Origin of the sequence: Streptomyces sp. NPDC056527, assembly GCF_042794475.1 — a bacterium.
GTDB lineage: Bacteria > Actinomycetota > Actinomycetes > Streptomycetales > Streptomycetaceae > Streptomyces.
Genome location: NZ_JBHTTQ010000038.1, coordinates 1 through 54,304 on the forward strand (window position 1 = coordinate 1; position 54,304 = coordinate 54,304).

At 71.2% G+C, this 54,304-nt stretch carries 57 protein-coding genes (1 of these 57 cut by a window edge); 19 read left to right on the forward strand and 38 right to left on the reverse strand.

Annotation, left to right across the window (positions count from 1 at the left end):
- Positions 1 to 45: 45 nt before the first annotated feature.
- Positions 46 to 2,571 (reverse strand): ATP-dependent Clp protease ATP-binding subunit, encoded by a 2,526-nt coding sequence (locus ACFQ7Q_RS19485; RefSeq protein WP_383556584.1) that lies wholly within the window; start codon positions 2,569 to 2,571, stop codon positions 46 to 48.
- A gap of 462 nt (positions 2,572 to 3,033) precedes the next feature.
- Between ACFQ7Q_RS19485 and ACFQ7Q_RS19490 the strand changes: the two genes are divergently transcribed.
- Positions 3,034 to 3,624 carry an SCO3374 family protein gene (locus ACFQ7Q_RS19490; RefSeq protein WP_383556587.1) on the forward strand — a complete coding sequence of 197 codons (591 nt, stop codon included), beginning with the start codon at positions 3,034 to 3,036 and terminating at the stop codon, positions 3,622 to 3,624.
- Here ACFQ7Q_RS19490 and ACFQ7Q_RS19495 read toward each other — a convergent pair.
- From ACFQ7Q_RS19495 to ACFQ7Q_RS19540, 10 genes are all read right to left on the reverse strand, one after another.
- On the reverse strand, positions 3,603 to 3,938 hold the full coding sequence (locus ACFQ7Q_RS19495; RefSeq protein ID WP_147979058.1) for an Lsr2 family protein: 336 nt from the start codon (positions 3,936 to 3,938) through the stop codon (positions 3,603 to 3,605). The genes ACFQ7Q_RS19490 and ACFQ7Q_RS19495 overlap by 22 nt on opposite strands.
- A gap of 146 nt (positions 3,939 to 4,084) precedes the next feature.
- On the reverse strand, positions 4,085 to 4,612 hold the full coding sequence (locus ACFQ7Q_RS19500; protein ID WP_362364586.1) for an amino-acid N-acetyltransferase: 528 nt from the start codon (positions 4,610 to 4,612) through the stop codon (positions 4,085 to 4,087).
- A gap of 9 nt (positions 4,613 to 4,621) precedes the next feature.
- Positions 4,622 to 5,071: a BlaI/MecI/CopY family transcriptional regulator gene (locus tag ACFQ7Q_RS19505; protein WP_383556592.1), complete on the reverse strand. Its 450-nt coding sequence runs from the start codon at positions 5,069 to 5,071 to the stop codon at positions 4,622 to 4,624.
- Positions 5,072 to 5,181: 110 nt separating this feature from the next.
- Entirely contained in the window at positions 5,182 to 5,361 is a 180-nt protein-coding gene (locus ACFQ7Q_RS19510; RefSeq protein WP_383556595.1) for a hypothetical protein, read from the reverse strand.
- 14 nt (positions 5,362 to 5,375) lie between these two features.
- On the reverse strand, positions 5,376 to 5,945 hold the full coding sequence (locus ACFQ7Q_RS19515) for a hypothetical protein (RefSeq protein ID WP_383556723.1): 570 nt from the start codon (positions 5,943 to 5,945) through the stop codon (positions 5,376 to 5,378).
- Positions 5,946 to 6,231: 286 nt separating this feature from the next.
- Positions 6,232 to 7,038, reverse strand: a complete 807-nt coding sequence (locus ACFQ7Q_RS19520; RefSeq protein WP_329119170.1) for a type III pantothenate kinase — start codon at positions 7,036 to 7,038, stop codon at positions 6,232 to 6,234.
- A complete protein-coding gene (nadC, locus tag ACFQ7Q_RS19525) occupies positions 7,038 to 8,066 on the reverse strand; it encodes a carboxylating nicotinate-nucleotide diphosphorylase (protein ID WP_383556599.1) in 1,029 nt (342 codons plus the stop codon). Before nadC ends, ACFQ7Q_RS19520 begins: the two co-directional genes overlap by 1 nt.
- On the reverse strand, positions 8,063 to 9,757 hold the full coding sequence (locus ACFQ7Q_RS19530) for an L-aspartate oxidase (RefSeq protein WP_383556601.1): 1,695 nt from the start codon (positions 9,755 to 9,757) through the stop codon (positions 8,063 to 8,065). Before ACFQ7Q_RS19530 ends, nadC begins: the two co-directional genes overlap by 4 nt.
- Entirely contained in the window at positions 9,754 to 10,848 is a 1,095-nt protein-coding gene (panC, locus tag ACFQ7Q_RS19535; RefSeq protein WP_383556604.1) for a pantoate--beta-alanine ligase, read from the reverse strand. Before panC ends, ACFQ7Q_RS19530 begins: the two co-directional genes overlap by 4 nt.
- On the reverse strand, positions 10,845 to 11,756 hold the full coding sequence (locus tag ACFQ7Q_RS19540) for a Rossmann-like and DUF2520 domain-containing protein (RefSeq protein ID WP_383556606.1): 912 nt from the start codon (positions 11,754 to 11,756) through the stop codon (positions 10,845 to 10,847). Before ACFQ7Q_RS19540 ends, panC begins: the two co-directional genes overlap by 4 nt.
- Before the next feature lie 124 nt (positions 11,757 to 11,880).
- Between ACFQ7Q_RS19540 and ACFQ7Q_RS19545 the strand changes: the two genes are divergently transcribed.
- The gene (locus ACFQ7Q_RS19545; protein WP_383556608.1) at positions 11,881 to 13,020 is read left to right on the forward strand and encodes a threonine aldolase family protein; all 1,140 of its coding nucleotides are present in this window, start codon (positions 11,881 to 11,883) and stop codon (positions 13,018 to 13,020) included.
- Positions 13,021 to 13,051: 31 nt separating this feature from the next.
- Here the strand turns inward: ACFQ7Q_RS19545 and ACFQ7Q_RS19550 are convergent, their stop codons facing one another.
- Entirely contained in the window at positions 13,052 to 13,258 is a 207-nt protein-coding gene (locus ACFQ7Q_RS19550) for a hypothetical protein (RefSeq protein WP_383556610.1), read from the reverse strand.
- A 99-nt stretch (positions 13,259 to 13,357) separates the two neighbouring features.
- On the opposite strand from ACFQ7Q_RS19550, the gene ACFQ7Q_RS19555 reads away from it, so the two are divergent.
- Positions 13,358 to 14,446, forward strand: a complete 1,089-nt coding sequence (locus ACFQ7Q_RS19555; RefSeq protein ID WP_383556613.1) for a DUF5937 family protein — start codon at positions 13,358 to 13,360, stop codon at positions 14,444 to 14,446.
- A 105-nt stretch (positions 14,447 to 14,551) separates the two neighbouring features.
- Here ACFQ7Q_RS19555 and ACFQ7Q_RS19560 read toward each other — a convergent pair whose 3' ends face one another.
- Positions 14,552 to 15,226: a response regulator gene (locus tag ACFQ7Q_RS19560; protein ID WP_383556616.1), complete on the reverse strand. Its 675-nt coding sequence runs from the start codon at positions 15,224 to 15,226 to the stop codon at positions 14,552 to 14,554.
- Between the two features lie 20 nt (positions 15,227 to 15,246).
- Positions 15,247 to 16,452, reverse strand: a complete 1,206-nt coding sequence (locus tag ACFQ7Q_RS19565; protein ID WP_383556619.1) for a sensor histidine kinase — start codon at positions 16,450 to 16,452, stop codon at positions 15,247 to 15,249.
- Positions 16,453 to 16,549: 97 nt separating this feature from the next.
- On the opposite strand from ACFQ7Q_RS19565, the gene ACFQ7Q_RS19570 reads away from it, so the two are divergent.
- Both ACFQ7Q_RS19570 and ACFQ7Q_RS19575 read left to right on the forward strand, forming a co-directional pair.
- On the forward strand, positions 16,550 to 17,521 hold the full coding sequence (locus ACFQ7Q_RS19570) for an SAM-dependent methyltransferase (RefSeq protein WP_383556621.1): 972 nt from the start codon (positions 16,550 to 16,552) through the stop codon (positions 17,519 to 17,521).
- A 206-nt stretch (positions 17,522 to 17,727) separates the two neighbouring features.
- Positions 17,728 to 18,870 carry an NADH-quinone oxidoreductase subunit D gene (locus ACFQ7Q_RS19575; RefSeq protein ID WP_383556623.1) on the forward strand — a complete coding sequence of 381 codons (1,143 nt, stop codon included), beginning with the start codon at positions 17,728 to 17,730 and terminating at the stop codon, positions 18,868 to 18,870.
- Positions 18,871 to 18,902: 32 nt separating this feature from the next.
- Here ACFQ7Q_RS19575 and ACFQ7Q_RS19580 read toward each other — a convergent pair whose 3' ends face one another.
- The 5 genes from ACFQ7Q_RS19580 to ACFQ7Q_RS19600 all read right to left on the reverse strand — a co-directional run bounded on the left by ACFQ7Q_RS19580 (position 18,903) and on the right by ACFQ7Q_RS19600 (position 22,873).
- On the reverse strand, positions 18,903 to 19,385 hold the full coding sequence (locus tag ACFQ7Q_RS19580) for a GNAT family N-acetyltransferase (RefSeq protein ID WP_383556625.1): 483 nt from the start codon (positions 19,383 to 19,385) through the stop codon (positions 18,903 to 18,905).
- Positions 19,382 to 20,389 (reverse strand): hypothetical protein, encoded by a 1,008-nt coding sequence (locus tag ACFQ7Q_RS19585; protein WP_383556628.1) that lies wholly within the window; start codon positions 20,387 to 20,389, stop codon positions 19,382 to 19,384. The genes ACFQ7Q_RS19580 and ACFQ7Q_RS19585 overlap by 4 nt, the downstream gene beginning before the upstream one ends.
- A gap of 130 nt (positions 20,390 to 20,519) precedes the next feature.
- Entirely contained in the window at positions 20,520 to 21,503 is a 984-nt protein-coding gene (locus ACFQ7Q_RS19590) for an ABC transporter substrate-binding protein (RefSeq protein ID WP_383556630.1), read from the reverse strand.
- A 19-nt stretch (positions 21,504 to 21,522) separates the two neighbouring features.
- Entirely contained in the window at positions 21,523 to 22,185 is a 663-nt protein-coding gene (locus ACFQ7Q_RS19595) for an ABC transporter permease (RefSeq protein WP_383556633.1), read from the reverse strand.
- Between the two features lies 1 nt (position 22,186).
- A complete protein-coding gene (locus tag ACFQ7Q_RS19600) occupies positions 22,187 to 22,873 on the reverse strand; it encodes an ABC transporter permease (protein ID WP_383556636.1) in 687 nt (228 codons plus the stop codon).
- A 142-nt stretch (positions 22,874 to 23,015) separates the two neighbouring features.
- Here ACFQ7Q_RS19600 and ACFQ7Q_RS19605 point away from each other — a divergent pair, with 142 nt between their 5' ends.
- Positions 23,016 to 24,107, forward strand: coding sequence for an ABC transporter ATP-binding protein (locus ACFQ7Q_RS19605; protein WP_383556638.1), 1,092 nt, complete (start codon positions 23,016 to 23,018; stop codon positions 24,105 to 24,107).
- Here ACFQ7Q_RS19605 and ACFQ7Q_RS19610 read toward each other — a convergent pair.
- Positions 24,094 to 25,206, reverse strand: a complete 1,113-nt coding sequence (locus tag ACFQ7Q_RS19610; protein WP_383556641.1) for an alpha/beta hydrolase — start codon at positions 25,204 to 25,206, stop codon at positions 24,094 to 24,096. The genes ACFQ7Q_RS19605 and ACFQ7Q_RS19610 overlap by 14 nt on opposite strands.
- A 176-nt stretch (positions 25,207 to 25,382) precedes the next feature.
- Here ACFQ7Q_RS19610 and ACFQ7Q_RS19615 point away from each other — a divergent pair, with 176 nt between their 5' ends.
- From ACFQ7Q_RS19615 to ACFQ7Q_RS19640, 6 genes are all read left to right on the forward strand, one after another.
- Positions 25,383 to 27,215: a phosphatidylglycerol lysyltransferase domain-containing protein gene (locus tag ACFQ7Q_RS19615; RefSeq protein ID WP_383556643.1), complete on the forward strand. Its 1,833-nt coding sequence runs from the start codon at positions 25,383 to 25,385 to the stop codon at positions 27,213 to 27,215.
- A gap of 76 nt (positions 27,216 to 27,291) precedes the next feature.
- Positions 27,292 to 28,152: a dihydropteroate synthase gene (folP, locus tag ACFQ7Q_RS19620; protein WP_383556646.1), complete on the forward strand. Its 861-nt coding sequence runs from the start codon at positions 27,292 to 27,294 to the stop codon at positions 28,150 to 28,152.
- Positions 28,149 to 28,607, forward strand: coding sequence for a nuclear transport factor 2 family protein (locus ACFQ7Q_RS19625; protein WP_383556649.1), 459 nt, complete (start codon positions 28,149 to 28,151; stop codon positions 28,605 to 28,607). The genes folP and ACFQ7Q_RS19625 overlap by 4 nt, the downstream gene beginning before the upstream one ends.
- 203 nt (positions 28,608 to 28,810) lie before the next feature.
- Positions 28,811 to 29,170, forward strand: coding sequence for a dihydroneopterin aldolase (gene folB / locus ACFQ7Q_RS19630; protein WP_362364509.1), 360 nt, complete (start codon positions 28,811 to 28,813; stop codon positions 29,168 to 29,170).
- Positions 29,167 to 29,766, forward strand: coding sequence for a 2-amino-4-hydroxy-6-hydroxymethyldihydropteridine diphosphokinase (gene folK / locus ACFQ7Q_RS19635; protein ID WP_383556652.1), 600 nt, complete (start codon positions 29,167 to 29,169; stop codon positions 29,764 to 29,766). Before folB ends, folK begins: the two co-directional genes overlap by 4 nt.
- Positions 29,767 to 29,815: 49 nt before the next feature.
- Positions 29,816 to 30,304 carry a DUF3180 domain-containing protein gene (locus ACFQ7Q_RS19640; protein WP_383556655.1) on the forward strand — a complete coding sequence of 163 codons (489 nt, stop codon included), beginning with the start codon at positions 29,816 to 29,818 and terminating at the stop codon, positions 30,302 to 30,304.
- 25 nt (positions 30,305 to 30,329) lie between these two features.
- Here ACFQ7Q_RS19640 and ACFQ7Q_RS19645 read toward each other — a convergent pair whose 3' ends face one another.
- The 7 genes from ACFQ7Q_RS19645 to dacB form a co-directional block, all read right to left on the reverse strand.
- A complete protein-coding gene (locus ACFQ7Q_RS19645; RefSeq protein ID WP_383556657.1) occupies positions 30,330 to 30,857 on the reverse strand; it encodes an SMI1/KNR4 family protein in 528 nt (175 codons plus the stop codon).
- A 98-nt stretch (positions 30,858 to 30,955) separates the two neighbouring features.
- Positions 30,956 to 31,561 carry a GTP cyclohydrolase I FolE gene (folE, locus tag ACFQ7Q_RS19650; protein WP_383556660.1) on the reverse strand — a complete coding sequence of 202 codons (606 nt, stop codon included), beginning with the start codon at positions 31,559 to 31,561 and terminating at the stop codon, positions 30,956 to 30,958.
- Positions 31,562 to 31,659: 98 nt separating this feature from the next.
- Positions 31,660 to 33,681, reverse strand: a complete 2,022-nt coding sequence (gene ftsH / locus ACFQ7Q_RS19655) for an ATP-dependent zinc metalloprotease FtsH (RefSeq protein WP_383556662.1) — start codon at positions 33,679 to 33,681, stop codon at positions 31,660 to 31,662.
- A 162-nt stretch (positions 33,682 to 33,843) separates the two neighbouring features.
- A complete protein-coding gene (hpt, locus tag ACFQ7Q_RS19660) occupies positions 33,844 to 34,383 on the reverse strand; it encodes a hypoxanthine phosphoribosyltransferase (protein WP_132917781.1) in 540 nt (179 codons plus the stop codon).
- Between the two features lie 41 nt (positions 34,384 to 34,424).
- Entirely contained in the window at positions 34,425 to 35,441 is a 1,017-nt protein-coding gene (gene tilS, locus ACFQ7Q_RS19665) for a tRNA lysidine(34) synthetase TilS (protein ID WP_383556665.1), read from the reverse strand.
- 196 nt (positions 35,442 to 35,637) lie between these two features.
- Complete coding sequence (locus ACFQ7Q_RS19670) at positions 35,638 to 36,771, reverse strand: zinc-dependent metalloprotease (RefSeq protein WP_383556667.1); 1,134 nt, start codon at positions 36,769 to 36,771, stop codon at positions 35,638 to 35,640.
- A 49-nt stretch (positions 36,772 to 36,820) separates the two neighbouring features.
- Positions 36,821 to 38,257, reverse strand: a complete 1,437-nt coding sequence (dacB, locus tag ACFQ7Q_RS19675) for a D-alanyl-D-alanine carboxypeptidase/D-alanyl-D-alanine-endopeptidase (protein WP_383556669.1) — start codon at positions 38,255 to 38,257, stop codon at positions 36,821 to 36,823.
- Positions 38,258 to 38,359: 102 nt separating this feature from the next.
- Between dacB and ACFQ7Q_RS19680 the strand changes: the two genes are divergently transcribed.
- Both ACFQ7Q_RS19680 and ACFQ7Q_RS19685 read left to right on the forward strand, forming a co-directional pair.
- Entirely contained in the window at positions 38,360 to 38,854 is a 495-nt protein-coding gene (locus tag ACFQ7Q_RS19680) for an inorganic diphosphatase (RefSeq protein ID WP_003968257.1), read from the forward strand.
- Positions 38,855 to 38,979: 125 nt separating this feature from the next.
- The gene (locus ACFQ7Q_RS19685) at positions 38,980 to 40,626 is read left to right on the forward strand and encodes a threonine/serine exporter ThrE family protein (RefSeq protein WP_383556726.1); all 1,647 of its coding nucleotides are present in this window, start codon (positions 38,980 to 38,982) and stop codon (positions 40,624 to 40,626) included.
- 29 nt (positions 40,627 to 40,655) lie between these two features.
- Here ACFQ7Q_RS19685 and ACFQ7Q_RS19690 read toward each other — a convergent pair whose 3' ends face one another.
- Complete coding sequence (locus ACFQ7Q_RS19690; protein ID WP_383556672.1) at positions 40,656 to 41,339, reverse strand: DedA family protein; 684 nt, start codon at positions 41,337 to 41,339, stop codon at positions 40,656 to 40,658.
- Positions 41,340 to 41,497: 158 nt separating this feature from the next.
- On the opposite strand from ACFQ7Q_RS19690, the gene ACFQ7Q_RS19695 reads away from it, so the two are divergent.
- The 3 genes from ACFQ7Q_RS19695 (at position 41,498) to ACFQ7Q_RS19705 (ending at position 44,701) form a co-directional block, all read left to right on the forward strand.
- The gene (locus ACFQ7Q_RS19695; RefSeq protein WP_383556674.1) at positions 41,498 to 41,866 is read left to right on the forward strand and encodes a YbjQ family protein; all 369 of its coding nucleotides are present in this window, start codon (positions 41,498 to 41,500) and stop codon (positions 41,864 to 41,866) included.
- 111 nt (positions 41,867 to 41,977) lie between these two features.
- A complete protein-coding gene (locus tag ACFQ7Q_RS19700) occupies positions 41,978 to 43,267 on the forward strand; it encodes an ion channel protein (protein WP_383556729.1) in 1,290 nt (429 codons plus the stop codon).
- Positions 43,268 to 43,288: 21 nt separating this feature from the next.
- Positions 43,289 to 44,701, forward strand: a complete 1,413-nt coding sequence (locus ACFQ7Q_RS19705; RefSeq protein ID WP_383556677.1) for a glutamate decarboxylase — start codon at positions 43,289 to 43,291, stop codon at positions 44,699 to 44,701.
- A gap of 7 nt (positions 44,702 to 44,708) precedes the next feature.
- On the opposite strand, the gene ACFQ7Q_RS19710 is transcribed toward ACFQ7Q_RS19705, so the two are convergent.
- The 7 genes from ACFQ7Q_RS19710 to ACFQ7Q_RS19740 form a co-directional block, all read right to left on the reverse strand.
- Positions 44,709 to 45,686, reverse strand: coding sequence for a WD40/YVTN/BNR-like repeat-containing protein (locus tag ACFQ7Q_RS19710; RefSeq protein WP_383556680.1), 978 nt, complete (start codon positions 45,684 to 45,686; stop codon positions 44,709 to 44,711).
- A gap of 376 nt (positions 45,687 to 46,062) precedes the next feature.
- Positions 46,063 to 46,827, reverse strand: a complete 765-nt coding sequence (locus tag ACFQ7Q_RS19715) for an ABC transporter permease (protein WP_383556682.1) — start codon at positions 46,825 to 46,827, stop codon at positions 46,063 to 46,065.
- On the reverse strand, positions 46,824 to 47,807 hold the full coding sequence (locus ACFQ7Q_RS19720; protein ID WP_383556685.1) for an ATP-binding cassette domain-containing protein: 984 nt from the start codon (positions 47,805 to 47,807) through the stop codon (positions 46,824 to 46,826). Before ACFQ7Q_RS19720 ends, ACFQ7Q_RS19715 begins: the two co-directional genes overlap by 4 nt.
- Before the next feature lie 89 nt (positions 47,808 to 47,896).
- Entirely contained in the window at positions 47,897 to 48,538 is a 642-nt protein-coding gene (locus ACFQ7Q_RS19725; RefSeq protein ID WP_383556687.1) for a PadR family transcriptional regulator, read from the reverse strand.
- Between the two features lie 84 nt (positions 48,539 to 48,622).
- Positions 48,623 to 49,177, reverse strand: coding sequence for a DinB family protein (locus ACFQ7Q_RS19730; protein WP_383556689.1), 555 nt, complete (start codon positions 49,175 to 49,177; stop codon positions 48,623 to 48,625).
- A 99-nt stretch (positions 49,178 to 49,276) separates the two neighbouring features.
- Positions 49,277 to 50,734 carry an aldehyde dehydrogenase family protein gene (locus ACFQ7Q_RS19735; RefSeq protein WP_383556692.1) on the reverse strand — a complete coding sequence of 486 codons (1,458 nt, stop codon included), beginning with the start codon at positions 50,732 to 50,734 and terminating at the stop codon, positions 49,277 to 49,279.
- Positions 50,735 to 50,805: 71 nt separating this feature from the next.
- The gene (locus ACFQ7Q_RS19740) at positions 50,806 to 51,678 is read right to left on the reverse strand and encodes a helix-turn-helix domain-containing protein (RefSeq protein WP_383556694.1); all 873 of its coding nucleotides are present in this window, start codon (positions 51,676 to 51,678) and stop codon (positions 50,806 to 50,808) included.
- Between the two features lie 290 nt (positions 51,679 to 51,968).
- Between ACFQ7Q_RS19740 and ACFQ7Q_RS19745 the strand changes: the two genes are divergently transcribed.
- The gene (locus tag ACFQ7Q_RS19745) at positions 51,969 to 52,472 is read left to right on the forward strand and encodes an ATP-binding protein (protein ID WP_383556697.1); all 504 of its coding nucleotides are present in this window, start codon (positions 51,969 to 51,971) and stop codon (positions 52,470 to 52,472) included.
- Between the two features lie 79 nt (positions 52,473 to 52,551).
- On the opposite strand, the gene ACFQ7Q_RS19750 is transcribed toward ACFQ7Q_RS19745, so the two are convergent.
- Both ACFQ7Q_RS19750 and ACFQ7Q_RS19755 read right to left on the reverse strand, forming a co-directional pair.
- Positions 52,552 to 52,764, reverse strand: coding sequence for a DUF397 domain-containing protein (locus ACFQ7Q_RS19750; RefSeq protein ID WP_361856175.1), 213 nt, complete (start codon positions 52,762 to 52,764; stop codon positions 52,552 to 52,554).
- Positions 52,765 to 52,937: 173 nt separating this feature from the next.
- Positions 52,938 to 53,096, reverse strand: coding sequence for a hypothetical protein (locus ACFQ7Q_RS19755; RefSeq protein ID WP_383556699.1), 159 nt, complete (start codon positions 53,094 to 53,096; stop codon positions 52,938 to 52,940).
- Positions 53,097 to 53,313: 217 nt separating this feature from the next.
- On the opposite strand from ACFQ7Q_RS19755, the gene ACFQ7Q_RS19760 reads away from it, so the two are divergent.
- Complete coding sequence (locus ACFQ7Q_RS19760) at positions 53,314 to 54,228, forward strand: NAD-dependent epimerase/dehydratase family protein (protein ID WP_383556702.1); 915 nt, start codon at positions 53,314 to 53,316, stop codon at positions 54,226 to 54,228.
- 66 nt (positions 54,229 to 54,294) lie between these two features.
- Here ACFQ7Q_RS19760 and ACFQ7Q_RS19765 read toward each other — a convergent pair whose 3' ends face one another.
- Positions 54,295 to 54,304, reverse strand: the final stretch of a protein-coding gene (locus ACFQ7Q_RS19765; RefSeq protein ID WP_383556705.1) for a DUF2786 domain-containing protein. It continues 1,139 nt past the right edge of the window; the window shows 10 of its 1,149 coding nt (coding positions 1,140-1,149); the start codon falls outside the window, past its right edge; its stop codon occupies positions 54,295 to 54,297.

Below are 54,304 nucleotides of genomic sequence, written 5' to 3' on the forward strand. Positions count from 1 at the left end.
GGACTCTTCCGAGTCCGGGGCCGCCCCTGTCACGCGATCGAACGCTTACGCGTCCTTCGAGAGGTTCGGGCCCGCTCCGCCCGTCGCCTGCTCGATCGGCGGGACGTCGGGCAGGGCCGACTTCTCCTCGCCGCGGAAGGTGAACTTCTTCTCCTCACCCTCGCCCTCGGTGTCCACGACCACGATGTGGCCGGGGCGCAGCTCGCCGAAGAGGATCTTCTCGGAGAGCGAGTCCTCGACCTCGCGCTGGATCGTCCGGCGCAGCGGACGGGCGCCCATGACCGGGTCGTAACCCTTCTTGGCGAGCAGCTCCTTCGCGGACTGGGAGAGCTCGATGCCCATGTCCCGGTCCTTCAGACGCTCGTCCACCCGGCCGATCATCAGGTCGACGATCTGCAGGATGTCGTCCTGGGTGAGCTGCGGGAAGACGATGATGTCGTCCACACGGTTCAGGAACTCCGGGCGGAAGTGCTGCTTCAGCTCGTCGCTGACCTTCGCCTTCATCCGCTCGTAGTTGGACTTCGTGTCGCCCTGGGCCGCGAAGCCCAGGTTGAAGCCCTTCGAGATGTCCCGGGTCCCGAGGTTGGTCGTCATGATGATGACCGTGTTCTTGAAGTCCACGACCCGACCCTGGGAGTCGGTCAGGCGACCGTCCTCAAGGATCTGGAGAAGGGAATTGAAGATATCGGGGTGGGCCTTCTCGACCTCGTCGAAGAGGACGACGGAGAACGGCTTGCGGCGCACCTTCTCGGTGAGCTGGCCGCCCTCTTCGTAGCCCACGTATCCGGGGGGAGAACCGAAGAGACGGGAAACCGTGTGCTTCTCGCTGAACTCCGACATGTCGAGGGAGATCATCGCGTCCTCGTCGCCGAAGAGGAATTCGGCGAGAGCCTTGGACAGCTCGGTCTTACCGACACCGGACGGGCCGGCGAAGATGAACGAGCCACCGGGACGCTTCGGGTCCTTCAGACCGGCTCGCGTACGACGGATCGCCCGCGAGAGGCCGATGACGGCGTCCTTCTGGCCGATGACGCGCTTGTGGAGCTCGTCCTCCATGCGGAGCAGACGCGAGGACTCCTCCTCGGTCAGCTTGAAGACCGGGATGCCGGTGGCGGTCGCGAGGACCTCGGCGATCAGCTCGCCGTCGACCTCGGCGACGACGTCCATGTCGCCGGCCTTCCACTCCTTCTCCCGCTTGGTCTTCGCCGCCAGCAGCTGCTTCTCCTTGTCGCGGAGAGACGCCGCCTTCTCGAAGTCCTGGGAGTCGATCGCGGACTCCTTGTCCCGACGGACGCCGGCGATCTTCTCGTCGAACTCGCGGAGGTCCGGCGGCGCGGTCATCCGGCGGATGCGCATCCGGGAGCCGGCCTCGTCGATCAGGTCGATCGCCTTGTCCGGGAGGAAGCGGTCCGAGATGTACCGGTCGGCCAGGGTCGCGGCCTGGACGAGGGCCTCGTCCGTGATGGAGACCCGGTGGTGGGCCTCGTACCGGTCGCGCAGCCCCTTGAGGATCTCGATCGTGTGCGGCAGCGACGGCTCCGCGACCTGGATGGGCTGGAAGCGGCGCTCGAGGGCCGCGTCCTTCTCCAGGTACTTGCGGTACTCGTCCAGCGTCGTCGCACCGATGGTCTGGAGCTCACCGCGGGCCAGCATCGGCTTGAGGATGCTGGCGGCGTCGATCGCGCCCTCGGCGGCACCCGCACCCACCAGGGTGTGGAGCTCGTCGATGAACAGGATGATGTCGCCGCGGGTGCGGATCTCCTTGAGGACCTTCTTCAGGCGCTCCTCGAAGTCACCGCGGTAGCGGGAGCCGGCGACCAGCGCGCCGAGGTCCAGGGTGTAGAGGTGCTTGTCCTTGAGGGTCTCGGGCACCTCGCCCTTGACGATGGCCTGCGCCAGGCCCTCGACGACGGCGGTCTTGCCGACGCCGGGCTCGCCGATGAGAACCGGGTTGTTCTTCGTACGGCGGGACAGCACCTGCATGACCCGCTCGATCTCCTTCTCGCGCCCGATGACCGGGTCGAGCTTGGATTCGCGGGCCGCCTGGGTGAGGTTGCGGCCGAACTGGTCGAGGACCAGGGACGTCGAGGGAGTGCCCTCGGCAGGACCGCCGGCCGTGGCGGCTTCCTTGCCCTGGTAGCCGGAGAGCAGCTGGATGACCTGCTGCCGCACCCGGTTGAGATCGGCGCCCAGCTTCACGAGGACCTGGGCCGCGACGCCCTCGCCCTCGCGGATCAGGCCGAGCAGGATGTGCTCGGTGCCGATGTAGTTGTGGCCGAGCTGGAGGGCCTCTCGGAGCGACAGCTCCAGGACCTTCTTGGCACGCGGGGTGAAGGGGATGTGGCCGGACGGGGCCTGCTGCCCCTGCCCGATGATCTCCTCAACCTGCTGGCGGACCGCCTCGAGCGAAATCCCGAGGCTCTCCAGGGCCTTAGCGGCGACACCCTCACCCTCGTGGATAAGGCCCAGGAGGATGTGCTCGGTGCCGATGTAGTTGTGGTTGAGCATCCGGGCTTCTTCCTGAGCCAGGACGACAACCCGCCGCGCGCGGTCGGTGAACCTCTCGAACATCGTTAATCGCTCCTCAGAGCGGTCAGTCAGTTAGGGGTCGATCCCCTCCCTGTCCTTCCGCAGCTTAGTCCCGCAAGCGGGGACCGCTCATTCCAACTGCCGACATCCGTCCGGATCACCCCCTCTCAAGCGGGGAGACCTGCTGCCGAACAGCCGACAAATGCTCCAACCCGATGGTGCGAGACGATGTTCCCGCAGGCCAAGCAGTTACCCCCGCCATCTGTACGCCGATGGCGAACGTGAGACGCCAAAGCCCGCAAGTCGTCCCTCCTCACTAGGAATGTCTTACCCGTAAGCACTGACACTCCATGCAGCACACCCCCGTCCCCTCCGCTACGGGCGAACATCCTTGCGCTCTCGAATGCACCCGTACGCCCCCATCATGGACACTCTGCGCACTGGATCAAGGACGCTGGGTCATCGAAGGCGTAACCAACCGACGCTCGCGGGAGTTCCCCGGGCATGGCCCTCACCGTCCCGCTGCCCCGCTCGCCGATCGACGGCGGCCTGGCGCGGTGGTACGAGCGGGAGCTCGGCTGGGCGGTCGTGGACGGCCCTCCGGCGCAGCTGGTCACGGGGGTGCGCTTCGACGTGCTGGAGCTGCCCGCGGCGGCCGGCCGTGCGGTGCTGCGCAGATTGGGCCCCGCCACCGGACCGGTGGCCCTCATGGGGCGCAGAATGCGGCTGCTGACGGCCGCGGGGAGCGCGGAGGAGCTGCCGGGGCTGCTCGACTGGCTCGAATGGGGCGGGATCTCACTGGATCTCGTCGCCCTGGGCGCGGGCGGCCGGATGGCCGCTCCCATTCCCCCAGGACGGAGCGGTTCCGGCGCGCCGGGCGCCGCGGTGTGGCTGCGGGCCCCCGAGCCCGGCCGGACCGGGGACGGCTCGCTGCCCGCGCTGCGGGCCGCCGCGCGGGGCGATGCGGGCGCCCCCTGTCTCGCACGGCTCGTGGCCTCCGCGGCCGCGGAGTGCCATCGGGTGCGGCTGCTGAGTGCGCGCCCTCACGGATCGGCGCCTCAGCAGCTGACGCCTCAGCGGTTCGCGTCCTCGTAGGCCGCCTTGATCTCCGCGGGGACACGGCCGCGGTCGTTCACGTTGTATCCGTTCTCCTTGGCCCACGCGCGGATCTTCGCGGTGTCCGGGCTGCCACCGGCGGCCACGCGGCCCTTGCCACGCGTACCGGCGCTGCGGCCACCGGTGCGACGGCCGCTCTTGGTGTACGGCTCGAGCAGGCCACGGAGCTTGTCCGCGTTGGCGGTGGTGAGGTCGATCTCGTAGGTCTTGCCGTCCAGCGCGAACGTCACGGTCTCGTCCGCCTCGACACCGTCGAGGTCATCGACAAGAAGGACCTGAACCTTCTGTGCCACCGGATTTCCTTTCATCGAAAATGCAGTACGCGGAAAGGAAACCGCTTTTCCCGGAAAAACACAAACCCCTGGCAGAGGTTCAGAAGCCCGGCAACGCGGGAAACGTGCGCGATTCGGACATAGGGTTCCGCGCGCGCTCGGCACGATCACAGATGCAGAAGCATCCGGCTGTTGCCCAAGGTGTTCGGCTTCACTCGTTCGAGACCCAGGAACTCGGCGACACCCTCGTCATAGGAACGCAGGAGCTCGCTGTAGACATCTCCGTCGACCGGAGTCTCACCGATCTCGACGAAGCCGTGCTTCGCGAAGAAGTCGACTTCGAAGGTCAGGCAGAATACCCGGCGCACCCCGAGCCATCGGGCGGTGTGCAGCAACTTGTCGAGCACGTGATGTCCGACGCCCCCGCCCTTGAACTCCGGATCGACCGCGAGAGTACGTACTTCCGCGAGGTCTTCCCACATCACATGGAGTGCGCCGCAGCCGACCACCACGGCGTCCTCGTCGCGTTCGGCGACCCAGAACTCCTGGATGTCCTCGTAAAGCGTCACCGTCGCTTTGTCGAGCAGGATGCCGCGACGGACGTACGGGTCGACAAGGCGGCGGACCGCGGCGACATCACTGGTGCGGGCACGGCGAACGGTGACGGCTTTTGAAGCGGTGGAGGACGACGACATGGGGGGACGTTATCGCCCCTCGTCCGCCGTACCCGCGTCGCCCTCGCCGGTGGTCCGGTCGCCGGCGCTCTCCGCCGGTGGGGCGGGGTCCTCGGGGATGTTGTGCCCGACGATGCGGATCGCGTCGCTGAGGGCCTCTCGCTGCTCGCTGGACATCATCCCGAAGAAGGCGACGAGAGCGGAGGCGGGGTTGTCGCTCTGGGACCAGGCTTCGTTCATCAGTGCGGCCGAGTAGGCGGCGCGGGTGGAGACCGCGGTATATCGATAGGCGCGGCCGTCGACTTCCCTGCGCACCCAGCCCTTCTGATGGAGATTGTCCATTACCGTCATGACGGTGGTGTAGGCGATGGACCGTTCCTGCTGGAGATCCTCCAGGACTTCCCGGACGGTCACCGGGCGGTTCCATTGCCAGACGCGTGTCATGACGGCGTCTTCGAGCTCTCCCAATTGGCGGGGCACAACTGCCACCTTAGTCAAGTGAACCGGGAATGGCCGGTTATTGGCGGAGGAAACGCAACAAAAAGGACGTACGACATGAAAACTGTCGTACGTCCTCGATGCGGGTGGGACTAGGAGGCGCTGCCGCCGTCCGCCTGGCGGGTGGCCTCGGCGCGGGCGAGGGCGGCGTCCACGGCCGCGTCCTCCTTGGCCTTGTTGGGCCCGCCCTGGCTCTTCACGATCGTGACGACGAGGCAGATGAAGAACGTGGCCATCACGACGGGGGGCAGGAGCGCGGATACGTAGTCCATGCCGACCAGAGTAGCTATCCGGCGACGCGTTCCTCGGGCGGGGGCGGGGGTACGGGGCGTCGGCGCGGCGGGAACACCTCGGAGGGTTTGGGCGCCGGGCGCTTGACGGGGGCGGGTGGCTTCGGGGTGGACGGCTTGGGCTCCCCCTCGCCGGCGCGCCCGCCGGGGAGTGCGAGCAGCCGGGCGCGGGGCGCGGTGGCCACGGCCTGGGAGACACGGGCGAGGCGGGCGCGCACGGAACGCTCGACGAGGACCTGGCAGCGCTCCAGGAGGTAGGCGGCCCGGGGGTGGGGCCGCAGGGCGCGCAGGGCGGAGAGGTCGTCGGCGGCGGGGTCGTAGCCGGCGGCGAGGGCGTCCTGGAGGAGCTCCAGATAGCCCGGCAGCGAGCCGGGCAGGGCCTCGCGGTAGCGGGTCAGGTCGGCGAGGAGGAAGGCGTGCAGCCGGCCGGCCTCGCGGACGGCGTCGTCCACGGATTCGGCGAGGCGCAGGCAGTCCTGGACGTCCTCGTCCTGAAGGGGGGCAGGGTTGAGGGCGGTGGCAAGGGCGCGTCGGAGCACACGCAGCTCGTCCGCACTGAACGCCATGCCGCCGCGGGATCCGTATGGCGTGGGCATGGGGTGACGATACGCGCTAATCGGACAAATTTCGTTTACCGATCATCCCCCGGCGCGTTGCCCTTGGGCGGGCGGCGAACCGGGGCGGGGGCGGCGCGGACCCGTCGGCACGGGGCGGCCCGGTGGGCGGGGCCAGTGACGGTGGCGGGCCAGTGACGGTGGCGGGCCGGGGCCGTTAGCGGGCCCTGCGGTCACCGCGGGGCCGGCCGGCAGGGAGACGCGGCGGGCCGGGGCGGGTGGCCCCGGCCGGGGGCGGCTACATGCGGGAGATGTTGCGTTCGTAGACGAGGCGGAGGCCGATCAGGGTCAGCCAGGGCTCGTGCTCGTCGATCTCCTTGGAGTCGGCGAGGACCATCGGGGCCAGGCCGCCCGTCGCGATCACCGTGACGTCGGACGGATCGCCGTCCGGGCCGACCAGTTCGCGCTTCATGCGGGACACCACGCCGTCGACCTGGCCCGCGTACCCGTAGACGATGCCCGACTGCATCGCCTCGACCGTGTTCTTGCCGATCACGCTGCGCGGACGGGCCAGCTCGATCTTGCGGAGCATCGCGCCCTTGACGCCCAGCGCGTCCACCGAGATCTCGATGCCCGGCGCGATCGCCCCGCCCGCGTACTCGCCGCGCGCCGTGACCGCGTCGTACGTCGTCGCGGTGCCGAAGTCGACCACGATCGCCGGGCCCCCGTACAGCTCGACCGCCGCCGCCGAGTTGACGATGCGGTCCGCGCCGACCTCCTTGGGGTTGTCCGTCAGGACCGGGACGCCCGTCTTGATGCCGGGCTCCACCAGGACCGCCGGGACGTCGCCGTAGTAGCGCCGCGTCACCTCGCGCAGCTCGTGCAGCACCGACGGGACGGTCGAGCAGATCGCGATGCCGCCGATGCCGTCACCGAGCTCCACCCCCAGCAGCGGGTGCATGCCCATCAGGCCCTGGAGCAGGACCGCCAGCTCGTCGGCCGTGCGGCGCGGGTCCGTGGAGATGCGCCAGTGCTCGACGATCTCCTCACCGTCGAAGAGGCCGAGGACGGTCTGTGTGTTGCCGACGTCGATGGTGAGGAGCATCAGACCGCCGCCTCGGAGGCGTCGCGCAGGTCGAGTCCGATGTCGAGGATCGGGGAGGAGTGCGTGAGCCCGCCCACCGCGAGGTAGTCCACGCCGGTCGCCGCGTACGCCGCCGCGTTCTCGAGCGTGAGACGGCCGGAGGACTCCAGGACGGCCCGCCCGGCGACCAGCGCGACGGCCTCCTCGGTCTCCATGGGCGTGAAGTTGTCGAGCAGGATCAGGTCGACGCCCGCGTCGAGGACCTCACGGACCTGGTGCAGCGTGTCGACCTCGACCTCGATCGGCACGTCCGGGAACTGCTCCCGTACGGCCTTGAACGCCTGCGCCACACCGCCTGCGGCGACCACGTGGTTGTCCTTGACCAGCGCCGCGTCCGACAGCGACATGCGGTGGTTGACGCCGCCGCCGCAGCGCACCGCGTACTTCTCCAGCGCGCGCAGCCCCGGCGTGGTCTTGCGGGTGTCGCGGACCCGGGCCTCGGTGCCCTCCAGGACGTCGGCCCACGCGCGCGTGGCGGTGGCGATGCCGGAGAGGCGACACAGGATGTTCAGCGCGCTGCGCTCACCGGTGAGCAGGTCACGGGTGCGGGTGGTGACCGAGAGCAGCTTCTGGCCGGCCTCGACGCGCTCGCCGTCCTCGACGTGCCGCTCGACCTCGAAGGTCTCCGTGCAGACGATGGACAGCACCGCCTCGGCGACCCGCAGACCGGCCACGACGCCCGCCTCACGGGCGGTGAAGTCGGCCGTGGCGATCGCGTCCTCGGGGACGGTCGCGACGGTCGTCACGTCCACTCCGCCGTCGAGGTCCTCCTCGATGGCCAGGTGGGCGATGTCCTCGACCTGGACCGGGTCGAGCCCGGCGTCGGCGAGCAGCTGGGCGAGCGCGGGATCGAGGCCGCACTCGTACACCTCGTCGCCCTCGGCGCAGCCGCAGCCGTCACCGCAGCCGCCCGCATCCTCGGCGGGGGCGCTGATCTGGATCAGGGGTACGTCCACGGGCTCGGGACGGCGTTCCTCTGGCGTGCTCACGGTTGCGGCTCCCTGGGGGCTTCGGGGGTTACGGAGGGAAAGTCTGCGGTGGCGGTGCGGCGGACCACGAGCCGCCGGTCCGAGGTGAGGCGCACGATCAGATGGCGCTGCCAGTCCTCGTCGCGCTCGGGGTGGTCCTCGCGCCAGTGGCAGCCGCGGGTCTCCTCGCGCTCCCGGGCGGCGGCGACGAGCACCCGGGCGACGCACAGGAGGTTCGTCGTCTCCCAGGACTCGACGCCCGGCTCGGCCGCCTTGCCCGGGTGGTCCTCGGCCGCCGAGAGGCTCAGCGCCTCCAGGGCGTCGGCGGCGTCCGCGAGGCTCGCGGCGGACCGCAGCACTCCGGCGTTCGCGCTCATGGCCCGCTGGACGCGGGTCCGGGTCTCCGGGGCGAGCAGCGGCAGCACGGACGCGGTGGTGGACACGACCGGCAGGCCCTCGCGGTGCGGGCCGAGCGTGGCGATGTCCTCGGCGATGCGCTCGGCGAAGACCAGGCCCTCCAGGAGCGAGTTCGAGGCGAGCCGGTTGGCGCCGTGGACGCCCGTGCAGGCCACCTCACCGCACGCGTAGAGGCCCGGGACGGTGGTCCGGCCGGTCAGGTCGGTGCGGACGCCGCCGGAGGCGTAGTGGGCCGCCGGGGCGACCGGGATCGGCTCGGTGACCGGGTCGATGCCGTGGGCCCGGCAGGCGGCCAGGATGGTGGGGAACCGGTTCTCCCACATCTCGGCGCCGAAGTGGCGGGCGTCCAGGTACATGTGCTCGGCGCCCTGCTCCTGCATCCGGCGCATGATCGCCTTGGCGACGATGTCGCGGGGTGCGAGCTCGGCCAGCTCGTGCTGCCCGAGCATGAAGCGGACCCCGTCGGCGTCGACGAGATGGGCGCCCTCGCCCCGTACCGCCTCGGAGACCAGCGGCTGCTGGCCCTCGGAGTCGGCGCCGAGGAAGAGCACCGTGGGGTGGAACTGGACGAACTCCAGGTCGGAGACCTCGGCGCCGGCGCGCAGGGCGAGCGCGACGCCGTCGCCGGTGGAGACGGCCGGGTTGGTGGTGGCCGAGAAGACCTGGCCCATGCCGCCGGTGGCGAGGACCACGGCGGGGGCGTGGACGGCGCCGACGCCGTCGTGCTGGCCCTCGCCCATGACGTGCAGGGTGACGCCCGCCGTGCGGCCCTCGTCGTCGGTGAGGAGGTCCAGGACCAGGGCGTGCTCGATGGTGCGCAGGCCCCGGTCCCGTATCGCCTCGACGAGGGCGCGGGAGATCTCCAGGCCGGTGGCGTCGCCGCCGGCGTGCGCGATCCGGCGGCGGTGGTGGCCGCCCTCGCGGGTCAGGGCGATCTCGCCGTCGGCGGTCTTGTCGAAGTCGGCGCCGGTGGCGATCAGCCGCCGGACGGCGTCAGGGCCCTCGGTGACGAGGAGCCGTACGGCCTGGGCGTCACAGAGCCCGGCGCCGGCCACCAGGGTGTCGTCGAGGTGCTGCTCGGGGGTGTCGCCGTCGCCGAGCGCGGCGGCGATGCCTCCCTGCGCCCAGCGGGTGGACCCGTCGTCCATACGGGCCTTGGTGACGACGACCGTGCGCAGTCCGGCGGCGGTGCAGCGCAGGGCCGCGGTCAGTCCCGCGACACCGGAGCCGACCACGACGACATCGGCGTCGATGGACCAGCCCGGCGCGGGCGCTTGCAGCCGTATTCCGGTCACTTGGTGGCTCCGAACGTCAGCGGGATGTTGTCGATCAGCCGCGTCCTGCCCACGCGCGCGGCGACGGCGAGGATCGCCTCGCCCTCGTGGTCGTCGGCGACCTCGGTGAAGTCGGCCGGGTCGACCAGGGCCAGGTAGTCCAGGGTGAGCGGCGGCTCGGCCTTCGCCGCCTCGTCGAGGACGCCGCGGGCCGCGGCCCGTACGGCCTCGGCTCCGTTGCCCTCGGTCGCCTGGGCCACCGCGTGGGCGTCGGCCGCGGCACGGGCCTCGCCGAGCCGGGAGAGCGCCTCGGCGCGGGTCTCGGCCCTGTTCTGCGCGCCGGGCAGCGAGTCGGCACGCGCGCGCAGCGCGTGCTGCGCGGAGAGCCGGTCGCTCGCGGCGAACAGGGCCCGGGAGAGGGCGAGGGCGGTGCGGCGCTCTCCGTCGGAGAGATAGCGGTTACGGCTGGACAGCGCGAGGCCGTCGGCCTCGCGGACGGTCGGCACACCGACGATCTCGACCGGGAAGTTCAGGTCGCGGGCCATCCGGCGGATCAGGGCCAGCTGCTGCGCGTCCTTCTGGCCGAACAGGGCCAGGTCGGGGCGGGTGAGGTGGAGCAGCTTGGCGACGACGGTGAGCATCCCGTCGAAGTGGCCGGGCCGGGAGGCGCCTTCGAGGCGCTCGCCCATGGGTCCCGCGCTGATCCGGACCTGGGGCTCACCGCCGGGGTAGACCTCGTCTACGGCAGGGGCGAAGACCGTGTCGGCGCCGGCCGCCTCGGCGGTCGTGAGGTCGGCCTCCAGGGTGCGGGGGTAGCGGTCGAGGTCCTCACCCGCGCCGAACTGGAGCGGGTTGACGAAGACGGTGACGACCACGAACCCGTCGGGTCCGACGTACTCGCGGGCGGTACGCACGAGCGTGGCGTGTCCCTCGTGGAGGGCGCCCATGGTCATGACAACGGCGGTGCGACTGTTTTCGGCCGTCTCGGCGCGTGCGGCGGAGGGGGCGGAGGCCCGCGCGGCGGACGCGCGGCGGGCCGCCAGCGTGTGCAGTTCGTCCGCCGTACGGACCAGTGCGAACGTCGTCGAGGACGTGGACGACGTGGAGCTCATCGGGTCTCCCCCTCTGCGAGCACACCCAGCAGATCCTCGGCCAGCTCGGGCTTGAGCAGGCCGTGCGCGAGCGCCCGGTCCGCGGTCGTACGGGCCATCGCCAGATAGCCGGCGACGGTACCGGGCGCATGCTTGCGCAGCTCGGCGACGTGCGCGGCGACCGTGCCGGCGTCACCGCGCGCGACGGGGCCGGTGAGTGCCGCGTCGCCCGAGCGCAGGGCGTTGTCCAGGGCGGCTCCCAGCAGGGGGCCGAGCATCCGGTCCGGGGCGGCGACCCCGGCCGTGCGGAGCAGCTCCATCGACTGGGCGACCAGCGTGACCAGGTGGTTCGCGCCGAGGGCGAGGGCCGCGTGGTACAGCGGGCGGGCCGCCTCCTCGATCCACTCGGGCTCACCGCCCATCTCGATGACCAGGGCCTCGGCGGCGAGCCGCAGCTCTGCGGGCGCGGTCACCCCGAAGGAGCAGCCGGCCAGCCGCTGCACGTCGACGGAGGTCCCGGTGAAGGTCATGGCGGGGTGGAGGGCCAGCGGCAGCGCGCCGGCCCGCCGTGCGGGGTCCAGGACCTGAACGCCGTACCGCCCGGAGGTGTGCACGAGCAGCTGCCCGGACCGTACGGCCCCGGTCTCCGCCAGGCCCTCGACCAGGCCGGGCAGGGCGTCGTCGGGGACGGTCAGGAGCACCAGATCGGCGCGGGCGAGCACCTGCGCGGGCGCCATGATCGGCACGTCGGGGAGCAGGGTCGCGGCGCGGCGCACGGATGCGTCGGAGACCGCGGAGACCGCGACGGGGCGGTGTCCCGCGAGCTGGAGAGCGGCGGCGAGGGCGGGTCCCACCCGGCCGGCTCCGACGACTCCGACGGCGAGTCGCGCGGGTCGGTCTTCCGCTCGGGGTTCTGCTGGTTGGTTCACGCGGCAACGGCCTTCCGTTCCAGTCCGCGGGGGGTACCGGACGATTTCTGGTCATGCTACGCCAGCGTTTCGCGCTCCCCCGTGGCTGTGCACAGGGTGTGGGTGGTGGTGTGATGATCGGCCCATGGACGAAACGGAAGCGCGGCTGATCCAGGCGAAGGTGTGGGCCGGTGCGGGGCGCAAGCTGTGGCACTCGCCGATCGACGGCACGGTCGGGGAGCGCCTGCGGGAGCTGGCCGACTGGGCGGCGGGCACGGAGGACGACGGGGGCCGGCCCGACACCTACGGCGACAGTCTCGTGGAGGAGGTCGAGCAGCGGGTCGCCGACGAGCTCGGTCTCCCGGCGGCGGTGTTCTTCCCGACCGGGACGATGGCCCAGCAGGTGGCGCTGCGCTGCTGGTCGGGCCGGACCGGCAGCCCGGTGGTCGCCCTGCATCCGCTGGCGCATCCGGAGGTCCACGAGGGCGGTGCGCTGGGGGTGGTGAGCGGGCTGCGCACGGTCCATCCCACGGACGAGCCGCGGCTGCCGACGGCCGAGGAGGTACGGGACCACCCGGAGCCGTTCGGGACGCTGATGCTGGAGCTGCCGCTGCGGGACGCGGGGTTCGTGCTGCCGTCCTGGGAGGAGCTCGTGGCCGTGGTGGACGCGGCGCGCGAACGTGATGCGGTGGTGCACGTCGACGGCGCGCGGCTGTGGGAGTGCGCCCCTCACTTCGGGCGCGGCCTGCGGGAGATCGCAGGGCTCGCGGACAGCGTGTACGTGTCGTTCTACAAGTCCCTGGGCGGTCTTTCGGGGGCGGCGCTGGCAGGCCCCGAGTCTTTGACGGAGGAGGCGCGGGTGTGGCGGCACCGGTACGGAGGGCTGCTCTTCCAGCAGTTCCCGGCCGCGGTGTCGGCGCTGCGGGGTCTCGCCGTGGAACTCCCGCGGCTGCCCTCGTACGTGGCGCACGCGCGCGTGGTGGCCGACGGGCTGCGGGCCGGCTTCGAGGAGGCGGGGGTGCCGTGGTTCCGGATCCACCCCGAGGCCCCGCACACCCACCAGTTCCAGGTGTGGCTCCCGTACGACCCCGAGGTCCTGACGGGGGCGGCGGTGGCGCTGGCGGAGGAGACGGACACGGTCCTCTTCCGCCGGTGGCGCGGCCCGGGCGCGGGCGGACCGCCGGGAGTGGCCCTGACGGAGGTGACGGTGACCGAGCCGGGCCTGGGCTGGACGCAGGACGACGTGCGGGAGGCGGTACGGGAGTTCCTGTCGCGCATGGCGTGACTCCCCCGTGTGCCGGGCCCACGGGCCCGGCTCAGCACGCCCGTGGATGCAGCCACCGGCCGAGTGCCGCGCGCAGCCGCCCACGGGCCGGGCGGCCGGCGACGACGGCGTCGAAGCGGCGGGCCTCGCGGAGCGCGCGGAGGGTCTCGATGTCGTGCGTGCCGGGCACCGGAGGCATCCGGTCGCCGCGCTGCTCGGCCCGGTAGCTGTCGAGGAGGTACTGGTGCAGTGCGTTCATGCCCTCCACGATGCGCCGGGCCGGATGCGCGGTCGCGCCGATTGACGGCCGCCGTCAAACGGGCGGCAGGGCGCCCGGCCCGACCCGCACCATAGGGGGGTGAGCGTGACCATCGACATCACCGGACTGCCGCATCAGCGGATCTCCTTCTGCCCCTCGCCGCTGGCCGAACTCGGCGCCGCGATGCACGTGCTGTCCGAGCCGGGACACCACCCCGGGCTGCACGGCTGGGCCACGACCACAGCCGCCGGGCTGGAGCCCCAGCTCGCCGACCGCCTGCACGAGGCCGACTTCATGTGGCGGTCCACCCGGTCCGACTTCCTGCTGCCCGCCCAGCCGCGCGAGACGCTCGCCGAGGAGCTCGACGACCTCGACCGGATGGACGACGAGACCTATGTCGGGGCCGCGCTGGAGATCTCCTGCAGCACCCAGTACGCGGACGGCCTGCCCTCCCCGCTCGTCGACGCCCACTCCCGCCGCCGCGCCCTCGACCTGGCCGCCGCGCGCGGCCCGCGCCAGGCCGCGTTCGTCGAGCGGATGCTCGCCGATCCGACCGGCACGCGCGCGTGGATCCGCCGGCTCCTGGAGGACTGCGACGACGCGTTCTTCGCCGACACCTGGCGCCGGGTCCGCGTCCAGCTCGCCGCCGACGCCCGGCACAAGACCGAACTGCTGCGCCACAAGGGCCTCGCCGAGGCCGTCGCCGCCGTCTCCCCGGCGATGAGCCTGGAGTCCGACGAGCGCGGCTCCCGGATAGCCGTCGACAAGCTGGTCCTCGGCCGGACGAGCACCCAGGGCTCGGCGCTCACCTTCCTGCCGACCGCCTTCGGCCGGCCGCACCTCATCGCCGTGCACGCACGCGGCTGGCAGCCGGTGATCCAGTACCCCGTCTCCACCCGCGAACTCGCCGGCACCGCCCCCGTGGAGACGGTCAAGCTCCGTCTGGAGGCCGTCGCCCACCCGATGCGGATGCGGATGTGCCGCAACCTCGCCCGCGCCTCGTACACGACGAGCGAGCTGGCCGACGCGTACGGCATCACGGCCCCGGAGGTCTCGCGGCACCTCGCCGTCCTGAAGAAGGCCGGGCTGCTCACCACCCAGCGCCGCGGCCGCTACGTCCTGCACCAGCTGGACGTGACCGTCGTCGCCCGCCTGGGCAGCGACTTCCTCGAAGCCGTCCTGCGCTAGCGGCTCGGCAGGCCCTGCCTCAGTCGAAGCGGATGTGGGCGAGACCGACCCGCACCCGGCGCGCCGGTGCCGCAACGGCCCGTTGATCCACAGCAGCGTCGCGGCTCAGACCGCTCCGCCGCCCGCCCGCACCAGGCCCGTCTCGTAGGCGAGGACCACCACCTGCACGCGGTCGCGCAGGTCCAGCTTGGTCAGGATCCGGCCGACGTGCGTCTTCACCGTCGCCTCCGACAGCACCAGCCGGGCGGCGATCTCGCCGTTCGACAGGCCCTGCGCGACCAGCATCATCACCTCGCGCTCCCGGTCGGTGAGCCGGTCCAGCTCCTTGTGCTGCGACTCCTTCCCCGACGACGGCAGCATCGGCGAGAAGCGGTCGAGCAGCCGACGGGTGGTCGACGGGGCCACGACGGCGTCGCCGCTGTGCACGGAGCGGATCGCGCCGAGCAGCTCGTTCGGCGGCACGTCCTTCAGCATGAAGCCGCTCGCGCCCGCCTTCAGCCCGGAGAAGGCGTACTCGTCCAGGTCGAAGGTGGTCAGGATGAGCACCTTGGGGGCGTCGGGCTCCGAGCAGATCCGCCGGGTCGTCTCGACCCCGTCGAGCTTGGGCATCCGTACGTCCATCAGCACGACGTCCACGTCCGTGGAGCGCAGCACCTCCAGCGCCTCCACGCCGTCGCCCGCCTCGGCGACGACGTCCATGTCCGGCTGGGCGGCGAGCACCATGCGGAAGCCGGTGCGCAGCAGCACCTGGTCGTCGACGAGCATCACGCGGATGGACATGTGGGGGTTCCTTCGTGTCGTCAGTGGGCGGGCTTCAGGGGGAGCAGGGCGCTGATGCGGAAGCCGCCCCCCGGACGCGGTCCCGCGTCCAGGGTGCCGCCGACCATGCCGACCCGCTCCCGCATGCCGATCAGGCCGTGGCCCCGGCCGTCGGCGCCCCCGTCCTCGTACATCTCGTGCGTCGCGCCGCGGCCGTCGTCCTCGACGAGCAGCCCGAGGCCGTCGTCGAAGTACACCAGGCGGACGCTGGCCCCGACGTCCGGGCCGCCGTGCTTGCGCGTGTTGGTGAGGGCTTCCTGCACGATCCGGTACGCGGTGAGCTCGACGCCGCTGGGCAGCGGCCGCGGCGTCCCCTCGATCCGGAAGTCGACGGTCAGGCCGGCCCCGCGGACCTGCTCGACGAGGTCCTCGATCTGCTGGACGTCGGGCTGGGGCACGTACTCCCCCGCCTCCTTGTGCTCGCCCGTGCGCAGGATGCCGAGCAGCCGGCGCATCTCGGCGAGCGCCTGGCGGCCGGTGGAGGAGATCGTCTCCAGCGCCTGCTTGGCCGTCTCCGGGGAGGCGTCCAGGACGTAGGCGGCACCGTCGGCCTGGACCACCATCACCGAGACGTTGTGCGCGACGACGTCGTGCAGCTCGCGGGCGATCCGGGCACGCTCGGCCGCGACGGCGACCTTCGCCTGTGCCTCGCGCTCCTGCTCCAGGCGGGAGGCGCGCTCCTCAAGCTGCGCGAAGTAGGCGCGGCGGGTGCGCAGGGAGTCCCCGAGCACCCAGGCGAGGGCGAACGGCACGGTCATGATCACCGTGAAGAAGACATGCGCCAGGGTGGAGCCGGGGCTGGTCTCGGACGGCCATCTCAGCATGGAGAGCGTGGCGGCGCTGAGCCCTCCGACGAGCGCGAGTCGCGACGCCCAGCGCGGTCCGTCGTGCGCGGCCACGGTGTAGATGATCACCAGCATGGCGAAGTCGGCGAAGAAGGGCTGCAGCCCGAAGCCGAGCTGGACCAGGCCCAGCGCGACGGCGAGCAGCAACATCTTCTCGGGCGCGCGGCGGCGCAGCGCGACGACGAGGGAGAACAGCGCGCCGACCACGCCGTACGCGGCGGCGTGGTCGACCGCCGGGTAGGAGGTGCCCACCCACAGCACGGAGAGCCCGAGCAGGACGACGGCCCAGAAGCTGTCGACGCCCGTCGGGTGTCTGCGGATGAAGTCGTAGAGGCGCTGCACGTAACCCAGCGTAGGGAAGGTGGATAGGTGCAGGGGTCAACCGTGGGGTCGATCCTTGGCGTGAGGACCGTACTCCGCAAGGTGGAGACTGGCCCCTGTGACGGATGAGACGTGTCAGTGGCAGGGGTGGCGTCAGGCCACGGAGCAGGCGCTGTACGGCCCGGGGGGCTTCTTTCTGCGCCCCGAGGGCCCGGCCGGTCACTTCCGCACCTCGGTGCACGCCTCGCCGCTCTTCGCGGGGGCCGTCGCCCGGCTGCTGGCGGGGGTGGCGGAGGAGCTGGGGACGGACGAGGTCGCGTTCGTGGACGTGGGCGCGGGGCGCGGGGAGCTGCTGACGGGCGTCCTGGCCGCCGTACCGGAGGGGCTGTCGGTACGGGCGTACGGAGTCGAGCGCGCGGACCGGCCCGCGGGGCTCGACCCTCGGGTGGAGTGGACGGACCGGCTGCCGCAGGGGGTCCGCGGACTGCTCTTCGCGAACGAGTGGCTCGACAACGTGCCCGTGGACGTCGCGGCCGTCGACGAGACGGGGGCGGTCCGGTACGTCGAGGTCCGGGCGGCGGACGGGGCGGAGCGGCTGGGGCGGGTCGTCGAGGGTCCGGACGCGGAGTGGCTCGAGCGATGGTGGCCGCTCGCGGAACCCGGCGAGCGGGCGGAGATCGGGCGGCCGCGGGACGAGGCGTGGGCGGCGGCGGTCGGGGCGCTGGCGGCGGGGACGGCGGTGGCCGTGGACTACGGGCACGTACGGGAGTCCAGGCCGCCTTTCGGGACGCTGACGGGGTTCCGGGCGGGGCGGGAGGTGTCGGCGGTGCCGGACGGGTCCTGTGACGTCACGGCGCATGTGGCGATGGACGCGTGCGCCTCGGCCGGCGGGGAGGTGGTCACGCAACGGGAGGCGTTGCGGCGCCTCGGTGTCCGGGGTGAGCGGCCGCCGCTCTCGCTGGCGTCGAGCGACCCGGGCGCGTATGTGCGGGCGCTGGCCTCCGCCGGGGAGGCGGCCGAGCTGACCGCGCGCGGGGGGCTGGGCGACTTCCTGTGGCTCACGCGGAGGGTGCCGGGCGGACGGGCCTGACAGGGCACCCCCATGGGTTGTGCCCACCCGTCCCGCCCTGCGCGACGACTGCCCACGACGGTGGGGACCGCACTGCTGGACGGCCCCTCAGGGTGGGGCGGGGCGGGAACGCCTCTGGGACGATCGCCCACAACGGTGGGCAGGGGATGGGACCGGCCCGCGGGACGGGTTCCCACGGCGGGTTGCCCGGCAGGGATACTGGCCCCATGACGGAGACGACGGTCGGAATCGGCGGGGCGGCGGAGAGCACCGACATGGTGCTGAACATCGGGCCGCAACACCCCTCGACCCATGGTGTGCTCCGCCTCCGTCTCGTACTCGACGGCGAGGTCATCCGGCACGCCGAGCCGGTCATCGGCTACATGCACCGCGGCGCCGAGAAGCTCTTCGAGGCACGCGACTACCGGCAGATCATCATGCTGGCCAACCGCCACGACTGGCTGTCCGCGTTCTCCAACGAGCTCGGTGTCGTCATGGCCGTCGAGCGGATGCTCGGCATGGAGGTCCCCGAGCGGGCCGTCTGGACCCGCACGCTGCTCGCCGAGCTGAACCGGGTGCTCAACCATCTGATGTTCCTGGGGTCGTACCCCCTCGAACTGGGCGGTATCACCCCGGTCTTCCACGCGTTCCGGGAGCGCGAGGAGCTCCAGGCCGTGATGGAGGAGGTCTCCGGCGGCCGGATGCACTACATGTTCAACCGGGTCGGCGGCCTCAAGGAGGACCTGCCGGCCGGATGGCTCGGACGGGCCCGCGCCGCCGTCGCCGACGTGCGGTCGCGGATGGACGTGTACGACAAGCTGGTCCTCGGCAACGAGATCTTCCGCGGCCGCACCCGGGGCGTCGGCGTCCTCACGGCGGAGACGGCGCACGCGTACGGCGTCTCCGGGCCGATCGCCCGTGCCTCGGGCGTCGACTTCGACCTGCGCCGCGACGAGCCGTACCTGGCCTACGGGGAGCTCCAGGACACGCTGCAGGTCGTCACCCGCCAGGAGGGCGACTGCCTCGCCCGCTTCGAGTGCCTCCTGGAGCAGACCCACAACTCCCTGGACCTCGCCGACGCCTGCCTCGACCGGATCGACGACCTCCCGCCGGGGCCGATCAACCAGCGGCTGCCGAAGGTGCTCAAGGCGCCGGAGGGCCACACGTACGCCTGGACCGAGAACCCGCTCGGCATCAACGGCTACTACCTGGTCTCCAAGGGCGAGAAGACCCCGTACCGCCTCAAGCTGCGCTCGGCGTCCTTCAACAACATCCAGGCGCTGACCGAGCTGCTGCCGGGGACGCTGGTCGCCGACATGGTCGCGATCCTGGGTTCGCTGTTCTTCGTCGTCGGCGACATCGACAAGTAGGCGGCCGCCGGCAGTCGGTCGCGGCTGCCCGGTCAGTCGCTCTTGCGCATGACCACGAAGTCCTTCGGGTCCTTCTCCGGGCGCCGCCGCTCCGCCACGCTCCAGCCCCACCGCTCGTAGCGTTCGCGCAGCTCGGGCACGTCGAGCGTCATCAGCAGACGTGGGGAGGGGGCCCGCGCGAGGAGGGTGTCGTGCAGGGCGCGGCCCAGACCACGGCCCTGATGGGCGGGGGCGACGACGAGTTCGGCGAGTTCGAACGCCTCGTCGGCGCCGGACAGGGCGTTGTCCAGCCAGCCCGCGGCGAACCCGGTCAGGGCGCCCTCCGGGTCGACCGAGGCGACGCAGCGGAAGCCGGGCTGCGGCCCGGACGCCATGCCGAGCAGCCGTTCCACCGTCCGCAGCGCCCCGCGCGGCGGTTCGTGCCAGGGCGGGCCGCAGAAGGCCTGCGCGCACAGGGCGATCAACTCGTCCCTCAGCGCGGCCACTTCCTCGGGGGCGAGCGCCCGGATCGTCACGATCCGACGGCTCCGCGCAGCTCGGCGACGTCGATCTGCTCGGTCTCGTCGTGCGCGGTCAGGTCGATGACGTGGCCGATCGCGCGCTGCTCGGGGGTGCGCCGGGCGACGGTCGCCAGGACCTCCTCGCCCACCACGTCCGCGAGGTCGGCGTCCTGCACGGCCTCGATGGCGGCCGCCGCCTTCTGCATGCCGAAGAAGTCGAAGCCCCCCTCGGGGCGCGGTGCGCGACGGGCGGCGTAGGGGACGATCGCGGACGCGGCCGGGACGGACCGGACGGCGGGCAGGGCGGAGGGGGCGGGGGCGGGCACCACGGCGGTCGACGGGCGAGCGTGCTGCTCGGTGCCGGCGGCCGCCGCATGCTTCCCCTGCGGCTCCTCCGTCTCCCGGGCGCGCTCGGCGAGATCGCGGCTGCGGGCGGCCTCGGCCGTACGGCGGGCCTCCTGGGCGGCGGCGTTGCGCGCCAGGTTGCGCAGGGCCTCGGCGGCCTCGCGGTACGCGGCCGGGGTGGGCGTGGCCCCGGCGGCCGTGAGCTCCTTGGCCGGCGCGGCCGACTCCAGGGCGAGCTGGCGGCGGCCTTCCAGTGCGCTGGCCCGCTCGGTCTCGGCCGTGGCGTACCGGCGCAGCAGCGCGGCATGCTCACCGCGCAGCCCGGCGAGCTCGACCCGCTTGGCGCGCAGCTTCGCGTCGAGCTTGGCGCGCAGTTCGCGGGACTCGTCGAGATCGGCCTCGAGCTCGGCTATCCGCTCCTCGGTCTTCCACTCGTCCGCGGTCCGGGCCCGGGTCAGCTCGGCGACCTGCCGGCCGGCGCTCCGGTCCCAACTGCGCATGATGACGCCACCGGTGACCGCGGCCGCCGCGGCGGCCGCCACGAGCAGCCGCAGCGCCACGGGATCGGCGAGCAGCCAGGCGCCCGCGGCACAGACGACCGACGCTCCCGCGACCGCCGAGGGCGGCAGGAGCTTGTGCAGAGGAGGTGAATGGCGGTGGCGTCCACGTGGCATGGCCTGAAATTTACCGTGCGTAGGCGCCGTATGGGGTGTCGGCCCGGCAATCTCTTGGCCACTTCTCGCCGTCGTTCTCGACGCCGGGCCCGCACCTCACCGGTCCGGGCCGACTCCCCTTACCCGACCCCTACTTCTTGACCAGCCCCTTCGACTCCAGATAGGTCTTCGCGACGTCCTCGGGCTTGGCCCGCTCGGCGTCCACCTTGCGGTTCAGTTCGGCGAGATCGGCCGTCGTGAGGACCTTTGTGATCTTGTCGAGGGCGGCGGCGATCTCCGGCGATCCGGCGTCCTTGGCATTGACGACGGGCAGCACGTTGTCGGCGTTCTGCAGCTTCTTGTCGTCGGTCAGGAAGACCAGACCGAAGCTGTCGATCGTCGCGTCCGTCGTGGTGGTCAGCACCAGCTGGTCCACGCCGTCCTTGACCGCCTGCTTGGACTGCGGCGTACCGACACCCTTGGGGTCGATCCCGGTCACGTCGATCCCGTAGGTCTTCTTCAGACCCGGAGCGCAGAACGGCCGTATCTCGCATTCGTCGCCCGCCGCGATCCTCACCTTCAGCTTGGCGGCGCCGAGATCCGAAAGCGTCTTCAGCTTGTTCTTCTCGGCGAATTCCTTGGACACCGCGAAGGCGTTCTGGTCGACCGCCTCACCGACCGCGAGGACCTTCAGTCCGCGCGGCTCCGCGAGCTTCTTCAGCGCCTCCACCGTGGCCGCCGCGTCCCCGGACGCGACCGGCTTCTCCTCGGGCGCCTTCGGACCGTTCACCTTGGCATTGAGGAATTCCGCGATGGTCGCCGCGTATTCCGGTACGACGTCGATCTCGCCCTTCTCCAAGGAGGGTTCGTACAGCTCGCGGTTCTTCACCGTGGTGACGCTCGCGGAGTATCCGGCGTCGTTCAGCACCTGCGCGTACAGCTCGGCGAGCACCTTGGACTCGGTGAACGCGGCGGCGCCCACGACGAGCGAGCCCTTGCCCTTGCCCGAACCCGCCGCCGGCGCGTTGCTCTTCTCCAGGCTGTCGCCGCCGCATGCGGCGAGCCCGGCGGTCAGCGCCGCCACGCCCAGCACGGCACCCGCGGTGCGCGAGATCCTGCTCACGAGATCACCCATTCCATTCGTCGTTCCGAAGTCACAGCGTCCTGCGGCCGAGCAGCCGGTCCGCCCCCACCAGCACGGCCTCCACCAGGAGGGCGAGCAGCGCCACGAGCAGCGCGCCCGCGACCACCTGCGGGGTGTTGTACGTGTTGAAACCGGCGGTGATGATCCGGCCCAGGCCGCCCTGGCCGACCATCGCCGCGATGGTCGCCGTGGCGACCACCTGCACGGCGGCCGACCGCAGCCCCGTCATGACCAGTGGACGGGCGAGGGGCAGTTCGACCTTGCGGAAGACCTGCCCGCCCGACATGCCCATCCCCTTGGCCGCCTCGACCACCGCCCGGTCCACCTCCCGCATCCCCACGTACGCGTTGGTGAGCAGCGGGGGCACCGCGAAGAGCACCAGCGCGATCACCGTCGGGACGTACCCCGCGTTGCGCAGCGGCGACACCATGAACAGGGCGAGCACCGCGAAGACCGGGATCGCCCGTCCGGCGTTGGAGACGTTGACGGCGACCGCGCCGCCCTTGCCGAGGTGCCCGAGCCCGAGCCCGAGCGGCAGCGCGACGGCGCAGGCGAGCAGGAGCGCGAGCCCGCTCACGTACACATGCTCGCCGAGCCGGTGCCACACCCCGCCGTCGCCGGCCCAGTTGGCGCCGGTGGCCAGCCAGCTCCAGGCGTCCGCCATGACCTGCACGTCACTCGCCCCCCGCCGTGGCGCGTATTCGGGTCCACGGCGTGAGCAGCCGCTGCACGCCGAGCAGCAGCAGGTCGGCGGCGACCGCGAGGAGCACGCACAGCACGGAGGCGGCGAGCACCTGTGCCTTGAAGAACGTCGGCAGCGCGTCCTCGATGAGGTTGCCGAGCCCGCCGCGTCCCACGATCGAGCCGACCGTGGTCAGCGCGATCGTGGAGACCGTCGCCATGCGCACGCCGGCCATCAGGGCCGGAAGCGCGAGGGGCAGTTCGACCTCCCACAGCATCCGGCCCGAGCCGTACCCCATGCCGCGCGCGGCCTCTCGCGTCTCGGCCGGCACCGCCTCAAGGCCCGCCAGGATGTTCCGTACGAGGATCGTCAGCGAATACAGCACGAGTCCGGTCACCACGAGCGCCGCGGAGAGCCCGAGGAACGGGAGCAGCAGCGAGAACATCGCCAGCGACGGAATCGTGTACAGCAGCGTCGTGAGACCGAGGACCGGCCCGGCGAGGCGCGGACGGGCGCGCACGAGCAGCGCCAGCGGAAAGGCGACGGCGAGTCCGATCAGGACGGACACGACCGTGATCCCCACGTGTTGGAGCAACGCGTCGGCCAACTCCTCACTGCGGGTGCGCAGATACTCCCCACAGATCCAGTCGTTCGTCACCAGACAATTCGCCGCGCTCATGTGCCCTCCCCCCGGTCGCCCGCCCTGCCGAACGTATGTCCAGCGACCCTAACCCCCGCCACCGACAAACGCCGAGGACCGCCACAATGCGGCAACACCCCCTTCACACACCCCCGGCCGCCAGACGTCAGAATGGGGAACCATGATCCGGTTCGAGCAGGTGACCAAGCGGTACGCGGACGGCACGACGGCCGTCGACGGCCTCTCCTTCGAAGTCGCCGAGGGAGAACTGGTCACGCTCGTCGGCCCGTCCGGCTGCGGCAAGACCACCACCATGAAGATGGTGAACCGGCTCATCGAACCGACCGAGGGACGCATCCTCCTCGGCGGCGAGGACATATCCGCGATCGACCCGGTCCGGCTGCGCCGCCGCATCGGCTACGTCATCCAGCAGGTCGGGCTCTTCCCGCACCGCACGGTCCTCGACAACACCGCGACCGTCCCCCACCTCCTCGGCGCCCCGCGCGCCCGGGCCCGTGCCCGCGCCGCCGAACTCCTCGACCTGGTCGGCCTCGACCCGAAGAAGTACGGCGACCGCTACCCCGAACAGCTCTCCGGCGGACAGCGCCAGCGCGTCGGCGTGGCCCGCGCACTCGCCGCCGACCCGCCCGTGCTCCTGATGGACGAGCCGTTCGGCGCGGTCGACCCCGTCGTCCGAGAGCGCCTGCAGAGCGAGTTCCTCAAGCTCCAGTCGCAGGTCCGCAAGACCGTCCTGCTGGTCACCCACGACCTGGAGGAGGCCGTCCGCCTCGGCGACCGGATCGCCGTCTACGGACAGGGCACGATCGAGCAGTTCGACACCCCGGCCCGGGTGCTCGGCGCCCCCGCCACCCCGTACGTCGCCGAGTTCGTCGGCGCCGACCGCGGCCTCAAGCGGCTCTCCGTCACCCCCGTCGACTCCGCCGCCCTGGAGCAGGCACCGGTCCTGCGCCCCGGCGACACCGCGCCCGACGCGCCCTGGTCCGTCGTCCTCGACGCCGACGGCCGGCCGCAGGGCTGGGTGTCGAAGGACGAGCCCGGCCGCACCCGCCCCACGCCCGAGCCGCTCCCGCTCGGCGCCTCCCTCCGGGAGGCGCTGGCCGCGCTGCTCCAGCACGACACCGGCTGGCTCCCCGTCACCGACCCCGCCGACGGCGGCCGGTTCGCCGGCGTCCTCACCCCGGCAGGCGTCCACCGGGCGCTGCGCGCGGCGACGACCGAAGCGACCGAGGAGACCGCGGTCAGTTCGCGCTGAGCCGCCCGCTCATCCAGACGAGACCCGGCGGGATCTCCCGGTTCCAGGTGTTGAAGTTGTGCCCGCCGCTGTCGAGCGTGATCGAGGAGACCCGCGCCGGGGCCTTCACCTTCTTGACGAAGTCGAGGGTCGCCCGGCGGTTCCCCTCGCCCTCGTTCGACGTGGTCACCAGGAACGACGACTTCCCCTGCGGCGCGTGGTCCAGGCTCCACAGCAGATCGGCCCGGTTGCGCGCCGCGGCGTCGCCGTGGAAGAGATCGCCCGTCGTCACGTCCTCCGCCGCCTTGTAGTAAGCGGAGAATCCGGCGCCCGCCGCGAACCGGTCCGGGTGGTGCAGCGCGATCTTCAGCGCGCAGTACCCGCCGGTGGAGTTCCCCATGAAGCCCCAGTTCCGCGCCTTCGTCCCCACCCGGTACGTCTCCGAGACCGCCTTCGGCAGGTCCTCGGCGAAGAACGTCTCGGTCTGCGGCCCGCCGGGGATGTCCACGCACTCCGTGTCCCGGGGCGGCGCCACGGTCGGGCGCAGCATCACCAGGATCATCGGCCGCATCTTCTTCTCCTTGGCCTGGAGGAAGGCCGTCTTCGGGTACTTCAGCCCCTTGAGGAGGTTCTCGGCCGTGCCCGGATAGCCCGTCAGCACCACCGAGGCGGGGAAGGTGCTCTTCGCGTACTCCTTCTGGAAGTACTCCGGCGGCAGATACACATAGGCCGGGGAGTCGATCTTCGACTTCTCGCCGGCGACGACGACCTTCTGGATCTGGCCGCCGACCTCCGGACGGCCGGCGCCGGGCACGTCCACCGCCTGCGTGCCGACGACCTTGATGTCCTTGGAGCCGGCCGAGTGGTCGACGACCACCCCCAGATCCTGCTCCTGGCCGAAGAGGTCCGCCCATGAGCCGTAGAACAGGAAGGAATTGTTCGCCGCCAGACCCACCGACGCGAACAGGGCGAGCTGGGTGGCGAGCAGCAGCCCGATCCGGCCCAGCACCGACCGCACGCCCCCGCGCGACAGCCTCGGCCACAGCCAGACCGTGGCCACGAACAGCACCACCGCCACGACGACGGCGAGCGCCAGAACCTTGTTGCTGGTGAGACCCATGAGACGCCCGAGCCCTCTTCCTGATCCTGCTTGCTGAGAAATTCCTGTGCCTGAATGAACCCGCTCCGCCGCGACGCCGTCCTAGAAGGCGCAAAACCTCCGGCACGGCCCGCCCCTGACCACCGCGCGGCCGCCGGATTCAATCTTTCGCGGAGCCACGGGAAGCACGGGAAGCGATGTCTGTCACGGTAGATGGGGACAAATCAGGATCGGTTCCGGATCGAGTACGCCGGATTCTGCGCGGACCTCGACCCGAGAAGGTCCCCGCCCTCGTCGGTACGGCCTGCACCCTCATCGGCCTGATCGACATTGCTGCGGGCGTCTTCCCGCGCTTCCGGGCCAGCCGGATGCACGCCGTCGCCGAGGTCCTGCCCGGCACGCTCGGACCGCTCTCCGCGGCCCTCTCCCTCAGCGCCGGCGTCCTGCTCCTGCTCCTCGCCCACGGCCTCAAGCGCCACAAGCGCCGCGCCTGGCGCGCCGCCGTCGTCCTGCTGCCGCTCGGTGCCGCCGCCCAGTTCGTCTGGCGCCACTCGATCCTCGGCGCCCTGCTCTCCCTCGCGCTGCTCGCCCTGCTGCTGCGCCACCGGAGCCAGTTCGGCGCCCTGCCCGACCCCCGAAGCCGCTGGAAGGCCCTCGCCAACTTCGTCCTCATGGGCGCAGGATCCATCGCCCTCGGCCTCGTCATCGTCAGCGCCCACCCCCGCCGTGTCGTCGGCAGCCCCGGCCTCACCGACCGCCTCGAACACGTCCTGTACGGACTCTTCGGCTTCGAAGGCCCCGTCGGCTACACCGGCGGCGTCGACTGGACCGTCGGCTACTCCCTCGGCGCCCTCGGCATGCTGACCGCCCTCACCACCATCTACCTGGCCTTCCGCCCCGAACACCCCGCCGCCCGGCTCACCGAGGACGACGAGACCAGGCTGCGCGCCCTCCTCGACAAGCACGGCCGCCGCGACTCCCTCGGCCACTTCGCCCTCCGCCGCGACAAGGGCGTCGTCTTCTCCCCCAGCGGCAAGGCCGCCGTCTGCTACCGCGTCGTCTCCGGCGTCATGCTCGCCAGCGGCGACCCCATCGGCGACGTCGAAGCCTGGCCCGGCGCCATCGACCGCTTCATGGACGAGGCCAAGGCCCACTCCTGGACCCCCGCCGTCATGGGCTGCTCCGAGACCGGCGGCGAGGTCTGGACCCGCGAGACCGGCCTCGACGCCCTCGAACTCGGCGACGAGGCGGTGGTGGACGTCGCGGATTTCTCCCTCTCCGGGCGCGCCATGCGCAACGTGCGCCAAATGGTGAAGCGGATCGAGCGCAACGGCTACACCACCAAGGTCCGCCGAGTCCGTGACCTCTCCGACGGCGAACTCGCCCGCGTCCGCCGCGCCGCCGCCGACTGGCGCGGCACCGACACCGAACGCGGCTTCTCCATGGCACTCGGCCGCATCGGCGACCCCGGCGACGGAGACGCGGTCATAGCCACCGCCCACAAGGACGACCCCGACTCGGCCTACGGCGACCTCAAGGCGATCATCCACTTCGTGCCCTGGGGCACCGACGGCATGTCCCTCGAACTCATGCGCCGCGACCGCTCCGCCGACCCCGGCATGAACGAACTCCTCATCGTCGCCGCCCTCCAGAACTCCCAGCGCCTCGGCATCGAACGCGTCTCGCTCAACTTCGCCATGTTCCGCTCCGCGCTCGCCCGCGGCGAGAAGATCGGCGCCGGACCCGTCCTGCGCCTCTGGCGCGGACTCCTCGTCTTCCTCTCCCGCTGGTTCCAGATCGAGTCCCTGTACAAGTTCAACGCGAAGTTCCAGCCCCGCTGGGAGCCCCGCTTCGTCGTCTACCGCAAGAGCCGAGACCTGCCCCGCATCGGCTTCGCCGCCATGCAGGCCGAAGGCTTCGTCAACGTCGCCCTCCCCCGCCCCTTCGCCCGCCGCCGACCCGCCGCGGAGCCCCGCCCCTGCGCCCACATCGTCGCCCCGCAGCCCGACCGCGAGATCCGCGCCGCCTGACCCCGCGCCCACCACCCGACCGGGACGCGACCCCCGACCCGGCACCGGCGACCCGGGCAGCCCCTAGTCTGGACATATGAGTACGTTGATCGGCCGGGGCACAGCCCGGGGCCTGCCGGAGTGGGACCGCTGCGCGGTCATGGGCGTCGTGAACGTGACCCCGGACTCCTTCTCCGACGGCGGCCGCTGGTTCGACACCACGGCCGCCGTCAAACACGGGCTCCACCTCGTCGACGAAGGCGCCGACCTCGTCGACGTCGGCGGCGAGTCCACCCGCCCCGGCGCCACCCGCGTCGACGAGGAAGAGGAACTGCGCCGAGTCGTCCCCGTCGTCCGCGGCCTCGCCGCCGAAGGCGTCACCGTCTCCGTCGACACCATGCGCGCCTCCGTCGCCCACGCCGCCGTCGCAGCGGGCGCCACACTCGTCAACGACGTCAGCGGCGGCCTCGCCGACCCCCGAATGGTCCCCGCCGTCGCCGCCGCCGAAGTCCCCTTCGTCGTCATGCACTGGCGCGGCTTCAGCCAGGACATGAACAGCCTCGCCGTCTACGACGACGTCGTCGGCGAAGTCGTCACCGAACTGCGCCACCGCATGGAAGCCGTCGTCGAAGGCGGCGTCGACCCCGAACGGATCGTCATCGACCCCGGCCTCGGCTTCGCCAAACTCGCCCCCCACGACCTCGCCCTCGTCGCCCACCTCCCCGAACTGCGCGCCCTCGGCAGGCCCCTGCTCGTCGCCGCCTCCCGCAAGCGCTTCCTCGGCCACGTCCTCACCCGCGAAGGCGCCACCCCACCCCCCGCCCGCGAACGCGACGCCGCCACCGCGGCCGTCTCCGCCATCGCCGCCCACGAAGGCGCCTGGGCCGTCCGCGTCCACGAAGTCAGGGCCACCGCCGACGCCGTCCGGGTCGCCAGAGCCGTCGAAGGAGCCGTGTGACCCACCAGACCGACACCGAAGCGGTCGAGGCCGCGAACACCGCCTTCTACGAGGCGATGGAACGCGGCGACTTCGAGGAGATCTCCGAACTCTGGCTCGACGACGGCGCCACCCCCATCAGCTGCGTCCACCCCGGCTGGCCCGTACTCTCCGGCCGCGGCGAGGTACTCCGCTCATACGCCCTGATCATGGCGAACACCGAGTACATCCAGTTCTTCCTGACCGACCTGAAGGTCTCCCTCGCCGGCGACGTGGCCGTCGTCACCTGCACCGAGAACATCCTCAGCGGCGGACCCGCCGAGGACGGCGCCGAACTCGGACCCCTCGTGGGCCAGCTCGTCGTCGCCACCAATGTGTTCCGCCGCACATTCGACGGCTGGCGGATCTGGTCCCACCACGGCTCCCCCGTACTCACCGAAACGGACGACGAAGAGGACGAGGAACCCGGCTCCTGACAGGGTTCCCCGGCCCTTTCGGGTGACACCGGGGATTGGAATCCAGCGCTCTGGGTAGGGGCCGCACCCAGCCCCTGTGGCCCTCGCCGCAGCCCCCCGTGGGCAAGCGCTGTCGGTGCTCGCAGGTAGATTCGATGCTGGACACCCGGCCGTCCGCACCCGGCTGCGTGGCCACAAGAACTACGACAGCAGGAGTGATTCGCGTGGATCGTGTCGCGCTGCGCGGCCTCAAGGCCCGAGGACACCATGGCGTCTTCCCCAAGGAACGCGAAGAAGGCCAGACCTTCATCGTGGACCTCGTCCTGAGCCTGGACACCCGCCCCGCGGCAGCCGACGACGACCTGACGAAGACCGTGCACTACGGCGTCGTCGCGGAGGAAGTCGTCGATGTCGTCCAGGGCGAGCCCGTGGACCTGATCGAGACGCTCGCCGAGCGCATCGCCCAGCAGTGCCTCAAGCACGCCGGCGTCCAGGAGGTCGAGGTCGTCGTCCACAAGCCGGACGCGCCCATCACGGTCCCCTTCGACGACGTGACCATCACCATCACCCGGAGCCGAGTATGAAAAGCACGCACAGCGACCCCACCGTGCAGCCCGTACCCGCCTCCGTCGTCGAAGCGGTCGACGCCGCCGACGTCACCCTCTCCAACCCCAAATGGGCCGTCATCGCCCTCGGCGCCAACCTCGGCAACCGCCTGGAGACCCTCCAGGGCGCCGTCGACGCCCTGGAGGACACCCCGGGCCTCCGGGTCAAGGCCGTCTCCCCCGTCTACGAGACGGAGCCCTGGGGCGTCGAGCCCGGCTCCCAGCCCTCGTACCTCAACGCGGTCGCCCTCGTGAAGACGACCCTGCCGCCCAGCTCCCTCCTGGAGCGGGCCCACGCCGTCGAGGAAGCCTTCCACCGGGTCCGCGAGGAGCGCTGGGGCGCCCGCACGATCGACGTCGACATCGTGGCGTACGCCGACGTGGTCTCCGACGACCCCGTCCTCACGCTCCCCCACCCCCGCGCCCACCAACGCGCCTTCGTCCTCGCCCCCTGGCACGACGTGGACCCCGAGGCCAAGCTGCCCGGACACGGCACCGTCGCCGACCTGCTCACCACCGTCGGCAGCGAGGGCGTCGTGCCGCGCGCCGACCTGGAACTCCGTCTGCCCGAGTAGTCGTTACGCTCGTGGCACATCGCCCCCACGACGACACGAAGGACACTCGGTGAAACAACTGCGGCTCAAGGTTCTCGCCGGACTGTTCATCGCGGCCGGGATCCTGTCCTGGGGCGCGGCACGCCTCTGGGACGCGGTGGGCACCCTGCCGAGCGTGCCGCTCGCCGCACCGATCGTCCTCGCAGCCATCGCGGTGGTGCTCACCGCGACGGCCCTCTCCATCCGCTCCCGCCTGAAGGCCCAGCGCGAGCGCCGCCCCGGCGCCAAGGGCGTCGAGCCGCTGATGGCGGCCCGCGCGGTGGTCTTCGGCCAGGCGAGCGCACTCGTCGCCGCCCTGGTCGCCGGCATGTACGGCGGCACGGGCGTCTTCCTCCTCGGCTCCCTGGACATCCCGGCCCGCCGCGACCAGGCGATCTACGCCGGCTTCTCGGTCCTGGCCGGCATCGCCGTGATCGCGGCGGCCCTCTTCCTGGAGCGCGTCTGCAAGCTCCCCGAGGACGAGGACCACAACGGCAAGGGCGCGGCGCCGGTCGCATAGCCCGCCCGCCCGGCCGCCCCCTGCCTCAGCGGCAGAGTTCGTCGATGTCGTCGGAGAAGCTCGGGAACTCGGCCCGAGCCTCGGCGACGATCTCCCGCGCGGCCCGTCGCGCAGTGGTGGCATGCCGCCCCGCCAGCTCGGCCAGCGCCTCATCGGGCCGCGCCTCGCGCTCCACGTACAGGGCGGCCTCCATCGGCCCGAAGCCGTCGGCCAGGACCCACAGGAAGTCCGACAGACTCCCGGCCACCACGCCCCGCTCGCCCTCCGAGCCCATGAACACCACAGGCTGCTCGGCGAGCGGCCGCCCCGGCCGCACACACCAGATCGCGGCGAGCCCGCCGGTCCCGTCCTGCCCGAAGATCCGGTAGGCACCGCCGTCGAGCTCGTGGTTGCCGGTCCAGTGCCGCAGCCAGTCCGTCGTCTCCTCGGCAGAGTCGAAGACGTCGTACGGCTCGAAGTCGACGCCCTCGCCCTCGTCGTAGTCGAACTCCGCTCGGGCCACCTCGGCGAGGGCGGTCGGAAAGCGGCGGTCATCACCGGTCGTCTCGATCATGCCCGCAGGCTAACGACCACCACTGACACCGACCGCCCCCGATCAGTGATCGACTCCACCGATCGAGGGCGGTACGGGGCGGTACGGAAAGAGCTCCCTTAACGTGCCAATATCAGGGACATGGCCTCGGCACGCGTCGTGGCGTCACGCAGTTGACCACGCACTGCCGAGGTCGTCGTCTTCGCGCCCGGCTTGCGGACTCCACGCAGGGACATGCACATGTGCTCGGCCTCGATGACGACGATCGCGCCACGAGCCTCCAGGATCTCCATGAGCGAGTCCGCGATCTGCGTCGTCAGCCGCTCCTGCACCTGAGGGCGCCGAGCGAAGACATCGACGAGACGCGCCAGCTTGGACAGCCCCGTGATCTTGCCCGATTCGGCGGGAATGTAACCGATGTGAGCTACGCCATGAAATGGGAGCAGGTGATGCTCACAGGTAGCCATCACTTCGATGTCCTTCACAAGGACCATCTCGTCGTGGCCCAGGTCGAACGTCGTCGTCAGGACCTCTTCAGGCTTCTGCCACAGGCCGGCGAACAGCTCCTTGTACGCCCTCGCCACCCGCGCCGGCGTCTCCCGCAGGCCCTCGCGGTCCGGGTCCTCGCCGACCGCGATGAGAAGCTCTCGTACGGCGTTCTCGGCGCGCTTCTCGTCGAACTCGCCGATCGTGCCCTCGCCGTCCAGTGTCACCGGGTCGGTCATCTGTGCCTCGTTCCGTCTGACTGTCGTGCGCGAAAATAAGCCGCGCCCCCACAGGCTAAAACCTGCGGGGGCGCGGCTTCCATTCCGGGTGGCGGAGGTCAGGCCTCCGGGGCCTCCTCGGGTGCGACCTCGATCGCCTTCGTGGTGTCCACCGGCGCGCTGCCGTTCGCGCCGTTCGTCAGTGCCAGCTCCTTGGGGGAGAGCACCGGCGGACGGGTCGAGGGCGTACGACGGGAGGAGCCGGTCCACGCGGGGCGGGCCGGGCGCTTGACGATCGGGGCGAAGATCTCGGCGATCTCCTCCTTGCCCAGCGTCTCCCTCTCCAGGAGCTGCAGGACGAGGTTGTCGAGGACGTCGCGGTTCTCGACGAGGATCTCCCACGCCTCGTTGTGCGCGGTCTCGATGAGCTTCTTGACCTCTTCGTCGACCAGCGCGGCGACCTCTTCCGAGTAGTCGCGCTGGTGCGCCATCTCACGGCCGAGGAACGGTTCGGTGTTGTCGCCGCCGAACTTGATGGCGCCGAGCCGCTCGGTCATGCCGTACTGCGTGACCATCGCGCGTGCGGTGGCCGTGGCCTTCTCGATGTCGTTCGCCGCGCCCGTGGTGGGGTCGTGGAAGACGAGCTCTTCGGCCGCGCGCCCGCCCAGCATGTACGCCAGCTGGTCGAGCATCTCGTTGCGGGTGGTCGAGTACTTGTCCTCGTCCGGGAGCACCATCGTGTAGCCCAGGGCGCGGCCGCGGGACAGGATGGTGATCTTGTGGACGGGGTCGGAGTTCGGTGAGGCCGCCGCGACGAGGGCGTGGCCGCCCTCGTGGTACGCGGTGATCTTCTTCTCCTTGTCCGACATGATCCGGGTCCGCTTCTGCGGGCCCGCGACCACACGGTCGATCGCCTCGTCCAGGGAGTGGTTGTCGATCAGCTTCTTGTCCGAGCGGGCGGTGAGGAGCGCCGCCTCGTTGAGGACGTTGGAGAGATCGGCACCGGTGAAGCCGGGGGTGCGACGGGCGACGGCGCCGAGGTCGACGTCCGGTGCGACCGGCTTGCCCTTCTGGTGGACCTTGAGGATCTCGAGGCGGCCCTGCATGTCCGGGCGGTCGACGGCGATCTGCCGGTCGAAGCGGCCGGGGCGCAGGAGCGCCGGGTCGAGGATGTCGGGCCGGTTGGTGGCGGCGATCAGGATGACGCCGCCCTTCACGTCGAAGCCGTCCATCTCGACGAGGAGCTGGTTGAGCGTCTGCTCACGCTCGTCGTGGCCACCGCCGAGTCCGGCACCGCGGTGGCGGCCGACGGCGTCGATCTCGTCGACGAAGACGATCGCCGGGGCGTTCGCCTTGGCCTGCTCGAAGAGGTCGCGGACACGAGAGGCGCCGACGCCGACGAACATCTCGACGAAGTCGGAGCCGGAGATCGAGTAGAACGGCACGCCGGCCTCGCCCGCGACGGCGCGTGCGAGGAGGGTCTTGCCGGTTCCGGGCGGGCCATAGAGCAGCACGCCCTTGGGGATCTTGGCGCCGACGGCCTGGAACTTCGCCGGCTCCTGGAGGAATTCCTTGATCTCGTGGAGTTCCTCGACGGCCTCGTCGGATCCCGCCACGTCGGCGAAGGTGGTCTTCGGGGTGTCCTTGGTGATCAGCTTGGCCTTGGACTTCCCGAAGTTCATGACTCGGGAGCCGCCGCCCTGCATCTGGTTCATCAGGAACAGGAAGACGACCACGATGAGGACGAAGGGGAGCAGCGAGAGCAGCACCGACAGGAACGGGCTCTGCCGCTCCGGGGAGACGGTGTAGCCCTTGTCCAGGGCGCCGGAGGCGGCCTGGTCCTGAAGCGTGGTGGTCAGGTTGGCGCCCTGGTCACCGATGTAGCTGGCCTGGATCTTGGTGCTGCCGCCGTACTTGTCCTTGTCGGCGCCCTTCTTGAGCTCGACCTTGATGACCTGCTCGTCGCCGGTCGTCAGCTTGACCTGGTCGGCCTGCTTGTCATTGATCGCCTGGACGACCCTGCTGGTGTCCACCGTCTTGTAGCCCTCGGACGAGCCGACGACCTGCATCAGCACGACCACGGCGAGGACGGCCAGCACGATCCACATGACCGGCCCACGGAAGTATCGCTTCACGTCCATCCATACGGAGCGAGAACGCTCCGTCCCTCCTGCCCGTAGGTAAATGCTGCTGTGAGAGCTGCTGTGAGAAAAAGCTGTTCTTCGGAAGGTACCTCAGCACGGGGACCCGTGACCGCCTTCCCTTGCTCCAACGGCGGGAGGGCGGTACGGGTTCCCGTGGCTTCAGCCCCCGTAGACGTGCGGCGCGAGCGTGCCGACGAACGGGAGGTTGCGGTACTTCTCCGCGTAGTCGAGGCCGTAGCCGACGACGAACTCGTTGGGGATGTCGAAGCCGATCCACTTCACGTCGATCGCGACCTTGGCGGCGTCGGGCTTGCGCAGGAGGGTGCAGACCTCGAGGGAGGCCGGTTCGCGCGAGCCGAGGTTCGACAGCAGCCATGACAGGGTCAGGCCGGAGTCGATGATGTCCTCGACGATCAGGACGTGCTTGCCCTTGATGTCGGTGTCGAGGTCCTTGAGGATCCGGACGACGCCGGAGGACTGGGTGCCGGCGCCGTAGGAGGAGACGGCCATCCAGTCCATGGTGACGGGGGTGGACAGCGCGCGCGCCAGGTCCGCCATCACCATCACGGCGCCCTTGAGGACGCCGACGATGAGCAGGTCCTTGCCCGCGTACTCCGCGTCGATCTTCGCGGCCAGCTCGGCCAGCTTCGCGTCGATCTCTTCCTTGGTGATGAGCACCGACTTGAGGTCGGTGCCCATGTCCTTCTCGTTCACCCGGGTCACTTTCGTTGCAGCTTGCGTCAGCCTTGCCGAATGACCAGTCTGCCACCCTGCCGTCGTGCCTCGACGCGGCCGGGCAGATTGATGGCTCCTTGGCCGCGCCAGCCGGTGATGAGCCGGTCGACCTCTTCGATGTGGCGGGCGAAGAGGGATCCGGCGGGTGCGCCTTCGGCGATCATGGCGCGGCGCAGGATGCGGCGGCGGACGGCGGGCGGGAGTCCGTAGAGCTTGGCGCATTCGAGGCGGCCGGCTTCGTCGCGTACGGCGGTCTCGGCGTCGGCGGCCCAGGAGTCGAGGGCGTCGGCGTCGTCGCGGGAGAGCTGGGCCGTCCGGGCGAGGGCTTCGACGACGCCCTTGCCGAGGGCCTTCTCGAGGGCGGGGAGGCCCTCGTGGCGGACCCGGGAGCGGGTGTAGGCGGGGTCCGCGTTGTGGGGGTCGTCCCAGACGGCCAGTTCCTGTGCGACGCAGGCCTTGCGGACGGTCTGCCGGTCGAGCTCCAGGAAGGGGCGGCGGTAGCGGCCGGCGGCGCCGGAGACGGCGGCCATGCCGGAGAGGGAGCGGATGCCCGAGCCGCGGGCGAGGCCGAGCAGGACGGTTTCGGCCTGGTCGTCGCGGGTGTGGCCGAGCAGGACGGCGGTGGCGCCGTGGCGTTCGGCCGCGTCGTCGAGGGCGGCGTAGCGGGCGTCGCGTGCGGCGGCCTCGGGGCCTCCTTCGCGGCCGACGGTGACGGTGACGGCTTCGACGGGGTCGAGGCCGAGTGCGCCCATGCGTCCGGCGACCTCGGTGGCGCGCTGGTCGGAGCCGTCCTGGAGGCCGTGGTCGACGGTGACGCCGCCGGCGCGGACGGCGAGTTTGCGGGCTTCGAAGGCGAGTGCGGAGGCGAGCGCCATGGAGTCGGCTCCGCCGGAGCAGGCGACGAGCACGAGGGGGTGCTCGCCGGGTGTCGCGGCGGGGTCTGTCCGGTGCTCGGTGATGACGTCGTGGAGTACGCGGCGGACCGCCAGGCGTATCGCCGCGACCGCAGGATGGGGACCCATGTCCGGTGCCCTTCGTGATGGGGTGGGGTGCCTCGGTCGGAGTCTTAACGGTCGGAAGAGGGGTTTCGGTCACTCAGAGTGCGTCGATGGTGACAGAACCTGGCCGTTACCCGAGCATTGCACGCCCCACCCTTTGCCTACGGTCCCTCGGATGGGTGATTGGTGGTGTGTTCTTCCGTCGTACGCCGCACCAGTCTCATGAGTCTGCCTTACGGTGCACCCTCGCCACCCAGTCGGCGGGCTTGGCGATCTCGGCCTTGGTGGGAAGTGTGTTCGGCGAGGTCCAGACGCGGTTGAAGCCGTCCATGCCGACTTCGTCGACGACGGCTCGGACGAAGCGTTCGCCGTCGCGGTACTGGCGCAGTTTGGCGTCGAGGCCGAGGAGTTTGCGCAGGGCGAGGTCGAGGCGGGAGGCGCCGCGGGCGCGGCGCTGCTGGAATTTCTCGCGGATCTCGGCGACGGAGGGCACGACCTGGGGGCCGACGCCGTCCATGACGTAGTCGGCGTGGCCTTCGAGGAGGGACATGACGGCGGTGAGGCGGCCGAGGATCTCGCGCTGCTCGGGGGTCTGTACGAGTTCGACGAGGGAGGGGCCGGGTTCGCCCTCCTCGCCTTCGGGGCGGCCGCCGCCGGCGAGGGCCTGGGCGGCTTCGCGCAGTCGCTCGACGACGGTGGAGGGGTCGACCTCGGTGGCGCCGAGGAAGGACTGGATCTCGCCCTGGAGGTGGTCGCGGAGCCAGGGGACGGCGGTGAACTGGGTGCGGTGGGTCTCTTCGTGGAGGCAGACCCAGAGCCTGAAGTCGTGGGGTTCGACGGCGAGTTCGCGCTCGACGTGGACGATGTTGGGTGCGACGAGGAGGAGGCGGCCGCCGCCGTTGTCCCCGGCGGGGAGGTCGCGGGTGGCGGGGGCGAAGGTCTCGTACTGGCCGAGGATCCGGGAGGCGAGGAAGGACAGCAGCATGCCGAGTTCGACACCGGTGACCTTGCCGCCGACGGTGCCGAGGACGGTGCCGCCGGGGGTGTTCGAGCGGCGTTCCTGCATCTTGTCGAGGAGGGGGGAGAGCAGTTCGCGGAAGCCTGCGACGTTGGCCCTGACCCAGCCGGCGCGGTCCACGACGAGGACGGGTGTGTCCCGTGGTTCGTGGCCTTCGGGGATCATGCGGGTGAAGGCCCTGACGTGTTCCTCGGACGCCTTGGCGTGGCGGCGTAGCTCCGCCACGACCTCGCGGGCCTCCTCCCGGCTCACCTCCGGGCCGGGCCTCAGCAGGCGGGTCGCGGTCGCGACCGCGAGATTCCAGTCGACCATCTCTGCACCACCGATGCTCGTCATGCGTCAACCGTACGTTCTCGACGCCTGTTCGGTGAGGCTTCGGACCTGTTCAGCCCTGGGAGGCGAGTGCGGCGGAGAGCCTGTCGAGGGCGGGTTGGGCCGTGTAGGGCGAGGTGGTCCGTCCGGCGAGGAAGGCGAAGGCGAGGAGTCGGCCGTCGGCGGTGACGACGGTTCCGGCGAGTGTGTTGACGCCTGTCAGGGTGCCGGTCTTGGCGCGGACGAGGCCGGCGCCGTCGGTGGCGGGTGCGGTGTCGAAGCGGCCTTCGAGGGTGCCGCTGAAGCCGCCGACGGGCAGGCCGGTGAGGGCCGGGCGCAGTGCGGGGCGGGTGGGGTCGGCCGCGCGGGTGAGAAGGCCGGTGAGCAGTGCGGCGGAGATCCGGTCGTCGCGGGAGAGGCCGCTGCCGTCGGCGAAGCGGGCTCCGGTGGTGGGGAGGCCGAGTGCGGCCAGTTCGGCCCGGACGGCCTTGTCGGCGCCCGCGAAGCTGGCGGGCTGCTTGCGGGCGAGGGCGGTCTGTCGGGCGAGGGCTTCGGCGAGGTCGTTGTCGCTGTGGGTGAGGGTGCGTTCGACGAGGGAGGAGAGCGGGGCGGATTCGGTACGGGCCAGAGGGGCGGCGGGGTCCTCGGCGGCCTTGGGGTTCTTGGGGGCCTTGGGGGCGCGGGCGGGGGCCGGGGTGCCCTGGACCTTGGTGCCGGCCTTGCCGAGGAGTTCGGCGAAGGCGGTGGCGGTGTCTCCGGCGGGGTCGGTGGTGCGGGGGGCGGGTCCGCTGTGGGAGTCGTCGAGGCGGCCTTCGTCGAGCATCAGGGCGCTGACGGGGGCGATGTTGTCGTTGGGGCCTATGGGGTGCCGGGCGGGGCCCTGGTAGAGGCTCGTGTCGTAGGCGACGCGTACGGCGGTGACGCCCCGGTCCTTCAGGGCGCGGGCGGAGCCGTCGGCCAGGGCTTTCAGGCGGGTGCGGTCCAGGGTGGGGTCGCCGCCGCCGACGAGGGTGACCGTGCGGCCGTCGGGGGAGGCGACGACGGTGGTGGGGATGCGGTGGTCGGGTCCGAGGGCGGAGAGGACGGCGACCGAGGTGGCGATCTTGATCGTGGACGCCGGGGTCATGGGCGTGGTGGCGCCCTCCCCGTAGAGCTGCTTCCCGGTGGCCACGTCGACGACCGAGGCGGTGCGCAGTGTGCCGAGGGCGGGGTCGGCGAGGAGCGGTACGAGGGTGGTGGCGAGGTCGCCGGGGCGGGCGGTGCCCGGGGCGTCGAGCGCGCGGAGCACCCCGGCGGCGCTGGGGGCGGGAGCGGGCAGCTGCGGCCCCGCCGGGGGCCGGGGTTCCGCGTGATGTGCGCCACCTGTCGGGGTCGTGGCGGCCGCGCGGGCCCGCTCGGCCTTACGCTGGCCGTTGTCCCACGGGCCGGCGGCGGACACCGCTCCGGCGGCCAGGGCCAGACCGAGCACGGCAGATCCCACCGTGACCTGCCACGTCCTCGGCTCCGGCATTGCTGACCAGCCCCTTTCGCGATCACACACAGGCGTGAGGGACACTTAATCACTGCGCGTTGTCGCAGGCATTCACATGTGTTGATTCAGGAGGAGCCACCCGTGGAGTTCGACGTCACCATCGAGATCCCGAAGGGGTCGCGGAACAAGTACGAGGTCGACCACGAGACGGGTCGTATCCGCCTGGACCGCCGCCTCTTCACCTCGACCAGCTACCCGGCCGACTACGGCTTCGTCGAGAACACCCTCGGCGAGGACGGCGACCCGCTGGACGCGCTGGTCATCCTGGACGAGCCGACGTTCCCCGGCTGCCTGATCAAGTGCCGCGCCATCGGCATGTTCCGTATGACGGACGAGGCCGGCGGCGACGACAAGCTGCTCTGCGTCCCCGCGTCGGACCCGCGCGTCGAGCACCTGCGCGACATCCACCACGTGTCGGAGTTCGACCGCCTGGAGATCCAGCACTTCTTCGAGGTCTACAAGGACCTGGAGCCGGGCAAGTCGGTCGAGGGCGCCGACTGGGTCGGTCGCGCCGAGGCCGAGGCCGAGATCGAGGCCTCCTACAAGCGCCTGGAGGCGCAGGGCGGCGCCCACTGAGTGGGTCCCTGCTGAAGCTGTGACGGGCGGTGCACCTCGTGTGGGTGCGCCGCCCGTCTCGCGTGTTGTCGTATGCCCGTGCCCATACTGGGCAGACAGCGCGAATGGGAGTGAGGGCGAAGAGAGTGGTCGCGGAGGCGGACGGCCCGGAGGACCGGAAGCCGCAGTCGGACGAGGCGCGCAGCGCTTTCACACCGCCGGCGGGGGTCGAGCAGCCGGTGGTCGCGGAGGAGGAGCATCCGACCTCCGAGTTCGCCGTTCCCGAGGGGCTGGCGCCGGAGCCGGCGGCCGAGCCGGAGGGCTCGGCGTTCGCTCCACCGTCCACGTACTCGGCGAAGCAGGCGCCGCCGGCCTTCACGCCGGCGCACGGCGTTCCGATGGTGCGGCTGTCGAAGGACGCGCCGTGGCAGGACCGGATGCGGACGATGCTGCGGCTTCCGGTGGGCGACCGGCCGGTGCCGGAGACGCGCAAGGTGGAGGACGAGGCGGGGCCCGCGGTGGGCCGTGTGCTCGACCTGACCCTGCGTATCGGTGAGCTGCTGCTCGCGGGCGGGGAGGGCGCGGAGGACGTCGAGGCGGCGATGTTCGCGATCTGCCGCAGTTACGGTCTGGACCGGTGCGAGCCGACGGTCACGTTCACGCTGCTCTCGATCACGTACCAGCCGTCGCTGGTGGACGATCCGATCACGGCGAACCGGACGGTACGGCGCCGGGGCACGGACTACACCCGGCTGGCGGCGGTCTACCAGCTGCTGGCCGACATCAACGCGGAGGAGCACGACGTCACGCCGGAGGAGGCGTACCGGCGGCTCGCGGAGATCCGGCGCAACCGGCACCCGTACCCGGGATGGGTGCTGACGTCGGCGGCGGGTGTCCTGGCGGGCGCGGCTTCGGTGCTGCTGGGCGGTGACCTCACGGTCTTCTTCGTGGCGGCGCTGGGCGCGGTGCTGGGCGACCGGCTGGCGTGGCTCTGCGCGGGGCGTGGACTGCCGGAGTTCTACCAGTTCCTGGTGGCGGCGATGCCGCCGGCCGCGATGGGGGTGCTGCTGACGCTGCTACACACGGATCTGCGGCCCTCGGCGGTCATCACGGGTGGTCTGTTCGCCCTGATCCCGGGGCGGGCGCTCGTGGCGGCCGTACAGGACGGTCTCACCGGCTTCTACATCACGGCCTCGGCCCGGCTCCTGGAGGTCGGGTACTTCTTCGTGGCGATCGTGGTGGGTGTGCTGTCGGTGCTGTACGTGGCCGTGCAGTTCGACGCCCAGCTCAATCCGGAGGGGGCGCTCGGTCTGGTCGAGCGGCCGGTGGTGCAGATCCTGGCGGCGATGGTGCTGTGCGCGACGTTCGCGATCCTGCTGCAGCAGTCGCGGGCGACGGTGCTGTTCGCGACGTTGAACGGCGGGGTGGCGTGGGTGATCTACGCGTCGATCGCCGTGACGGCGAACGGCTCGGCGGTGATGGCGACGGCGGTGGCGGCCGGTCTGGTGGGTCTGTTCGGGCAGCTGATCGCCCGGTACGAGCACACCTCGTCGCTGCCGTACGTGACGGCGGCGATCGGGCCGCTGCTGCCCGGTTCGGCGACGTACTTCGGGGTGCTCTCGATCGCTCAGAACAACCTGGACCAGGGCTTCGCCAACCTGGCGAAGGCGGCGGCCCTGGCCCTGGCGATCGCGATCGGGGTGAACCTGGGGGGCGAGCTGGCCCGCCTGTTCATGCAAGCCCCGGGCGCGGCGGCGGCCCGCCGCGCCGCGAAGCGGACGCGTGGTTTCTAGGCTGGACCGGGGCCGGACGGGCTCCGGCCCTAGCGCTTGGCGTGGCGGCCGCGCTCGGTGGGGGTGTCGTGGTCGCCCTGGGCGCGGGCCTTCTTGGACTGGGAGCGGGCTCGCAGGTACTCGATCACGATCGGGATCACGGAGATCGCCACGATCAGGATGAGGATCGCCTCGATGTGCTGGTGCACGAAGTCGATCTTGCCGAGGGAGGCGCCGAGCACGGTGACGCCCGCGCCCCACAGCACGCCGCCGATGATGTTGAACGTGATGAACGAGCGGTAGTTCATCCGGCTCACACCGGCGATGATCGGCGTGAACGTGCGCACGATCGGGACGAAGCGAGCCAGGATCAGCGACTTCGGGCCGTGCTTCTCGAAGAACTCGTGCGCCTTCTCCACGTTCTCCTGCTTGAAGAGCTTGGAGTCGGGGCGCTTGAAGAGGGCCGGGCCGACCTTGCGGCCGAAGAGATAGCCCACCTGGTCGCCGATGATGGCGGCGGCCACGACGAGCGTGCAGACGAGCCAGAGCGGCTGGTCGAGCTTGCCGGTGGTCACCAGCAGGCCGGTGGTGAAGAGCAGCGAGTCGCCGGGCAGGAAGAACCCGATGAGCAGGCCGGACTCGGCGAAGACGATGACGAGGACACCGATCAGGCCGAAGGTCTGGATCAGGTAATCCGGGTCAAGCCAGCTCGGTCCGAGGGCAAGCGTATTCACGGGTTCCGGGCTCCTGCGGTTGATGAGGGCATGGGACGGCTGCCCCAAAGTATCAACGCTTTCTTACGACCCCGGGTTCCATACGGCTCCCACCGGGCCCCTCCGGGATGCGAGGGCGGACGGCCGGGCCGAGGCTGGGGGCCAGGAGGTGGATGCGGATGGGCATCGATGAGTACGGAGGCGGTCAGGGACCGCAGTCCGACGTGCTGGTCGTCACGACCAACGACGTTCCCGGCTATGAGATCCGGCAGGTGATCGGCGAGGTCTTCGGTCTGACCGTGCGCTCGCGGCATCTGGGCAGCCAGATCGGCGCGGGGCTGAAGTCGATGATCGGAGGGGAGCTGAAGGGTCTGACGAAGACCCTGGTGGAGACCCGTAACCAGGCGATGGATCGGTTGGTGGAGCAGGCCAAGGCGCGCGGCGCCAACGCCGTGCTGATGTTCCGCTTCGACGTGACGGAGGCGGCGGACGTGGGGACGGAGGTCTGCGCCTACGGGACGGCCGCGGTGATCGCTCCTCGCGCCTGACCGGACGACGGCACCGGACGGCGGCACCGGACGACGCACCCTCAACTCTCCGACACCCCCAACTCTCGGGGCGTTGTGCGGCTTTTGTGCCCCTATGGTGGGGCGGTGGCCATCGATAACCCGTCGTCCGGGCCCCCGCCCCCCGCCCCCCGGTCGCCTGCACGAGCCCTGTTGCCGCAGGTCCTGCCCGCCCTGGTGATCGGGGTCGGCGCGAGTCTGCTGTTCCTCGCCATCGAGTGGCTCTCCGAGGAGCTCAAGGACGTCCTGTGGGACACCCTTCCCGGCGCACTGGGCATCGGGGACTTCTCCGCCCTCTGGATGATCGTCATGCTCACCGCGACCGGGATCGTGGTCGGGCTCGTCATCTGGAAGGTCCCCGGGCACGCGGGCCCCGACCCGGCCGAGGGCGGTCTCGGCAGCGCCCCGGTGTCGCCGGTCGTCGTTCCCGGGCTACTGATCGCGGGCACGCTCACGCTGGCCGGCGGTGTCAGCCTCGGCCCGGAGAACCCGATCATCGTGGCCAACGGCGCACTCGCCTACTGGCTCGGCCGCAAGGCGGCACCGACCGTACCGGGCGCGTTCTGGGTGGCGCTCGCCTCCTCCGCCACCATCGGCGCCCTCTTCGGCACCCCGGTCGCCGCGGCCCTGGTCATCTCCGAGGCCCTTGTCCACCGGCCGGGCGAGGGGCAGGGCTCCCTGTGGGACCGGCTCTTCGCCCCGCTGATGGCGGCCGGCGCGGGGGCGATGACCACGACGCTCCTGGCGCACCCCAGCTTCGACCTGTCCCTGCCTCCCCTGCCCGAGCCGGGGTGGGCCGATCTGCTCGCCTCGATGGTCGTCGCCACCGTCGCGGCCCTGTTCGGCCTCCTGTGCTGCTACGGCCTCCCCTACGTCCACCGCGCCTTCCAACTGCTGAAGCACCCGATGGTGAGGCTGCCGGCCGGCGGTCTGGTCCTCGGCCTGCTGGGCGTGCTCGGCGGCTCCATCACGCTGTTCAAGGGCCTGGACCAGATGAAGGAGCTCACCGCGAACATCGGCGGCTGGTCCTCGGGCGAGCTGGCCAAGATGGCCGTGGTCAAACTCGCCGCCCTGCTGGTCGCCGCCTCCTGCGGCTTCGTCGGCGGCCGGATCTTCCCCGCAGTCTTCATCGGGGCCGCCTTCGGCCTGCTGGCCCAGGCCCTCGTCCCCGAGATCCACCCGGCCGTCGCCGTCTCCTCCGGCGTCCTCGGCGTGCTGATGGCGACCACCCGGCAGGGCTGGCTGAGTCTCTTCGTCGCCGCCGTGCTCGCCTCCTCGCCCACGATGCTCTCCCTGCTCTGCCTGGCCTCCCTGCCCGCCTGGCTGGTCGTCACCGGCCGCCCCCAGCTCGAACTGGACGAGTCGGGCGCCCCCTTGCACTGAACACCCTCTGGAAGGAGTCCCATGCCGCTGCACAAGGGTCCCGTCAAGCCCGAGCCCGACCGGCGCCTCGCCCTCAACCCCTTCTTCGGCGAAGCCAACCCGGTCGGCGGAATGACCGAGGCACCGCCGCACCACCAGCTCCCCGAGGGTCCGCTGCCGCCCATGAGCGCCTATCAGCTGGTCCACGACGAGCTGATGCTGGACGGCAACTCCCGGCTCAACCTCGCCACCTTCGTCACCACCTGGATGGAGCCCCAGGCCGGGGTCCTGATGGCGGAGTGCCGCGACAAGAACATGATCGACAAGGACGAGTACCCGCGCACCGCCGAACTGGAGCGGCGCTGCGTGGCGATGCTCGCCGACCTGTGGCACGCCCCGGACCCCGCGACCGCCGTCGGCTGCTCCACCACCGGCTCCAGCGAGGCGTGCATGCTCGCCGGCATGGCCCTCAAGCGCCGCTGGGCCAAGAAGAACGCCGACCGCTATCCCGGCAGCGCCCGGCCCAATCTGGTGATGGGCGTCAACGTCCAGGTCTGCTGGGAGAAGTTCTGCAACTTCTGGGAGGTGGAGGCCCGGCTCGTCCCCATGGACGGAGACCGCTTCCACATGGACGCCCAGTCGGCCGCCGAACTCTGCGACGAGAACACCATCGGTGTGGTCGCCGTGCTCGGTTCGACCTTCGACGGCTCCTACGAACCCGTCGCCGAGATCTGCGCCGCCCTCGACGCCCTCCAGGAACGGACCGGCCTCGACGTCCCCGTCCATGTCGACGGCGCCTCCGGCGCGATGGTCGCCCCCTTCCTGGACGAGGACCTGGTCTGGGACTTCCGGCTGCCCCGCGTCTCCTCGATCAACACCTCCGGTCACAAGTACGGACTCGTCTACCCGGGTGTCGGCTGGGCCCTGTGGCGCTCGCCCGCCGAACTCCCCGAGGAGCTCGTCTTCCGGGTCAACTACCTCGGCGGCGACATGCCCACCTTCGCCCTCAACTTCTCCCGGCCGGGCGCCCAGGTCGTCGCGCAGTACTACACGTTCCTGAGGCTGGGCAGGGAGGGCTACCGGGCGGTCCAGCAGACCACCCGGGACGTCGCCCGGGACCTCGCCGAACGGATCGAGGCGATGGGCGACTTCCGGCTCCTGACCCGGGGCGATCAGCTGCCCGTGTTCGCGTTCACCACGGCCCCCGACATCACTTCGTACGACGTCTTCGACGTCTCGCGCCGGCTGCGCGAACACGGCTGGCTCGTACCGGCGTACACCTTCCCCGCCAACCGGGAGGACCTGTCCGTACTGCGCGTGGTCTGCCGCAACGGCTTCTCGGCCGACCTCGCCCAACTGTTCATCGAGGACCTGAGGCGACTTCTGCCCGAACTGCGCAGCCAGCCGCATCCGCTGAGCCGGGACAAGGCGACGGTCACCTCCTTCCACCACTGACCGCGCGTCAGGGCGTCTCGCCCTCGCATCCCAGGCCGAACTCCGCCCAGCGCTCGCCGTCCACGGATATGCCGTAGAGACAGCTGGTGCTGTGGCGGAGCAGCCCGAGGGGCGTGCGGCGGGTGAAGGTCGTGCCGCCGCCCGAGGGGCGGAAACTGCTGCCGCCGTCGACGCTCACGTACTCCCGGTCCTCGGCTCCGATCAGCACCCGGCCCTCGGGGCCCGGCACCGGGACCCCCAGGAGCGTGCGGGGCTCGATCATCGGCCCCGTCGTCCACATGCGCTGCCAGCTCCGGCCGCCGTCCAGCGAGCGGTGCAGCGCCCGCATGGGGTTCTTCACCGGGTCACCGCCCTTCAACTCCCCCATCTCCGCCGCGTAGACGACGGACCGGCCGACCGCGACCGCGGTGTACCAGCCGGGCTCGGTGGTCGGGCTCGGCAGCCGGCTCACCGACCAGCTGCGCCCCTGGTCCCGCGAGACAGCGACGGCGGCCCGCCCCGACAGCGGGTCGGTCCCCGAGGCCCACCACGAGCCGTCGGGCTCCGCCACCTCGGCCGGCCTCGGACGCGCCCCGAGCAGCGGCCCCTCGGCGAGGGCGCGCCGTCGCCCGTCCTCCGGGGAGACCACGACCAGCCGCTGCCGGACGCAGTCGTCCACCGACGCCCCGGCGGGCTGCGCGCAATCGGTGGTGAGCACGGACCCGGTCGGTATCACCGGGGTCGTCCCGACGGTCTTCAGGTCGCCGACGCGCCAGCTGCGCCCGCCGTCCCGGGTGAACCAGGTCCGCCGCTTCTCCGGCTCGGCACCGCCCTCCTCGATCAGGGCGCGCCCCGGCCCGAGCGCCAGCAGGCCGGCCGAGACGCCGTCCGTGCCCCGCGTCTCGGGCAGCGGCGAGCGGCGCAGCACCCAGTCCTTCGCGCCCCGGTCGAGGACGGCGACGTGCTGCCTGCAGAAGCCGTTCTCCGACGCCCGCTCGTCCGCCACGCAGTCGGCCAGCAGGGCGAACCCGCTGCCGTCGGAGGCGAATCCCAGGGAGTGCGACCAGCCGGGGAGCCGGCGCCCCGACGGTATCCGCGGCGGCGGGACGACCGATGCCTCCGCACCGGCGCCCGCCGTGCCACCCGTACGCGAAGAACCCGACGAACCCGAGCCCGGAGAGCCCGCGCCCGACGAACCCGAGCCCGAGCCCGGAGAGCCCGGCGAAGCCGAACCCCCCGCGCCCGTACAAGCCGTCAACACCAGCGCCACGACGGCGCCGGCCACTCCGTAGAGCCTGCGCATCGCACGTCCCCCGTCTCTTCGCCCGGTCCGCGGTGAACCGTCCGCATTGGTTACACCGCTCGACCGCTTCGGGTTCCCACTACACGCTCAGCCGCCTGAACTTCCTCACCGCCAGCGGGAAGAAGACCGCGAGGAGCAGCAGCGGCCACACCACCGCCGCCATCACATGGCCCGGCTCCCCGCCCGGGTTGCCGAAGAGGTCCCGTACCGCCGTCGCGGTCGCCGACATCGGATTCCACTCGACGACCGTGCCCAGCCACCCGGGCATGGACCCCGGCGAGGCGAACGCGTTGGAGAGGAAGCCGATCGGCCAGACCAGGATCTGCACGGCCATCACCAGCTCCGGCCGTCCGGCCACCATCGCCAGGTAGATCCCGATCCACAGCATCGCGAAGCGCAGCAGGAGCAGCAGCCCCATGGACCCGAGGAAGGCGCCGAATCCGCCGTGCGCCCGCCAGCCGATCGCGTACCCGACGCCGACCATCACCACCAGCCCGGTCGCGGACTGCAGCATGTCGGCGACCGAACGCCCCACGAGCACCGCCCCGTCGGCCATCGGCATCGAGCGGAAGCGGTCGATCACTCCCTTGTTCAGGTCCTGGGTGACGGCCGTCATCGTGCCTTCGAGGCCGAAGACCATCGTCAGCGTGAGCATGCCGGGCACGAGGTAGTCGACGTACGTGCCCTCGATCTCCCGGCCGCCGCCGACGAGATAGCCGAACATCAGCAGCATCATGACCGGGAAGGCGAGGCCGACCACCATCACGATCGGCTGCCGCGCCCAGTGGGCCAGTTCCCGTCGGGTCATCGTCCAGCAGTCGCTCATCACATACGCCACGCTCATGCCGCCACCTCCGCTTCCTCGCCGCGCACGCCGTCCGCGCCCCCGTCCTGTGCGTCGCCGGTCAGATGGAGGAAGACCTCGTCGAGGGTCGGCCGCCGCAGGGCGATGTCCGCCGCCTCGATCCCGGCCTCCTCCAGTGCCCTCACGGTCTCGGCCAGCGCCGCCATCCGGTCCGTCACGGGCGCGCTGATCCGGCGCCGGTCGGCGTCCACCGTCACGTCGGATCCCGGCGCGGGCAGCAGCCGCGCCGCCTCGGCGAGCCGCCGGCCGTCCCGCAGGACGACGTCGATGCGGTCGCCGCCGACCTTGGTCTTCAGCTCGTCGGCCGTGCCGTCGGCGACGACCCGGCCGTGGTCGACGACCGAGATCCGGTCGGCGAGCTGGTCGGCCTCCTCCAGGTACTGCGTGGTGAGCAGGACGGTCGTCCCTCCGCCCACCAGGGAGCGCACCGACTCCCACACCTCGCCGCGGCCGCGCGGGTCGAGTCCGGTCGTGGGCTCGTCCAGGAAGAGCACCTCCGGCTCCGTGATCAGCGAGGCCGCGAGGTCCAGGCGGCGGCGCATGCCGCCGCTGAACTGCTTGACGGGCTTGCGTCCGGTGTCCGCGAGCCCGAACCGCTCCAGGAGCTCGTCGGCCCGCGCGCCGGCCCGCCGGGCGCCCAGGTGGTACAGCCGCCCGAACATCTCCAGGTTCTGCCGGCCTCCCAGCTCCTCGTCGACGGCCGCGTGCTGCCCGAGGAGCCCGATCCTGCGCCGCACCTCGGCCGCCCGGGTCCGGACGTCGAAGCCCGCGACCCGCACCAGTCCCTCCTCGTGACGCAGCAGCGTGGCCAGGATCCGTACCGTCGTGGTCTTGCCCGCGCCGTTGGGGCCCAGCAGGCCGTGCACCGTGCCGGCGCCGACGACCAGGTCGAGGCCGTCGAGTGCCGGCTTGTCCCCGTACCGTTTCCGCGCGCCTTCGACGACGATCGCGTCAGTCATCCGTCTCCTCCAGTCGAGCCGATCGGCCCAGTAGTCAAATTTGACCACCGCGAGAAGGTATGCCCGTTCCTTCAGTTAGTCAAACTTGATTAGTCGTGATGGTCGTCCGGGTCGCCCGTCGCGTACGGGTTCTCCTCACCCTCGGCGAGCACCCCCACGAAGGGCTCCCCGCCCTCGCCGGCGAAGGAGTACGCCCCCGCCTCGATCCGCTCGATCAGGCCGAGCGTCCACTCCTTGCCGGCGTCCGCCGAGTGGACCCAGAGGTGCATGATCTCGCCGATGTGCCCGAGCTGCTGCGGGCCGCCTTCCGGCGTGTAGTACTCGGTGACGGCGGCGCGCCACTCGTCGAGCGCGCGCACCCGCGCGCGCAGCAGCTCCACGACCTCCGCCCGCGGGAGGTCGACGATGAACCCGATCCCCGCGGACAGGACGTCCATCTTCTGGTCGTACGTGGTCAGCGCCTCGCGCAGCAGCGCGAAGTACTCCTCCGTACCCTTCTCCGTCACCTCGTACTCGGTCCGCGGCGGGCCGCCCGCCGTGCTCGGCGCGATCTCGTACGCATGCAGCAGACCTTGCTTCGCCATCTGCTTGAGCGCGTGATAGATCGAGCCGGGCTTGGCATTGGACCACTCGTGCGCGCCCCAGAACTCCAGGTCGTTGCGGACCTGATAGCCGTGGGCGCGCCCGTGCTGGCGGACCGCGCCGAGAACAAGCAGCCGGATCGCTGACACCCTCGCACCTCCTAGTCAATTTTGACTAGGGTACGCGTGACCAGCCGGCCGTCGTCGGCGACGCGCGCCATCGGCCCCGCGTCGTCAGCCCGCCGCCGGGACCGCGCCCTGCTCCTCCGCGATCAGGGTGAACGAGTCCTTGCCGTCCAGGGACTCGCGGACGATGTCCGCGTGCCCGGCGTGCCGGCCCATCTCCTGGACCAGGTGGAGCAGCATCCAGCGCATCGAGACCTGCCCGTCCTTCGGGAACCAGGGGGCCGGCGGCAGGGGGAAGGTGTCGTCCAGACTCGGCACGGACCGGACGAACTCCTCGGTCTCCTTCGCCACGCCGGCCCAGAAGTCCAGGATCTCGGGCACGGTCTCGCCGTCGACCAGCCGGAAGCCGTCGCCCCAGGTGTCCTTGGAGCGGTGCCGCTCGTTCGGGCGCTGCTGCGCCAGGCGGAGCCAGGTCAGCTCCACCTCCGCGACGTGCTTGATCAGCCCGGACAGGCTGAGCGCGCTGGCGCTCGGACGGCTCGCCGCCTGCTCCTCGGTGAGACCGAGCACCGCGCGGCGGATCGCCGCCCGCTGGGCCTCGACGAAGTCGAGGAACGCCCCGCGTTCGTCACCCCGGGCCTCCGCGGGAACAAGAGCAACCATGAGATGTCCGCCTTCCTGACACGAAAGAGAAGTGGGCGCCGGGGAGGCTTCCTCTCCCGACACCCACCACGTTACGAACTCTTGAGGACAGCTTCTGTCCTAGAAGGGGAACTGACTCCGGCCGTGCTGGATCGAGATCCACTTCTGGGTCGTGAAGGCGTCGATCATCGCGTCGCCGTTGAGCCGGCCGATGCCCGAGTGCTTCTCGCCGCCGAACGGCACGATCGGCTCGTCGGCCACGGTGCCGTCGTTGATGTGGATCATGCCGGTGTGGATGCGCTGGGCGACTCGTACGCCCCGCTCGATGTCACCCGTGTGGACGGCGCCGCTCAGGCCGTACGGCGTGTCGTTGGCGATCCGGATCGCCTCGTCCTCGCCGTCGAAGGGCAGGATGAGGGCCACCGGGCCGAAGATCTCCTGGCTCAGGACCGGGGCGTCGGCCGGAAGGTCGGTCAGGACCGACGGGGAGACGACGTTGCCCTCCACCGAACCGTGCAGCAGGGCCGTCGCACCGCCCGCCACCGCCTGCTCGACGACGGCCGAAACCGACTCCGCCTGCTGGGAGTTGATGAGGGGCCCGATGTGCGTGGCGGGGTCGGCGGGGTCGCCGACGCGCAGCGTCTTCACCTTGGCGACGAACTTCTCGGTGAACTCCGCCTCCAGCGTGCGGTCCACCAGGATCCGGTTGGCGGCCATGCAGACCTGACCCTGGTGCACGAAGCGGCTGAAGACGGCCGCGTCCACCGCGTAGTCGACGTCGGCGTCCTCGAGGACGATCAGGGCGCTGTTGCCGCCGAGTTCGAGGACGGCATGCTTGAAGTTCTGCGCGCAGACGGTGGCGACGTGGCGGCCGACCTTGTCGGAGCCGGTGAAGGAGATGACCTTCGGGACCGGGTGGGTCAGCAGCGCGTCGCCGATCTCGGCGATGTCGGTGACGACGACGTTCAGCAGTCCGGCCGGCAGACCGGCGTCCTCCAGCACCTTCGCGACCAGCGTGCCGCCGCAGATCGGGGTGTTCTGGTGCGGCTTGAGGACGACCGCGTTGCCGAGGGCGAGCGCCGGGGCGACCGACTTGATCGACAGGAGGAAGGGGAAGTTGAAGGGGGAGATGACGCCGACGACACCGACCGGGAGCCGGTAGACGCGGTTCTCCTTGCCGTCGACCGGGGAGGGCAGGATCCGGCCCTCGGGGCGCAGCGCCAGCTGGATCGCCTCGCGCAGGAACTCCTTGGCGAGGTGCAGCTCGAAGGCCGCCTTCAGGCGCGTGCCGCCGAGCTCGGCCATGATCGTGTCGGCGAGCTCCTGCTCGCGGTCCTCGACGATGCGCAGCGCGCGCTCGAAGACGAGCCGGCGGGTGTACGGGTTGGTCTCGGCCCACTCGCGCTGGGCGCGCTCGGCGGCGCGGTAGGCGCGGTCGACCTCGTCGGCGGTGGCGACGGTGATCGAGGCGAGCTTCTCACCGGTGTACGGGTTGAAGTCGATGATGTCCCACGAGCCGCTGCCGGGCTTCCACTCGCCGTCTATGTACTGGTGGGCCAGGTCGGTGAAGTAGGACATGGATCGAGACCCCTTAACCCGCGGTGGCGGACACTGTGGCAACACTGATGTCACGTCATCGTACTTACGTGCTACGTGAGTTGGAGGAGTCCTCGGAGAAGGTCGCGACTTTCGGCCGGATCGGGACTGTCCCCCCGCAGCCGCTCCATCACGCGTGCGTACTGGGCGACCTCCTCGCGCTTGTCGAGGTAGAGGGCGCTCGTCAGCTGCTCCAGATAGACGACGTCGGAGAGGTCGGACTCCGGGAAACTCAGCATGGTGAACGCGCCGCTCTCGCCGGCGTGGCCGCCGTAGCTGAAGGGCATGACCTGGAGGGTGACGTTGGGATGCTCGGAGATCTCGATGAGATGCCTCAACTGGCCCTGCATCACGGCCCGGTCGCCGTAGGGGCGGCGCAGCGCGGCCTCGTCGAGCACGGCGTGGAACTGCGGGGCGCTCTCGGAGACGAGGACCTTCTGGCGCTCCAGCCGGAGCGCGACGCGGCGCTCGATCTCGGCGCGCGGCGCGTCGGGGATGCCGCGCGTGACGACGGCGTGCGCGTATGCCTCGGTCTGCAACAGGCCGTGCACGAACTGGACTTCGTAGATGCGGATCAGGGAGGCGGCGCCCTCCAGGCCGATGTACGTCTGGAACCAGCCGGGCAGGACGTCGCCGAAGCTGTGCCACCAGCCGGCGACGTTGGCCTCGCGGGCAAGCCCGAGGAGTGAGCCGCGCTCGGACTCGTCGCTGACGCCGTAGAGCGTGAGCAGGTCCTCGACGTCCCTGGCCTTGAAGCTCACCCTGCCCAACTCCATACGGCTGATCTTGGATTCGGACGCGCGGATCGAGTAGCCGGCCGCCTCGCGGGTGATGCCGCGCGACTCGCGCAACCGCCTCAGTTGCGAACCCAGCAGGATGCGCCGCACCACGCTCCCGCTCGCTCCGCTCGATTCGACTGCGGTCACGGCTCCAGCCTCTCCTTCGCGGGTCTCGGGCCCCCGGATTGTGCCACTAAACGCTTCAGCCCGTACACATTCGATTACGGAAAGGCGGCATGTTCAGGGCGACTTACCGATCAGAGGGAAATCGGTCGGCAGAAGATATGCACAGAATCGGCACGGGGGCGGACAGGTCAGGCGCGTGCACGTGCATCTGCCCTTGCATCCCTTGGTCGCATTCGGAACCATGGACCCCGCGCAGCTGCGTACTCGTTCGTGTTGTCGCACCACAGTCGCGATTCCCGGGAGTGCCTCGCATGGGGACGAATGGATCGACCATGCTCGAGCCGTTACGGCAGGGGCTTCCGCCGATCGATCCCGCGGCCGTCTCCACCTCCGCCTCCTGCGCGCTGCCACCCCGCTACGAAGCGGTGCGCGGCGCACGGAAGTTCACACAGGCGACGCTCGCGCAGTGGGAATTGACCGAGCGTTTCGACGACGTCGCGCTGGTCGTCTCCGAACTCGTCACCAACGCCCTGCGGCACGCGTTGCCGTCGGACGCGCCCCAGGACGAGGGCGGCCGGCACGCTCCCCCGGTCCGCCTGCACCTGATGCGCTGGACGAGCCGTCTGGTGTGCGCGGTACGCGATCCGAGCCATCGGAGCCCCGAGACGCGCGAGGGCGACGAGGACTTCGCGGCGGAGTCGGGCCGGGGGCTGTTCCTGGTGGACTCCTTCAGCGACGGCTGGGGATGGCACCCGCTGGCCGGGACGCTCCAGGGCAAGGTGGTATGGGCGCTGTTCCGGCTCGGACCGGAGTGAGTGGCCGCACATGACGCGTACGAGAAGGGCCCCGGCATCAGCCGGGGCCCTTCTCCGTGCGACCGCTCGCCGCGGCCGCTCACACCAGGTGGTCGAACTCCCCGTCCTTGACGCCGAGCAGCAGCGCCTCTATCTCGGCGGGCGTGTAGACGAGAGCGGGCCCGTCGGGGTGGCGCGAGTTGCGAACGGCAACGTTGCCACCGGGCAGCTTGGCGAACTCCACGCAGGACCCCTGGGAGTTGCTGTGCCGACTCTTCTGCCACACGACACCATGAAGCTCCGTGGCCGCCATGCCGTTGTACGCGTGATGCGCATGATGCACTGGTAGCTCCCCGAGATTGCTTGGTGCAGGTGTCAACTTCCTCGGATCATAGCTGTGTTCATATGCCGTTGCATGAGCAGATGCACGTGCACGCGGGGTGGCGTATCGACTACGCGACTCAGCGTGCTACCGACGAGTATGAGTCATGGCCGGTCCCGGCCCTCCTCCGCCAGGGCCTGCGACAACTCGTCCAGGACGTCCAGAAGGAGAACCGCGTCCTTGCGCAGCAGCAGGTACATCCCGAAGGCGCACAGCACCGCGAGCGCGGCGGAGAAGGACATGCCCGGGTCGGCGGCCTGCACGATCCCGGTGGCCGAGGGTGGCGCGGGCGGCCACGAGCGGTTCGAGCCGCTGCCGCTCGACGGTGAGCCCGGAACGGGCGGCCTCCTTACAGGGACCGGAGCCGGCTCATGGCGCCGAGCCTAACGTCACATCAGGGCGAACGGGATATTTCATCCACCGGCCTGTGCCCCCGGGTCGCTTCCGGGGATGTCACGTCCGGGAGCCCATGCTCGTCCCATGAGCATGACTGAATCCAGGAACGTGCTGCTGGCAGGGGCGAGCGGGGTCTTCGGACGCCACGTCGCCGAGGAGCTCACCGCGGCCGGACACACCGTGCTGGGACTGGGGCGCGGGGCGGAGAGCGACGTCGTCGCCGACCTCATGGACCGGGACGGGCTGCTCCGCGCGGTGCAGGGGCTGGAGGTCGACACCGTCGTGCACGCGGCGACCGCCCTGCGCGAGCCTCCGATGCGGCACCGGGACATGGCCGCGACCGACGCGCTGCGGGTCGCGGGGACCGCGCATCTCGTGGAGGCGGCGCGCGCGGTGGGGGCGCGGCGGATGATCGCCGAGTCGATGGTCTTCGGGTACGGGTACCGGGACTTCGGGGACCGGGTGATCACGGAGTCGGACGTCTTCGGGCCGACCGGCCTGGACGCCCCGTCCCAGCGGCATGTGGACGCCATGCGGACCAAGGAGGAGCTGATGCTCGGGACCGAGGGGATCGAGGGCGTCGCGCTGCGGTTCGGCTTGTTCTACGGGCCCGGCGGCACCGAGACCATCGTGGACCTGCTGCGGAAGCGGCGGCTGCCGGCGGTCGCCGACCGGGGCAGGGTGCTGCCGTGGGTCCACCTGCAGGACGCGGCGCGCGCGGTGGCGCTCGCGGTCGAGGGCGGACTGCCGGGAGAGGCATACAACATCGCGGACCACGCCCCGATGGGCTTCGGCGCCCATGTGCGCGCGGTCGCCGAGGTGTTCGGCACCCCGAAGCCGCTGACGGTGCCGGCCTGGCTGACCCGCCCGATGTCGTACGCGCACACGATCTCGACCACGAGCCTGCGGGTCTCCAACGCCAAGGCCGAGTCGGAACTCGGCTGGACTCCGCGCTACCGGGACTGCGCCGCGGGCCTCGCCGCGCTGACGGAGTGGTGACGCGCCCGACCCCGGTCGGGCCGAGGCGGTCCGGCCGAACGGCGCGGTCCGCCCGGCCGGAACCCGTCAGCGCGCG

What these genes read in the sequence shown, in the direction of transcription:
- ACFQ7Q_RS19485 (WP_383556584.1), bottom strand. Translation starts at nt 2,571, where the DNA reads ATGTTCGAGAGGTTCACCGACCGCGCGCGGCGGGTTGTCGTCCTGGCT.
- ACFQ7Q_RS19490 (WP_383556587.1), top strand. Translation starts at nt 3,034, where the DNA reads ATGGCCCTCACCGTCCCGCTGCCCCGCTCGCCGATCGACGGCGGCCTG.
- ACFQ7Q_RS19500 (WP_362364586.1), bottom strand. Translation starts at nt 4,612, where the DNA reads ATGTCGTCGTCCTCCACCGCTTCAAAAGCCGTCACCGTTCGCCGTGCC.
- ACFQ7Q_RS19510 (WP_383556595.1), bottom strand. Translation starts at nt 5,361, where the DNA reads ATGGACTACGTATCCGCGCTCCTGCCCCCCGTCGTGATGGCCACGTTC.
- ACFQ7Q_RS19515 (WP_383556723.1), bottom strand. Translation starts at nt 5,945, where the DNA reads ATGGCGTTCAGTGCGGACGAGCTGCGTGTGCTCCGACGCGCCCTTGCC.
- ACFQ7Q_RS19520 (WP_329119170.1), bottom strand. Translation starts at nt 7,038, where the DNA reads ATGCTCCTCACCATCGACGTCGGCAACACACAGACCGTCCTCGGCCTC.
- panC (WP_383556604.1), bottom strand. Translation starts at nt 10,848, where the DNA reads ATGAGCTCCACGTCGTCCACGTCCTCGACGACGTTCGCACTGGTCCGT.
- ACFQ7Q_RS19545 (WP_383556608.1), top strand. Translation starts at nt 11,881, where the DNA reads ATGGACGAAACGGAAGCGCGGCTGATCCAGGCGAAGGTGTGGGCCGGT.
- ACFQ7Q_RS19550 (WP_383556610.1), bottom strand. Translation starts at nt 13,258, where the DNA reads ATGAACGCACTGCACCAGTACCTCCTCGACAGCTACCGGGCCGAGCAG.
- ACFQ7Q_RS19560 (WP_383556616.1), bottom strand. Translation starts at nt 15,226, where the DNA reads ATGTCCATCCGCGTGATGCTCGTCGACGACCAGGTGCTGCTGCGCACC.
- ACFQ7Q_RS19575 (WP_383556623.1), top strand. Translation starts at nt 17,728, where the DNA reads ATGACGGAGACGACGGTCGGAATCGGCGGGGCGGCGGAGAGCACCGAC.
- ACFQ7Q_RS19585 (WP_383556628.1), bottom strand. Translation starts at nt 20,389, where the DNA reads ATGCCACGTGGACGCCACCGCCATTCACCTCCTCTGCACAAGCTCCTG.
- ACFQ7Q_RS19590 (WP_383556630.1), bottom strand. Translation starts at nt 21,503, where the DNA reads ATGGGTGATCTCGTGAGCAGGATCTCGCGCACCGCGGGTGCCGTGCTG.
- ACFQ7Q_RS19600 (WP_383556636.1), bottom strand. Translation starts at nt 22,873, where the DNA reads ATGAGCGCGGCGAATTGTCTGGTGACGAACGACTGGATCTGTGGGGAG.
- ACFQ7Q_RS19605 (WP_383556638.1), top strand. Translation starts at nt 23,016, where the DNA reads ATGATCCGGTTCGAGCAGGTGACCAAGCGGTACGCGGACGGCACGACG.
- ACFQ7Q_RS19610 (WP_383556641.1), bottom strand. Translation starts at nt 25,206, where the DNA reads ATGGGTCTCACCAGCAACAAGGTTCTGGCGCTCGCCGTCGTCGTGGCG.
- ACFQ7Q_RS19615 (WP_383556643.1), top strand. Translation starts at nt 25,383, where the DNA reads ATGTCTGTCACGGTAGATGGGGACAAATCAGGATCGGTTCCGGATCGA.
- folP (WP_383556646.1), top strand. Translation starts at nt 27,292, where the DNA reads ATGAGTACGTTGATCGGCCGGGGCACAGCCCGGGGCCTGCCGGAGTGG.
- folK (WP_383556652.1), top strand. Translation starts at nt 29,167, where the DNA reads ATGAAAAGCACGCACAGCGACCCCACCGTGCAGCCCGTACCCGCCTCC.
- ACFQ7Q_RS19645 (WP_383556657.1), bottom strand. Translation starts at nt 30,857, where the DNA reads ATGATCGAGACGACCGGTGATGACCGCCGCTTTCCGACCGCCCTCGCC.
- folE (WP_383556660.1), bottom strand. Translation starts at nt 31,561, where the DNA reads ATGACCGACCCGGTGACACTGGACGGCGAGGGCACGATCGGCGAGTTC.
- ftsH (WP_383556662.1), bottom strand. Translation starts at nt 33,681, where the DNA reads ATGGACGTGAAGCGATACTTCCGTGGGCCGGTCATGTGGATCGTGCTG.
- hpt (WP_132917781.1), bottom strand. Translation starts at nt 34,383, where the DNA reads ATGGGCACCGACCTCAAGTCGGTGCTCATCACCAAGGAAGAGATCGAC.
- tilS (WP_383556665.1), bottom strand. Translation starts at nt 35,441, where the DNA reads ATGGGTCCCCATCCTGCGGTCGCGGCGATACGCCTGGCGGTCCGCCGC.
- ACFQ7Q_RS19670 (WP_383556667.1), bottom strand. Translation starts at nt 36,771, where the DNA reads ATGACGAGCATCGGTGGTGCAGAGATGGTCGACTGGAATCTCGCGGTC.
- dacB (WP_383556669.1), bottom strand. Translation starts at nt 38,257, where the DNA reads ATGCCGGAGCCGAGGACGTGGCAGGTCACGGTGGGATCTGCCGTGCTC.
- ACFQ7Q_RS19695 (WP_383556674.1), top strand. Translation starts at nt 41,498, where the DNA reads ATGGGCATCGATGAGTACGGAGGCGGTCAGGGACCGCAGTCCGACGTG.
- ACFQ7Q_RS19705 (WP_383556677.1), top strand. Translation starts at nt 43,289, where the DNA reads ATGCCGCTGCACAAGGGTCCCGTCAAGCCCGAGCCCGACCGGCGCCTC.
- ACFQ7Q_RS19715 (WP_383556682.1), bottom strand. Translation starts at nt 46,827, where the DNA reads ATGAGCGTGGCGTATGTGATGAGCGACTGCTGGACGATGACCCGACGG.
- ACFQ7Q_RS19720 (WP_383556685.1), bottom strand. Translation starts at nt 47,807, where the DNA reads ATGACTGACGCGATCGTCGTCGAAGGCGCGCGGAAACGGTACGGGGAC.
- ACFQ7Q_RS19730 (WP_383556689.1), bottom strand. Translation starts at nt 49,177, where the DNA reads ATGGTTGCTCTTGTTCCCGCGGAGGCCCGGGGTGACGAACGCGGGGCG.
- ACFQ7Q_RS19735 (WP_383556692.1), bottom strand. Translation starts at nt 50,734, where the DNA reads ATGTCCTACTTCACCGACCTGGCCCACCAGTACATAGACGGCGAGTGG.
- ACFQ7Q_RS19745 (WP_383556697.1), top strand. Translation starts at nt 51,969, where the DNA reads ATGGGGACGAATGGATCGACCATGCTCGAGCCGTTACGGCAGGGGCTT.
- ACFQ7Q_RS19750 (WP_361856175.1), bottom strand. Translation starts at nt 52,764, where the DNA reads ATGGCGGCCACGGAGCTTCATGGTGTCGTGTGGCAGAAGAGTCGGCAC.
- ACFQ7Q_RS19760 (WP_383556702.1), top strand. Translation starts at nt 53,314, where the DNA reads ATGAGCATGACTGAATCCAGGAACGTGCTGCTGGCAGGGGCGAGCGGG.